Annotated in this window: 42 protein-coding genes; 34 read left to right on the forward strand and 8 right to left on the reverse strand. The window is 65.9% G+C overall.

Going from position 1 to position 43133, the window contains the following annotated elements; all coding sequences use genetic code 11:
• The first annotated feature begins 682 nt into the window (after positions 1-682).
• From ACYQ2W_RS03105 to ACYQ2W_RS03230, 26 genes are all read left to right on the forward strand, one after another.
• Complete coding sequence (locus ACYQ2W_RS03105) at positions 683-1723, forward strand: tRNA (5-methylaminomethyl-2-thiouridylate)-methyltransferase (protein WP_459863134.1); 1041 nt, start codon at positions 683-685, stop codon at positions 1721-1723.
• Positions 1720-1947 (forward strand): sulfurtransferase TusA family protein, encoded by a 228-nt coding sequence (locus ACYQ2W_RS03110; protein ID WP_459863135.1) that lies wholly within the window; start codon positions 1720-1722, stop codon positions 1945-1947. Before ACYQ2W_RS03105 ends, ACYQ2W_RS03110 begins: the two co-directional genes overlap by 4 nt.
• A 241-nt stretch (positions 1948-2188) precedes the next feature.
• A complete protein-coding gene (locus tag ACYQ2W_RS03115; RefSeq protein ID WP_459863137.1) occupies positions 2189-2965 on the forward strand; it encodes a ParA family protein in 777 nt (258 codons plus the stop codon).
• Between the two features lie 138 nt (positions 2966-3103).
• Positions 3104-4000: a ParB/RepB/Spo0J family partition protein gene (locus tag ACYQ2W_RS03120; RefSeq protein WP_459863138.1), complete on the forward strand. Its 897-nt coding sequence runs from the start codon at positions 3104-3106 to the stop codon at positions 3998-4000.
• 304 nt (positions 4001-4304) lie between these two features.
• Positions 4305-4694 (forward strand): ATP synthase subunit I, encoded by a 390-nt coding sequence (locus ACYQ2W_RS03125; RefSeq protein WP_459863139.1) that lies wholly within the window; start codon positions 4305-4307, stop codon positions 4692-4694.
• Between the two features lie 21 nt (positions 4695-4715).
• A complete protein-coding gene (atpB, locus tag ACYQ2W_RS03130; protein ID WP_459863140.1) occupies positions 4716-5564 on the forward strand; it encodes a F0F1 ATP synthase subunit A in 849 nt (282 codons plus the stop codon).
• Positions 5565-5620: 56 nt separating this feature from the next.
• A complete protein-coding gene (gene atpE, locus ACYQ2W_RS03135) occupies positions 5621-5893 on the forward strand; it encodes a F0F1 ATP synthase subunit C (protein WP_459863141.1) in 273 nt (90 codons plus the stop codon).
• Between the two features lie 69 nt (positions 5894-5962).
• Entirely contained in the window at positions 5963-6433 is a 471-nt protein-coding gene (locus ACYQ2W_RS03140; RefSeq protein WP_459863142.1) for a F0F1 ATP synthase subunit B, read from the forward strand.
• 12 nt (positions 6434-6445) lie between these two features.
• Positions 6446-6982, forward strand: coding sequence for a F0F1 ATP synthase subunit delta (locus ACYQ2W_RS03145; RefSeq protein ID WP_459863143.1), 537 nt, complete (start codon positions 6446-6448; stop codon positions 6980-6982).
• Between the two features lie 15 nt (positions 6983-6997).
• Positions 6998-8539, forward strand: a complete 1542-nt coding sequence (gene atpA / locus ACYQ2W_RS03150) for a F0F1 ATP synthase subunit alpha (protein WP_459863144.1) — start codon at positions 6998-7000, stop codon at positions 8537-8539.
• Positions 8540-8554: 15 nt separating this feature from the next.
• Positions 8555-9418, forward strand: a complete 864-nt coding sequence (atpG, locus tag ACYQ2W_RS03155) for a F0F1 ATP synthase subunit gamma (protein WP_459863145.1) — start codon at positions 8555-8557, stop codon at positions 9416-9418.
• Between the two features lie 45 nt (positions 9419-9463).
• Complete coding sequence (gene atpD, locus ACYQ2W_RS03160) at positions 9464-10840, forward strand: F0F1 ATP synthase subunit beta (protein WP_459863146.1); 1377 nt, start codon at positions 9464-9466, stop codon at positions 10838-10840.
• A gap of 94 nt (positions 10841-10934) precedes the next feature.
• Complete coding sequence (locus ACYQ2W_RS03165) at positions 10935-11357, forward strand: F0F1 ATP synthase subunit epsilon (protein ID WP_459863147.1); 423 nt, start codon at positions 10935-10937, stop codon at positions 11355-11357.
• Positions 11358-11381: 24 nt separating this feature from the next.
• Positions 11382-11876, forward strand: coding sequence for an FKBP-type peptidyl-prolyl cis-trans isomerase (locus tag ACYQ2W_RS03170; RefSeq protein WP_459863148.1), 495 nt, complete (start codon positions 11382-11384; stop codon positions 11874-11876).
• A 91-nt stretch (positions 11877-11967) separates the two neighbouring features.
• A complete protein-coding gene (gene glmU, locus ACYQ2W_RS03175; protein WP_459863149.1) occupies positions 11968-13335 on the forward strand; it encodes a bifunctional UDP-N-acetylglucosamine diphosphorylase/glucosamine-1-phosphate N-acetyltransferase GlmU in 1368 nt (455 codons plus the stop codon).
• A gap of 164 nt (positions 13336-13499) precedes the next feature.
• Positions 13500-15332: a glutamine--fructose-6-phosphate transaminase (isomerizing) gene (gene glmS / locus ACYQ2W_RS03180; protein ID WP_459863150.1), complete on the forward strand. Its 1833-nt coding sequence runs from the start codon at positions 13500-13502 to the stop codon at positions 15330-15332.
• Positions 15333-15367: 35 nt separating this feature from the next.
• Entirely contained in the window at positions 15368-19174 is a 3807-nt protein-coding gene (locus tag ACYQ2W_RS03185; RefSeq protein WP_459863151.1) for a hypothetical protein, read from the forward strand.
• Positions 19175-19261: 87 nt separating this feature from the next.
• Positions 19262-19591, forward strand: coding sequence for a type II toxin-antitoxin system RelE/ParE family toxin (locus tag ACYQ2W_RS03190; protein ID WP_459863152.1), 330 nt, complete (start codon positions 19262-19264; stop codon positions 19589-19591).
• Complete coding sequence (locus tag ACYQ2W_RS03195; RefSeq protein WP_459863153.1) at positions 19584-20690, forward strand: HigA family addiction module antitoxin; 1107 nt, start codon at positions 19584-19586, stop codon at positions 20688-20690. The genes ACYQ2W_RS03190 and ACYQ2W_RS03195 overlap by 8 nt, the downstream gene beginning before the upstream one ends.
• 335 nt (positions 20691-21025) lie before the next feature.
• On the forward strand, positions 21026-22405 hold the full coding sequence (locus tag ACYQ2W_RS03200) for a KamA family radical SAM protein (RefSeq protein ID WP_459863154.1): 1380 nt from the start codon (positions 21026-21028) through the stop codon (positions 22403-22405).
• A 371-nt stretch (positions 22406-22776) separates the two neighbouring features.
• The gene (locus ACYQ2W_RS03205) at positions 22777-23079 is read left to right on the forward strand and encodes a Dabb family protein (RefSeq protein ID WP_459863155.1); all 303 of its coding nucleotides are present in this window, start codon (positions 22777-22779) and stop codon (positions 23077-23079) included.
• A gap of 74 nt (positions 23080-23153) precedes the next feature.
• Positions 23154-24296 carry a TIR domain-containing protein gene (locus ACYQ2W_RS03210; protein WP_459863156.1) on the forward strand — a complete coding sequence of 381 codons (1143 nt, stop codon included), beginning with the start codon at positions 23154-23156 and terminating at the stop codon, positions 24294-24296.
• Between the two features lie 2 nt (positions 24297-24298).
• Entirely contained in the window at positions 24299-25777 is a 1479-nt protein-coding gene (locus ACYQ2W_RS03215; protein WP_459863157.1) for a tetratricopeptide repeat protein, read from the forward strand.
• Positions 25778-25882: 105 nt separating this feature from the next.
• Positions 25883-26788, forward strand: coding sequence for a carbohydrate kinase family protein (locus ACYQ2W_RS03220; protein ID WP_459863159.1), 906 nt, complete (start codon positions 25883-25885; stop codon positions 26786-26788).
• Positions 26776-28956 carry an HAD-IIB family hydrolase gene (locus tag ACYQ2W_RS03225; RefSeq protein ID WP_459863161.1) on the forward strand — a complete coding sequence of 727 codons (2181 nt, stop codon included), beginning with the start codon at positions 26776-26778 and terminating at the stop codon, positions 28954-28956. The genes ACYQ2W_RS03220 and ACYQ2W_RS03225 overlap by 13 nt, the downstream gene beginning before the upstream one ends.
• A gap of 20 nt (positions 28957-28976) precedes the next feature.
• Positions 28977-31397: a sucrose synthase gene (locus tag ACYQ2W_RS03230; protein WP_459863163.1), complete on the forward strand. Its 2421-nt coding sequence runs from the start codon at positions 28977-28979 to the stop codon at positions 31395-31397.
• A gap of 3 nt (positions 31398-31400) precedes the next feature.
• On the opposite strand, the gene lptM is transcribed toward ACYQ2W_RS03230, so the two are convergent.
• The 4 genes from lptM to folB form a co-directional block, all read right to left on the reverse strand.
• Positions 31401-31535 carry an LPS translocon maturation chaperone LptM gene (gene lptM / locus ACYQ2W_RS03235; RefSeq protein ID WP_459863165.1) on the reverse strand — a complete coding sequence of 45 codons (135 nt, stop codon included), beginning with the start codon at positions 31533-31535 and terminating at the stop codon, positions 31401-31403.
• 49 nt (positions 31536-31584) lie between these two features.
• Entirely contained in the window at positions 31585-31743 is a 159-nt protein-coding gene (locus ACYQ2W_RS03240) for a hypothetical protein (protein WP_459863167.1), read from the reverse strand.
• Positions 31743-32231: a 2-amino-4-hydroxy-6-hydroxymethyldihydropteridine diphosphokinase gene (folK, locus tag ACYQ2W_RS03245; protein WP_459863169.1), complete on the reverse strand. Its 489-nt coding sequence runs from the start codon at positions 32229-32231 to the stop codon at positions 31743-31745. Before folK ends, ACYQ2W_RS03240 begins: the two co-directional genes overlap by 1 nt.
• 301 nt (positions 32232-32532) lie before the next feature.
• Positions 32533-32889, reverse strand: a complete 357-nt coding sequence (folB, locus tag ACYQ2W_RS03250; RefSeq protein ID WP_459863171.1) for a dihydroneopterin aldolase — start codon at positions 32887-32889, stop codon at positions 32533-32535.
• Positions 32890-32984: 95 nt separating this feature from the next.
• On the opposite strand from folB, the gene plsY reads away from it, so the two are divergent.
• Genes plsY through ACYQ2W_RS03265 form a run of 3 tightly spaced genes read left to right on the forward strand, consistent with a single transcriptional unit; the run spans position 32985 to position 34971 of the window.
• A complete protein-coding gene (gene plsY, locus ACYQ2W_RS03255; protein WP_459863173.1) occupies positions 32985-33572 on the forward strand; it encodes a glycerol-3-phosphate 1-O-acyltransferase PlsY in 588 nt (195 codons plus the stop codon).
• Positions 33573-33628: 56 nt separating this feature from the next.
• Positions 33629-34504, forward strand: coding sequence for a fructosamine kinase family protein (locus ACYQ2W_RS03260; RefSeq protein ID WP_459863175.1), 876 nt, complete (start codon positions 33629-33631; stop codon positions 34502-34504).
• 2 nt (positions 34505-34506) lie between these two features.
• A complete protein-coding gene (locus ACYQ2W_RS03265; protein ID WP_459863177.1) occupies positions 34507-34971 on the forward strand; it encodes a DUF2914 domain-containing protein in 465 nt (154 codons plus the stop codon).
• Positions 34972-35173: 202 nt separating this feature from the next.
• Here ACYQ2W_RS03265 and ACYQ2W_RS03270 read toward each other — a convergent pair whose 3' ends face one another.
• Positions 35174-35647, reverse strand: a complete 474-nt coding sequence (locus ACYQ2W_RS03270; protein ID WP_459863179.1) for an NUDIX domain-containing protein — start codon at positions 35645-35647, stop codon at positions 35174-35176.
• 144 nt (positions 35648-35791) lie between these two features.
• Between ACYQ2W_RS03270 and ACYQ2W_RS03275 the strand changes: the two genes are divergently transcribed.
• The 3 genes from ACYQ2W_RS03275 to ACYQ2W_RS03285 all read left to right on the forward strand — a co-directional run bounded on the left by ACYQ2W_RS03275 (position 35792) and on the right by ACYQ2W_RS03285 (position 38278).
• Entirely contained in the window at positions 35792-36988 is a 1197-nt protein-coding gene (locus ACYQ2W_RS03275) for a class I SAM-dependent methyltransferase (RefSeq protein ID WP_459863180.1), read from the forward strand.
• Between the two features lie 106 nt (positions 36989-37094).
• Positions 37095-37889, forward strand: a complete 795-nt coding sequence (locus ACYQ2W_RS03280; protein ID WP_459863182.1) for an undecaprenyl-diphosphate phosphatase — start codon at positions 37095-37097, stop codon at positions 37887-37889.
• Positions 37874-38278 (forward strand): VanZ family protein, encoded by a 405-nt coding sequence (locus ACYQ2W_RS03285; protein WP_459863184.1) that lies wholly within the window; start codon positions 37874-37876, stop codon positions 38276-38278. The genes ACYQ2W_RS03280 and ACYQ2W_RS03285 overlap by 16 nt, the downstream gene beginning before the upstream one ends.
• Positions 38279-38628: 350 nt before the next feature.
• Here ACYQ2W_RS03285 and ACYQ2W_RS03290 read toward each other — a convergent pair whose 3' ends face one another.
• The 3 genes from ACYQ2W_RS03290 to ACYQ2W_RS03300 form a co-directional block, all read right to left on the reverse strand.
• Entirely contained in the window at positions 38629-39864 is a 1236-nt protein-coding gene (locus ACYQ2W_RS03290; RefSeq protein ID WP_459863186.1) for a multifunctional CCA addition/repair protein, read from the reverse strand.
• Positions 39865-39934: 70 nt separating this feature from the next.
• Positions 39935-40132, reverse strand: a complete 198-nt coding sequence (locus tag ACYQ2W_RS03295; protein ID WP_459863194.1) for a type II toxin-antitoxin system RelE family toxin — start codon at positions 40130-40132, stop codon at positions 39935-39937.
• 204 nt (positions 40133-40336) lie between these two features.
• Positions 40337-40825 carry a hypothetical protein gene (locus tag ACYQ2W_RS03300; RefSeq protein WP_459863188.1) on the reverse strand — a complete coding sequence of 163 codons (489 nt, stop codon included), beginning with the start codon at positions 40823-40825 and terminating at the stop codon, positions 40337-40339.
• Positions 40826-41112: 287 nt separating this feature from the next.
• On the opposite strand from ACYQ2W_RS03300, the gene tcdA reads away from it, so the two are divergent.
• Together tcdA and ACYQ2W_RS03310 are read left to right on the forward strand one after the other, a co-directional pair.
• Positions 41113-41937 carry a tRNA cyclic N6-threonylcarbamoyladenosine(37) synthase TcdA gene (tcdA, locus tag ACYQ2W_RS03305; RefSeq protein WP_459863190.1) on the forward strand — a complete coding sequence of 275 codons (825 nt, stop codon included), beginning with the start codon at positions 41113-41115 and terminating at the stop codon, positions 41935-41937.
• Between the two features lie 195 nt (positions 41938-42132).
• Positions 42133-42900, forward strand: a complete 768-nt coding sequence (locus tag ACYQ2W_RS03310) for an NYN domain-containing protein (RefSeq protein WP_459863192.1) — start codon at positions 42133-42135, stop codon at positions 42898-42900.
• The last annotated feature ends 233 nt before the right edge of the window (positions 42901-43133 follow it).

A 43133-nucleotide genomic window follows, 5' to 3' on the forward strand; every position in this document is an offset into this window, starting at 1 on the left:
GTGCGGAAAACAATGTAACTCTCAGCCGGTCCACGAGCTTCATCGGCGAGGCGCGCCTTCGCCGGGGTGGCCGCCCTGCCTCAAGATGGCGCAAGGCTACCGCGTCCTGCTCACGCCCCTCCCCTACACCCCCTGTAGGGGACACCGCCGATGGAGTTCGTGGACCGGCCCGGAGGGCGCCCCGCCGATGCGCCAAGGCCGCGTTGCACTCCTTGGCAAGGACTCGCCATTGCCGGCGGAATGCGTCTTGCGTTGGCGCATTAGCGGGACGCCGAGAGTTACATTATTTTCCGCACGGCCCACCAGAGGTTCAGGCGAAGGGCGAAGTATACCTTTGTAGGGACGGGAAATGCACCGGGCCCTGGCGCGGATTCTGCTACGGATTGGCTACGGCGGGGTTCGCGTCAAGTAGCGGCTGATGGCACCGACTATACGGACAAAGTGCCTGATCCTCTCCGGTCTGTTTCCGCTATGCGCCCGTCGACGCGTTGATGGTGGATCGTCTCGCCACTGACCGCTTCCGGTTTGTCGGCACCTCGCGGAATCGATAGACTTCGCCCCCCTTTTGCACTACCAATCCTTCAGTCGGCGCGGGGGAGCGGGGGAGCGGGGCCGTGCCCCACTCCCGTATCCGCCTACCGCCGTAACCGAGCTGACCTACCTCCGAGTGGACCAAATTCCGATGACCGAACAACGTAAGGCTGTGGCGCTGATCTCCGGTGGCCTCGACTCCCTGTTGGCCACCAGGGTGGTGATGGAACAGGGCGTCCACGTCGAGGGAATCAACTTCTATACCGGCTTCTGCGTCGAGGGCCACACCCATGCCATCCGTCGCCAGGACAAGGAAAAGCCGAAGCGAAACAACGCCCTGTGGGTGGTCGAGACCTTGGGGATCAAGCTGCACATCGTCGATGTCTCCGAGGAGTACAAGGATGTGTTGATCAATCCCAAATACGGCTACGGGGCCAATATGAACCCCTGCCTCGACTGCAAGATCTTCATGGTTCACAAGGCGGTGGAATGGATCGGCAAGAATGGCTTTGACTTCATCGTCACCGGCGAGGTGATCGGTCAGCGGCCGATGTCCCAGCGCAAGGACACTCTGCCCAAGGTAGCCCGTGAGTCGGGGGCGGACGATCTGCTCCTGCGGCCGTTATGCGCGAAGAATCTGCGCCCCACCAAGCCGGAGCGCGAGGGTTGGGTGGACCGCGATGCGCTTTTCGATTTCTCCGGCCGATCGCGCAAACCGCAGATGGCTCTGGCCAAACGGTATGGTATCGAGGACTACGCCCAACCGGCCGGCGGCTGCTGTTTCCTCACCGACGAATCCTATGCCAAGAAGCTGGTGGACCTGTGGGAGACCCGCGGCTCCCGCGAATACACCCTGGATGACGTCATGCTGCTCAAGGTGGGACGTCATATCCGGCCTAACGAACGGTTCAAGCTGATCGTTGGTCGGGAGGAAGGGGAGAACCGTTTCATGGAGGGATATCGCAAACAGTACGTCCATCTCCATGCTGAAAGCCACACCGGTCCGCTTGTGCTCCTCGATGGCGAGCCGACCGACGAGGACCTGGAGCTCGCCGCCCGTCTCACCGCTCGCTTCGGCAAGGGAAAGGGCAGCGATTCGGTGACGGTGGTCGTCCACCATCCTGATGGGACGGACCACCGAATCGACGTGGTGCCGTACCCGCCAACGATTCCGGTGGAGTGGTACGTATGAACCGTGAAACCCTGGATGCGCGTCGCATCCTTTGCCCCCTGCCGGTGATCCGCACCCAAGACAAGGTCGCGGCGATGCAGGTAGGTGACATCCTGGAAGTTACCGCCACCGATCCCGGGGTCAAGATCGATATACCGACCTGGTGCCGCATCAACGGTCACCGTGTGGTGCAGATCGATGAACACGATGACGAGATTGTCGTCACCATTGAAGTTGGATCGTGAACCTTCCAGCTCATGGTGCTCCGATGTCGTCCGAGCCTTGTCCATCCGTCGTTGCGGCGGTCATCTACCGCTTCGGCCTACTGTGCCGGTCCCCTCCTCCATCTACGGGAAAAGGCGAATGTTTCACGCCCAAGCGTGAAACATTCGCCTTTTCCCGTAGGCCTTGGCAGAATGGCGGCCCGGTTGGCGCTTCCCGCCCCGGACATCCCTGTTTCCGCCCCGCGGGGCGCTAGGACGATTCATGGCCAAGATTTTCGCCGTCGCCAACCAGAAAGGCGGGGTGGGCAAGACCACCTCCGCGGTCAATCTCGCCGCCTCCCTGGCCGCCACCCGACAGCGGGTGTTGCTGGTGGATCTCGATCCCCAAGGCAACGCCACCATGGGATGCGGCGTCGACAAGCACGCCTTGGAGCGTTCCAGCTGCGAGGTGTTGCTGGGTGAGGCGACGGTGACGGATGCACGCCAGCCGGTGCTCGACGGTGCCTTCGACCTGCTGCCGGCCAATGGCGACCTGACCGCCGCCGAGGTGGAGTTGATGGGGGCGATGCTCAAGGAACAGCGGCTGCGCGGGGCGCTGGAGAAGGTGCATGGGGACTACGATTTCATCGTGGTCGACTGTCCTCCCTCCTTGAATATGTTGACCCTCAACGCGATGGTGGCGGCCGAGGGGGTGATCATTCCGATGCAGTGCGAGTACTACGCCCTGGAGGGGCTCTCCGCGCTAATGGACACCATCGAACAGATTCGCGATTCGGTCAATCCGGGGCTGCGGGTGGAGGGGATCCTGCGCACCATGTTCGATCCCCGGGTGAATCTGGCGGACGAGGTCTCCGCCCAGTTGGTGGAGCACTTCGGCCAGCAGGTCTACAACACCGTGATCCCGCGCAACGTGCGTTTGGCCGAGGCGCCCAGTTTCGGTACCCCGGTGCTCCACTACGACAAGGCCTCGCGCGGCGCCATGGCCTATTTGGCGCTAGCCGGCGAGATCCTGCGCCGCGCCGATGCGGTGGCGGCTTGATTCGACGATGAAGTTTTCAACGCAAAGGGGCACAGGCGCAAAGAAAGGGGGGAAAGCCCTTCGCTATGGCGCTTTGCGCCCTTGCGCCTTTGCGTTGATCTCTTCCTCTTCCCATCCGGAACCGAGAGACGACTGACGATGGCGGTGAAGAAACGGGGGCTGGGCCGTGGGCTCGACGCGCTGCTCGGGGCGAAAGGGGCGGCGGCCCGGGGTGCCGCCGACGGGAGTGCGGTCGGCGAGACCGGCGGAGTGCAGGCCGAAGGCGATACCCTGCGCCAGCTCTCGGTGGAATTGATCCAGCGCGGCAAGTATCAGCCGCGGATGGTGATGGACCCGGACAGCCTGGAGGAGCTCGCCGCCTCGATCCGCGCCCAAGGGGTGGTCCAGCCCATCGTGGTGCGGCCGATCACCGCCGGCCGTTACGAGATCATCGCCGGCGAGCGGCGCTGGCGAGCCAGCCAGTTGGCGGGGCTGACCGAGATCCCGGCAGTGGTGCGCGAGGTGCCGGACGAGGCGGCCGTCGCCATGGCGCTGATCGAGAACATTCAGCGCGAGAACCTCAACCCGTTGGAGGAGGCCTATGCGCTGCAGCGGCTGATCGACGAGTTCGACATGACCCACCAGCTGGCCGCCGACGCGGTGGGGCGCTCCCGTGCCGCGGTCTCCAATCTGCTGCGGCTGATCGATCTTACCGACGAGGTGAAGCGGTTGTTGGAGACGCGTCGGCTGGAGATGGGGCATGCCCGGGCACTACTTGCGCTGGAGCCGGAACTGCAGGCGGCGACCGCTCGCAAGGTGGCCGACCGCGGCCTCACCGTGCGCGAGACCGAGCAGTTGGTGAAGCGTTTGCAGAATCCGCCGGAGCCGAAGGCGCCGCGACCGGTCGCCGACGAGGTGCGCCGAATCCAAGAGGAGCTCGGCTCCCGCCTCGGGGCCAAGGTGGCGATCCAGTCGGGCAACAAGGGCAAGGGAAAACTGGTGATCAGCTACGACTCGAGCGACGAGTTGAATGGAATCCTTGCACGGATTAAATAAACGGCTACCCTCTTAGGTCTCATGGCGATCCGTATCGTCACCGTTTGGCCGACGCGATACCCGAGGGGAACTGTCGGAAACTACTTACAAAAATTTTCCTATGGACCCCTTAAAGCGTTGACCATCTATTAGCGGATCATTATACTGCCCGCCGTTTTTTGACTGAATTCGCACCTGAAAAAACCGGTGGAGGTTTCCCCTCCGCCGCGTTGGTGCGGGTGGAATGTCCCCTTAGGCCCCGTCGATCGAGCTCCGGCCATCGGCAAACCGGATCGGCACGGCCGGTCCCCGGGAACGACGGACCATGAGTCACGCCGTCAAGGTCCTGCAAGGCTCGCTGCGCAGGCTGATGATCATCCAGGTCGCGCTGGCGCTGCTGACGGCAATTGGTTTCTATATCAACCATGGGGGCATGGTTGGGGTCGCCGCCCTGTTCGGTGGTGCCATCGCGCTGTTCAACTCGCTGATCAGCGCCCGCCAACTGGCCCGCGCGTCACAGAATCGTGACGCCACCCGTCAGATGGCCGAACTCTATTTCGGCGCCGCCATGCGTTTCCTGGCGACGCCTGCGCTGGTGGCGGTCGGCATCGCGGCCCTCGGGCTCAACGCCATCGCCATCATCGTCGGATTTGCCGTGCCCCAGATCGCCTACTTTTTCGGCGACCGGCAGATCGGACAACAGAATTCTCATTAAGTTTGAAATTGGAGTGATCCCGTGAGCGAACTGCACGCCGAAATGCACGCCCCGGCCACGGACAACCCGGTAACCTACATCCAGCACCACCTGACCAACTGGCACGTTGGCGAGGGGTTCTGGACGTGGAATATCGATACGCTGTTGTTCGGCGGCCTCATCGCCCTGCTGCTGATGGTTACCGCCTATTTGGTCGGCCGCAATCTCGATCCCGACAAGCCCAGTGGCATCCAGAACATCCTCGAGGTGGTGCTGGAGTTCGTCGAATCCCAGGTCAAATCGATCTTCCATGGCTACGACCGCCTGGTCGGTCCGCTCGGCCTGACCATCTTCATGTGGGTGTTCCTGATGAATGCCCTGGACCTGCTGCCGGTCGACCTGCTGCCCAAGGTGGCGTCGATGTTCGGTGAACACGTCCTCGGCATCGATCCCCACCACATCTACCTCAAGGTGGTGCCGACCACCGACCTGGGGACCACCTTCGCCATGGCGCTCAGCGTCTTCGGCCTGATCATCTTCTATAACCTGCGTTCCAAGGGTCCGGTGGGCTACGTGAAGATGTTCCTCTTCCACCCCTTCGCCGCCAGCAACCCGATCGCCAAGATCATCCTGATGCCGATCAACGTGCTGATGACCACCATCGAAGAGGTCGCCAAGCCCGTCTCTCTCGGCCTTCGTCTCTTTGGCAACATGTTTGCCGGCGAGCTGATCTTCATGCTGATCGCGCTGCTGCCCTGGTGGGTGCAGTGGCCGCTCGGCGGCGGCTGGGCGATCTTCCACATCCTGGTCATCACCCTGCAGGCCTTCATCTTCATGCTGCTGACCATCGTCTATCTGAGCATGGCCTCCCAGGGCGCGGACGATCACTGAACCCGATTTCCCTTTATCAACCATTCAACATTTAACCAAAACTTGAGGAGAGACCAATGGACGCTTCCATTCTCGCGACTGTTTACGCTTATACCGCCGTCGGCGTCGGCATCATCCTGGCTGCGGCCGGTCTGGGCTCCGCCCTCGGCTGGGGCCTGATCTGCTCCAAGTACATCGAGGGTATCGCCCGCCAGCCCGAGATGCGCCCCATGTTGATGGGTCAGATGCTGTTCACCGGCGGCCTGATGGAGGCCTTCCCGATGATCGTGCTCGGTATGGCCATGTGGTTCGTTTTCGCCAACCCCTTCGTCGGCGCCCTCCACGGCTAAACCGCTCCGGTCGGTTAGCCCCGACCTACATGGTTTACCGGCCCGAAACAACGAATTAGGAGTGCGAACGTGAACGTAACCGCAACCCTCATCGGGCAGATGCTCACCTTCGGCGTCCTCGTCTGGTTCATCTGGAAGTTCCTCTGGGACCCGATGACCACGATGCTGGAAGACCGCAAGAAGCGCATCGCCGACGGCTTGGCGGCTGCCGAGCGGGGTGTCCATGAGCAGCAGATGGCCGAAGCGAAGGCCAAAGAGGTGCTCAAGGAGGCCAAGCAGCAGGCCGCAGAGATCATCGCCCAGGCCCAGAAGCGCCACAGCGAGATCGTCGACGGGGCCAAGGAGGACGCGCGCGCCGAAGGCGAGCGTCTTCTCGAGGCCGCCCGCGCAGAGATCGACCAGGAGGCCAACCGGGCGCGCGAGGCACTGCGCTCCGAGGTGGTCAAGCTGGCGGTCGCCGGTGCCGGCAAGGTGATCGGTCGCGAGATCGACGCCAAGGCCCACGCCGATCTGCTCGACGAACTGGTCGCCCAGATCTAGGGGCGCTGAGCAATGGCTGAAACAACTACCGTCGCTCGCCCTTACGCCCGCGCCGCTTTCGAGTTTGCGCAGGAAAAGGGCAGCATGAAGGGATGGGCAGACGCCCTCGAACTGGCCGCGGCGATCGCGGCGGATGGACAGGTCCGGCCGATGCTGGACGACCCCAAGGTCACCGACCAACAGGTCGCCGAGCTCTTCATCGCCGTCGGCGGTGAGGCGTTCGACCAGGGGGTGCAGAACTTCATCACGCTGCTGGCGGAGAATGGCCGCCTGATCGTCCTGCCCGAAATTGCCGGGATCTACGCCGAAATGATGGCGGAGGCCGAGGCCAAGGTGGAGGCGATCGCCGTCTCCGCCCAGGCCCTCGACGCCGCCCAGCAGGCGAAGATCGCCGACTCGTTGAAGGCCCGCCTGGGCCGCGAGATCTCGCTCAGCTGCGAGATCGACGAGTCGCTGATCGGCGGTGCGGTGATCCGCGCCGGTGACCTGGTGATCGACGGTTCCGTCAAGGCCAAGCTCGGGAAACTGACGAGCGCTCTGCGCCATTAATGGGGAATTCCTGCAATGCAACTGAATCCTACCGAAATCAGCGAGCTGATCAAAAAGCGGATCGAAGGTTTTGAGACCACCGCCGAAGCTCGCACCGAAGGTACCGTGGTCAACGTCACCGACGGTATCGTGCGCATCCACGGTCTGTCCGACGTAATGGCCGGCGAGATGATCGAGATGCCCGGCGACACCTACGGCATGGCGCTCAACCTGGAGCGTGACTCCGTCGGCGCCGTCGTCCTGGGCGACTACAAGCACATCTCCGAGGGCGACAAGTGCAAGTGCACCGGCCGCATCCTCGAGGTGCCGGTCGGCGAGGCGCTGCTCGGCCGCGTGGTCGACTCCCTCGGCAACCCGATCGACGGCAAGGGCCCGATCAACGCCGAAGGTACCTCGCCGATCGAGAAGGTCGCCCCCGGCGTCATCTCCCGTAAGTCGGTCGACCAGCCGGTGCAGACCGGCCTCAAGTCGATCGACTCGATGGTGCCGATCGGCCGCGGCCAGCGCGAGCTGATCATCGGCGACCGCCAGACCGGCAAGACCGCGGTGGCGATCGACGCGATCATCAACCAGAAGGACACCGGCGTTAAGTGCATCTACGTGGCGGTGGGCCAGAAGGCCTCCTCGATCGCCGGCGTGGTGCGCAAGCTCGAGGAGCACGGCGCGATGGATCACACCATCATCGTCGCCGCCCCCGCCGCCGACTCTGCCGCCATGCAGTACATCGCCCCCTACGCCGGTTGCTCCATGGGTGAGTATTTCCGCGACAAGGGCGAGGACGCGCTGATCGTCTACGACGACCTCACCAAGCAGGCCTGGGCCTACCGCCAGGTCTCCCTGCTGCTGCGTCGTCCGCCGGGCCGCGAGGCGTACCCCGGTGACGTCTTCTACCTGCACTCCCGTCTGCTCGAGCGCGCAGCCCGAATCAACGCCGCCGAGGTGGAGAAGCTGACCAACGGCGCCGTCAAGGGCAAGACCGGCTCGCTCACCGCGCTGCCGATCATCGAGACCCAGGCGGGCGACGTGTCGGCCTTCGTGCCCACCAACGTCATCTCCATCACCGACGGCCAGATCTTCCTCGAGTCCGATCTGTTCAACGCGGGCATCCGTCCGGCGATCAACGCCGGTCTGTCGGTCTCCCGCGTGGGTGGTGCGGCACAGACCAAGATCGTCAAGAAGCTCGGCGGCGGTATCCGTCTGGCGCTCGCCCAGTACCGCGAGCTGGCGGCCTTCGCCCAGTTCGCCTCCGACCTGGACGAGACGACCCGCCAGCAGCTGGAGCGCGGTCAGCGCGTCACCGAGCTGATGAAGCAGGCCCAGTACTCGCCGATGAGCGTGGCCGAGATGGCGGTTTCGCTGTTCGCGGTCAACGAGGGCTTCCTGGACGACGTCGAAGTGACCAAGGTGGTCGATTTCGAGAACGCGCTGCAGGCCTACATGAAGGCCAGCCAGTCGGCGCTGCTCGACAAGATCAACGAGACCCCCGAGTACAGCGACGAGATCGAACAGGGTCTGCGCTCCGCTCTTGAGGACTTCAAGGCTAACCACGTCTGGTAAGGACGGGAGAGACCCATGGCCGGCGCCAAAGAAATCCGTACCAAGATCAAGAGCATCCAGAACACCAAGAAGATCACCAAGGCGATGGAAATGGTCGCGGCGTCGAAGATGCGCCGCGCCCAGGACCGCATGGCCTCTTCCCGGCCCTACGCCGAGAAGATCGCCCAGGTGATCGGTCACCTCGCCCACGCCCATCCCGAGTACCGGCACCCCTATCTGGTGCCGCGCGCGGAGGTGAAGCGGGTCGGCTTCATCATCGTCACCACCGACCGCGGTCTGTGTGGCGGCCTCAACGTGAACCTTTATCGGACCGCGTTGAAGGAGATGAGTGCGCTCAAGGAGCAGGGTGTGGAGGTGGACCTCTGCGTCATCGGACGCAAGGGGTCCGGCTTCTTCCGCAGCGTCGGCGTGAACATCGTCGCCGCCGCGGAGCACCTGGGTGACGCCCCTTCGGTGAACGACCTGATCGGCAGCGTGAAGGTGATGCTCGACGCCTACGACGAAGGGACCATCGACGAGATCAAACTCGTCCACAACCGTTTCGTCAACACCATGACCCAGTCGCCCGTATCGGTGCAGCTGTTGCCGGTCGTCCCCGACGACGACAAGAAGCTGGAGCACCACTGGGACTACCTCTACGAGCCGGAAGCGAAAGAGGTCCTCACCGACCTGCTGGTGCGCTACGTCGAGGCCGAGGTCTACCAGGGCGTGGTGGAGAACATCGCCTCCGAGCAGGCGGCGCGCATGGTGGCCATGAAGGCCGCCACCGACAACGCCGGAAGCCTGATCAATGAGCTGCAGCTCGCCTACAACAAGGCGCGCCAGGCGGCCATTACCCAGGAGATCTCCGAGATCGTCGGCGGTGCCGCCGCCGTCTGATAGACGGCTTGGCTCACAGAATCTAAATATCGCGAGGAATCAATCATGAGTTCCGGACAGATCGTTGAAATCATCGGCGCGGTGGTGGACGTCGAGTTCCCCCGCAACGCCGTGCCCAAGGTCTACCACGCCCTCACTCTCGATGAGAGCGGCCTGACCCTCGAAGTCCAGCAGCAGCTCGGCGACGGTATCGTCCGTACCATCGCCATGGGCACCACCGACGGCGTCAAGCGCGGCCTCAAGGTCAGCAACACCGGCGCCCCGATCAACGTGCCGGTGGGTCAGAAGACCCTCGGCCGGATCATGGACGTGCTCGGCAATCCGGTGGACGAGGCCGGCCCGATCGGCGCCGAAACCACCCTGCCGATCCACCGCCATCCGCCGGCCTTCGACGAGCAGGCCTCCGCCACCGAGATCCTGGAGACCGGCATCAAGGTCATCGACCTGATCATGCCGATCTCCAAGGGCGGCAAGGTCGGCCTGTTCGGCGGTGCCGGCGTGGGCAAGACCGTCACCCTGATGGAGCTGATCCGCAACATCGCGGTGGAGCACTCCGGCTTCTCGGTGTTTGCCGGCGTCGGCGAGCGTACCCGCGAGGGCAACGACTTCTACCACGAGATGCAGGAAGGCGGCGTGCTCGACAAGGTGGCGCTGGTCTACGGCCAGATGAACGAGCCCCCGGGCAACCGTCTGCGCGTCGCCCTGACCGGCCTGACCATGGCCGAGTACTTCCGCGACGAGGGCCGCGACGTGCTGCTCTTCGTCGACAACATCTACCGCTACACCCTGGCGGGTACCGAGGTCTCGGCGCTGCTCGGGCGCATGCCCTCCGCGGTGGGTTACCAGCCGACCCTGGCCGAGGAGATGGGTGTGCTGCAGGAGCGCATCACCTCCACCAAGACCGGTTCCATCACCTCCTTCCAGGCGGTCTACGTGCCGGCGGACGACCTCACCGACCCGTCCCCCGCCACCACCTTCGCCCACCTGGACGCCACCCTGGTGCTCTCCCGTCAGGTGGCCGAGCTGGGTATCTACCCGGCGGTGGACCCGCTCGATTCCACCTCGCGAATCCTCGATCCGCTGGTCATCGGCTCCGACCACTACGACACCGCCCGCTCGGTGCAGGGTACCCTGCAGCGCTACAAGGAGCTGAAGGACATCATCGCCATCCTCGGTATGGACGAACTGTCCGAGGAGGACAAGCTGACCGTGGCCCGCGCCCGTAAGCTGCAGCGCTTCCTCTCCCAGCCCTTCTTCGTGGCGGAGGTGTTCACCGGCGCCCCCGGCAAGTACGTCTCCCTGAAGGACACCATTTCGGGCTTCAAGGCGATCGTGGCCGGCGAGTACGATCACCTGCCCGAGCAGGCGTTCTACATGGTCGGCGGCATCGAAGAGGCGGTCGAGAAGGCCAAGACCCTCTAATAGAAAGCTCCGGGCTACAGGCTCCAGGCATCAGGCGATCGAAACCACCTGGAGCCTGGAGCCTGGAGCTTGGCGCCTTCATGGGAGCAAGAACATGTCCATGACGATCCATGTGAACGTCGTATCCGCGGAGAAGGAGATCTACTCCGGTACCGCCGAAATGGTGTTTGCGCCCGCCGCGGAGGGTGAGGTGGGTATCTCGCCCCGTCACGCGCCGCTGCTCACCGGCCTCAAGCCGGGCGAGGTGCGGGTGCAGGCCGGCGGCAAGGAGCAGCACTTCTACATCTCCGGCGGCATGCTGGAGGTGCAGCCCCACGTGGTGACCGTGCTCGCCGACACCGCCGTGCGCGCCGACGATCTCGACGAGGCCGCCGCGCTCGCCGCCAAGGAGCAGGCCGAGAAGCTGATGGCCGACAAGACCTCGGAGCGCGAATACGCCGAGGCCCAGGCCCAGCTCGCCGAGGCGGTGGCCCAGCTGCGCGCGTTGGAAAACCTGCGCAAGCGGCGCACCCACTAAGCGAAACCGGAGAGGGAGGCGAACGTGTCCGACAACCGCGTCACGCGAGGCAAATTCGTCGAGGTGACCTACACCATCGTCGACGGGCGGGACGAGGTGGTCGAGGCCGCCAGCCTCCCGATCCACTACATCCACGGACACAACTCCGGGATCTTCCCGGAGATCGAGCGGGCGTTGGAGGGCAAGACCCCTGGCGACACCGTCTCGGTGCTGATCAAGGACGGCTTCGGCCCCCACGATCCCAACCTCACCTTCACCGACGCCATCGACAACGTCCCGCCGGAGTTTCGCCGGGTCGGCGCCGAGGTGCAGATGGAGGGCGAGAGCGGCGAGGTCAAGACTTTCTACGTCACCAAGATCGAAGGCGGCTTCCTCACCGTCGACGGCAACCACCCCTTCGCCGGCAAGAGTGTCACCTTCCACGTCAACGTGGAGACGGTGCGCGACGCCACCCCCGTGGAGATCACCCAGGCCCATGCGGCCCGCGAACAGAACCCCGGTGGCGGCTCACTCCACTAACCTCGCCTCCGTCGTCTTCTCTGCCACCGCCAATTCCCGTAAGCTTGCGGATTTCCCCGAAGCCGATCGTGCTCCCGTCAGGCGGTAGTCCATGAAACTCAGCATCGTCATCCTCGCCGCGGGGCAGGGTACCCGCATGAAGTCCGACCTGCCCAAGGTCCTTCACCCCCTTGCGGGACGCCCGCTGCTCGCCCACGCCATCGATACCGCCCACGCCCTGGGTGCCGAAGCGGTCCACGTGGTCTATGGCCATGGCGGTGAGCGGGTGCGGGAGTGCCTCGCCGAGCGTTCGGTGAACTGGATCGAGCAGGCCGAACGGCTCGGCACCGGCCATGCGGTCGCCCGGGCGCTGCCGGCGATCCCCGACGACCACCGCGTGCTGGTGCTCTACGGCGACGTGCCGCTGATCACCGCCGAGACCCTCGGCCGGCTGCTCCACTTCTCCGGCGAGGAGGGGGTCGGGGTGCTCACCATGGAGCCGGCGGACCCCTACGGCTACGGCCGGATCGTCCGCGACGACGCCGACCAGGTGGTGCGCATCGTCGAACAGAAGGACGCCAGTCACCGCGAGCAGGCGATCGGCGAGGTCAACACCGGCATCGTCACCGCCCCCGCCGGGCGGCTGCGCGACTGGCTCGGCCGGGTCGGCAACGACAACGCCCAGAGGGAGTACTACCTCACCGACGTCGTCGCCCTGGCGGCGGCCGACGGGGTAGTGGTGTGCGGGGTGAAGAGCCACGATCCGATGGAGGCGGAGGGGGTCAACGACCGGATCCAGCTCGCCGCCCTGGAACGTCACTACCAGCGCCGCGCCGCCGAGCGGCTGATGGTCGACGGGGTCACCCTGATCGACCCCGCCCGCTTCGACCTGCGCGGCGAACTGGTCTGTGGTCGCGACGTGACCATCGACGTCAACTGCGTCTTCGAAGGGCGGGTGGAGCTGGGCGACGGGGTGAGCATCGGCCCCAACTGCGTGATTCGCGACAGTCGCATCGGTCCCGGCGTGGAGGTGCGCGCCCACTGCGTGATCGAGGAGGCGACCACCGGCAGTGGCGGTTTCATCGGTCCCTTCGCCCGCCTGCGCCCGGGGGCCGAGTTGGCCGACGGGGTCCACGTCGGCAACTTCGTCGAGGTGAAGAAGAGCCGCATCGGTGCCGGCTCCAAGGTCAATCACCTGAGCTATATCGGTGACACCGACGTGGGCTGTGAGGTGAACATCGGTGCCGGCACCATCACCTGCAACTACGACGGCGCCAACAAGCACCGCACGGTGATCGGCGACCGCGCCTTCGTCGGTTCCGCCACTCAGCTGGTGGCCCCGGTGAGCGTCGGTGACGACGCCACCATCGGTGCCGGCTCCACCATCACCCGTGACGCCCCCGCCGGCGAGCTGACCCTCAGCCGGGCCAAGCAGACCACCTTCCCTGGCTGGAAGCGCCCGGTCAAAGGTCCGAAGTAGACGCAGAGAACGCAGAGACGCAAAGAACGCGGAGTTTGCGATAATAGGCGCTCGCCACGCTTCCCGCGGGAGTGGGGCATTTCCGAAGGGGTGATCCGTTCTTCTCCGCGAACTCCGCGTCTCTGCGGTCTCCGCGTTTTCTTCCAGAGAGCCAAAACAGAACCATGTGTGGAATTGTCGGAGCAGTGGCGCAGCGTGACGTGGCGCCGATCTTGTTGGAGGGGCTGCGGCGCCTGGAGTATCGCGGCTACGACTCCGCCGGGATGGCGCTGATCGGCGCCGATGGCAAGTTTCACCGCCTGCGCACCCGGGGCAAGGTGCAGGAGCTGGCCGAACTGCACCGCACCGACGGCGGCGGCGGCAGCACCGGCATCGCCCACACCCGCTGGGCGACCCACGGCGTCCCCTCCACCGCCAACGCCCACCCTCACCTCTGCCGCGGCTCGATCGCGGTGGTCCACAACGGCATCATCGAGAACCACGAGGCGCTGCGTCGTGAACAGCTGGCCGCCGGCTACGAGTTCACCTCGGAGACCGACACCGAGGTGATTGCCCACGAGATCCACCGCCACCGCGCCGACGACGGCGACCTGCTCGGCGCCGTGCGCGGCGCCCTGGCCCGCCTGGAGGGCGCCTACGCCCTCGGCGTGCTGGCCAGCGACGAGCCGCAGCGGATGATCGTCGCCCGCCGCGGCAGCCCGCTGGTGATCGGTGTCGGTATCGGCGAGCACTTCATCGCCTCCGACGTCTCCGCCCTGCTGCCGGTGACCCGCCGCTTCCTCTTCCTGGAGGAGGGGGACGTGGCCGACGTTCGCCGCGAGGTGGTGACGGTCTTCGACGCGGAGGGCCGCCAGGTGGAGCGTCCGGTGAGGGAGAGCGAGCTGACCGCCGACGCGGTGGAGCGCGGCGAATTCCGCCACTACATGCTGAAGGAGATCTACGAACAGCCGCAGGCCGTTGCCGAGACCCTGGAGGGGCGGATCGGTGGCGGACGGGTGCTGGAGGCGGCCTTCGGCCCGGCCGCCGGCGAACTGTTCGACCGGGTCAAGCGGGTGCAGATCATCGCCTGCGGCACCAGCTTCCACGCCGGCCTGGTGGCGCGCAACTGGTTCGAGGGGCTGGCCGGCGTCCCCTGCCGGGTTGAGGTCGCCAGCGAGTTCCGCTACCGCCACCCCGTTCCCGACCCGGAGGCGCTGATCGTCGCCATCTCCCAGTCCGGCGAGACCGCCGACACCCTGGCCGCCCTGCGCGCCGCCAAGGGGTGGGGCTATGGGCCGTCGCTGGCGCTGTGCAACGTCCCGGAGAGCTCGCTCGTGCGGGAGACCGACCTCGCCCTGATGACCCGCGCCGGCCCCGAGATCGGCGTCGCCTCGACCAAGGCGTTCACCACCCAGCTGGTGGCCCTGCTGCTGCTGGTGGTGGCGGTCGGTCGTCGCCATCGTCTGAGCGCGGAACGCGAGGCGGCGATCGTCGAGCAGCTCACCGCCCTGCCGCGCCACCTGGAAGAGGCGTTGAACCTCGATCCCGCCATCCTCGCCCTCGCCGAGCGCTTCACCGACAAGCAGCACGCGCTGTTCCTCGGCCGCGGCGTGCAGTATCCGGTGGCGATGGAGGGGGCGCTGAAGCTCAAGGAGATCTCCTACATCCACGCCGAGGCCTACCCGGCCGGGGAGCTCAAGCACGGCCCGCTGGCCCTGGTGGACGAAGAGATGCCGGTGATCGCGGTGGCCCCCAACGACGCCCTGCTGGAGAAACTAAAGTCCAACCTCGAAGAGGTGCGCGCCCGCGGCGGCGAGCTCTACGTCTTCGCCGACCACGCCAGCGGCATGAAGGGCTCCGAGCGGGTCCACGTCAGCGTGGTGCCGGCGGCCGGCGACCACGTCGCCCCGATCCTCTTCACCCTGCCGCTGCAACTCCTCGCCTACCACGTCGCGGTGCTCAAGGGCACCGACGTCGACCAGCCACGCAACCTCGCCAAGTCGGTGACCGTCGAGTAACCCTCGCGTCGCCACCTCTAACGGACCGGTGTCCCATGTTTGAGATCGACGGAGAGCACATTCAGAAGCTGACCGACGCCGATCTCCGAATCTTGGTGGCGCGTCTCTGTGAAGCGGAGTTGCGATTGCGTGGCTATTCCTCCGCGGCGGTAACCGCGGGTGGTCACCAGGATGCGGCCGACGGCGGTATCGATGTGCGGGTAGCGTTGCCCGACACGCAAACGATCTTCGGTTACATCCCCCGCCCGTTTACCGGGTTCCAGATCAAGGTCCCGGACATGCCGCCGTCGGCGATCTCCAAGGAGATGTGCCCCGGTGGTACGGTACGGCCGGCTATCGGCGAGCTGGCCGCTTGCGAAGGTGCCTACGTCATCGTCAGCGCCACAGGCTCGACCACCGACGACGCGCTACGCAGACGCCGTGACGCGATGCGTGACGCCGTCACTACCCTTGATCAGCCGACTTTTCTAACCATCGATTTCTATGACCGAACCCGCCTCGCCTCATGGGTTCGCGAACATCCCGGGATCGTGGCCTGGGTACGGGAGCGAGTGGGTGACCCGATCCACGGTTGGCGCCCTTACGACAGTTGGGCAGCGGCGGCCGAGCCGGCCGACGCCGAGTATCTCATCGATGAACACGGACGGGTGGTGGATGGCTGGAACCCTTCGGCGGGTGCCGTTCCGGTAACGGAGGGATTGCGGCGTATTCGGGAGACGCTCGCCGCCGAACGCGGCGTAGTACGCCTGATCGGACTCTCCGGCACAGGAAAGACCCGATTCGTCCAGGCTCTATTCGATGAACGAGTGGGAGAAGAATCGCTGGGGCCGGCGTTAGCGGTATACACCGATCTCGCCGACGACCCGAACCCGTCGCCCCGCCACCTCATTCCCCGCTTGATTGTCGACGGCCGGCGCGCCGTCTTGGTGGTGGACAACTGCCCTCCGGAGACTCACACCGCATTGGCCAAGGCGTGTGCAGTACCGGGGAGCCGCGTAAGCCTGATCACCGTGGAATACGATGTGGCGGACGATGCTCCGGAGCAGACGGAGGTGTTTCGTCTCGATAGTTCATCGTCCGAGGTAATCGAACGGATACTGGAAAGCCATACCCCTCACATCGGCCCGGTGGACCGTCGTCGGATCGCGGAGTTCTCCGGCGGGAATGCCCGTATCGCGCTGGCCCTTGCCTCTACGGTGGCGCGTGGCGACAGCGTGACCGATTTCTCGGACCGTGACCTGCTCACCCGCCTCTTCCAGCAACGCAACGCCCCCGACGCTCAATTGCAGCGAGCCGCCGAGATCTTGGCGCTGGTCTACTCGTTCGACGGCGAGACCCTAGATGGCGAAGGCGCGGAACTTCCGCAGCTCGCTGTACTGGCGGGGTTGGATGTTGATCAGCTCTATGGATCGGTCGTGGAACTGCGCCAGCGAGAGCTGATTCAGGCCCGTAGCAAGTGGCGGGCGGTGCTGCCCCACGCCCTCGCAAATCGCCTGGCGCGCGCGGCGTTGGAGCGACTTCCTCCGGAGCGGGTGGCGAATCTATTCACTCACCAAGCTGGTGAACGCCTACGCCGTTCCTTTTCGCGTCGTCTCGGCTATCTCCACGACAGTGAGTCCGCTCGGAAGATTGCCGCGCGCTGGCTGGCCGAGGACGGTCTGTTCGGCGATGTAAGCAATCTCAACGAGTTGGGTTTGGCGATGGTGGAGAATCTCGCGCCGGCAGTCCCTGACCTGGTGTTGCAGGCGATGGAACGCACCGCGAATGGACCTGATGCGAGAACGCTCATTTGTGCTTTCGATTTCCGTACAACGACATGGGCACGTCTACTTCGCTCCTTCGCGTACGATGAACCTCTCTTCCATCGTGCGACGTCTCTTCTTTCCCGCATGGCTGCGGACGAGAAACCCAACAACAACGTGGACTCACCCCGTAGTCACCTGGTGGGGTTGTTTCATCTCTATCTTTCCGGGACCCACGCGCCGATCGGGATGCGCATCGAATCGATAAGGAAATGGATCGCCAGCGGGGAGGAGGCCATTCGGCGGCTTGGCTTTGAAGCCTTGGCGAATCTATTGAAAGGGGACCATTTCGATTCGTGGCACGAGTTCGCTTTCGGTGCGCGGACACGGGATTTCGGTTGGCAACCGCGCACGCGATCAGACATCGAGGGGTGGTACCGAGCGGCTATCGATTTCGTTTCCGAATTGCTGAAAGAAGGGGGGGCGCTGCAGCACCCGACACGAGCGGTTGTGGCTCGCGCATTCGGGGAAGTGTGGATGGCTACCGACGGCTTTGCTCCGCTGGAGCGGTTGATGGAGTGTTTGGGGGGCGGTGGAAAATGGCCGGACGGTTGGCGAGCGGTACGTAAAGCGCTGCGTTTCGACAAGGAAAGGATGTCACCGGATGCATTTCAGCGCCTCCAGAAACTGGAACGGAAGCTCGCACCCGAGGGGCTGATAGATCAAATTCGTGCCTATGTATTACCGACCCGTTGGGGAGATTTGGATATCGCTGATGGCGAGGTGGTGGAGAGCGAGGATGACGTAATGGCCCCTTACGAACGGGTCGAGCGGGTCGCGAGGGAGTTGGGGGCGTCGGCGGCGAATTCGGAAGAGGTGTTGGATACGGTATTGCCCGAGGTATTGTCGTGTGAACCCGGGTTGGGGTACTCGTTTGGGCGAGGTTTGGGCGGTGAGATTGCAGATATCGAATCACTGTGGCGGAGCATGGTCAGGCTGCTGAGAGATGTGCCTTCGGAATGCCGAAACACGGTGGTGACGGGAGGATATCTGGCGGAAGTATACGAGCGTGATCGGATACTTGCGGACAGGTTGCTCGATACGGCGGTGGATGACCCCACCCTCCAGCCGCTGTTCCCGTCGCTGCAAAAGAGCGTGCCGATCGGCGAATCTGGCGCGTGCCGTCTGTTGAGGCTATTGGCGATGTCTTCCGTTTCTGCCGAGGCGTACGGGGCTCTTACCTACGGTGGAGTGGTTCAGTCCATTCCTCCGAAGCTCTTTTTCCGTTTGGCTTATGGTCTCTCCAGAATGCCTTCCGGATATCGGGTTGCTCTGGAAATGATTTGGATGCGGCTCCATTCCGAGAAGAAGCAGGATGGAGAGGTTCCGATCGAGATCGTTCGGTGCGGACGGGAGTTGTTGTGCGAAGCCTCGTTCGGTGAGCTGAGCGATCTGGACGACTTTCATGTGGCACAGGTTATCTCACCGTGTTTCGAGGGTGATGCGGCGATGGGGGATGCTCGAAGGTTTTGGGAGCGCCTGATCTCATCGGAAGGGCGATATCGTCTGTTTGGTTCTCGGCACACCGAGGTGGTCGCCGCATTGTTGCGGGTTCAGCCGATGGTGTCTCTCGACGTGTTGCTCGGGGATGGATTGACTGAGGAGGAGCGTCGGGCGGGGTTCTTGGTTTCCAGAGGACGGAAATCGATGTTCCAGGTATTGACGGTCGATCAACTGGCGGCCTGGGCGGATCTCGATCCCTTCGTGCGCTATCCGCGTGTCGCGGAGCTGTCGTCGTTTGTGGATAGCGATGAAAAATCGATCTGGATCGAGAATATTCTGAATCTGGTTGAGCGCGCGCCGGACAAAGGGTGTTTCCTGAAGGCATTGCGCCTGGATTTTCATCCGAGAATTTGGTGGGGCTCTCTTGCGGATATTTTGCAACGGCGCAGAAAACTGCCACAACAGCTTCTCTCCCATCACGATCCCGAGGTGGTTCGATGGGCTCATGAGCAGGATAGGATATTGAGCGAGTGGGCGGAAAGAGAACGGGAGAGCGAACGCGTGCGATCCCGTCAACGGGACGAGCGTTTCGAGTAAGCCGTCTCCACCGATGCAGCTGGAATTGCTTCTTCCTCAACAACGCCTTTACCCTTTCGGTAAAGATTCATATACTCGCTGCCACTGATGGACATCGACTTCAGGGACGACAAACTCCGCGCGCTGTGCGAGAGGCAGGCTGCCGCCGAAAAGCGATTCGGGGCGGCTTGCGCACGTAAGCTGCGTACCCGTCTGGCGGAACTGGATGCGGCGGGGCGGGTCACCGAGCTGGTGGCCGGGAGGCCGCATCCCCTCAAAGGGGATCGGGCCGGGGAGTTTGCGCTCGACTTGGCAGGCGGCACGCGCCTGACCTTCACGCCCGACCACAATCCTTGTCCCTGCCGCGACGACGATTCCATCGACTGGTCGCGTGTGACCAAGGTCCGTATCGTCTTTATCGGAGACTACCATGACTGATCAGGCGTCACCCTTTCGCCCCGATTGGGTCTCCCCGCCGGGCGATACCATCCTCGACCTGCTCGAAGAGCGTGAATGGTCCCAGGCCGAGTTGGCCGATCGGCTCGGTTTCAGTCCCAAGCACGTCAATCAGCTGATCAAGGGCAAGGCGGCGATCACCGAAGACGCCGCCTTGCGGCTTGAGGGGGTATTGGGTTCCACCGCCGGCTTTTGGCTCAATCGCGAGGCGAAGTATCGCGAGCACCTCGCTCGGCTGGAGGCGGCTCAACGCTACGCGGGGTGGGTGGATTGGCTCGACCGGCTACCGGTGAAGGAGCTGATGAAGGCCGGGACGATCGCCAAGCGGCGCTACGACGCCAAGGCGAAGCCTGCCTTGGTGGAAGAGCTGCTCGGTTTCTTCGGGGTAGCCTCTCCCGAAGCGTGGGAGGCGCGCTACGCGGGAATGGAGGTGGCCTTTCGCCGAACCCGTGAGGAGCAGAGCGATGTCGGGGCGATTACCGCGTGGCTGCGGATGGGTGAGGCGCGGGCGGAGCGGAGCGACGGTCCGAAGTTCGACCGAAGCCGATTCGTCGATGCGCTGACGGAGATCCGAACGCTTACCGTGCAGCGACCGGAACACTTCGAACCCCGGCTGCGGGCGCTTTGCTTCGCCTCGGGTGTCGCCTTCGTATTGGTTCCCGCCATACCGCGGGCCCACGTCAGCGGCGTCGCCCGTTGGTTGAATCCGCATCGTCCGTTGATTCAGCTCTCCCTTTACGGCAAGACCAATGACCGTTTCTGGTTCACCTTTTTCCATGAGGCGGCCCACATCCTGCTCCACGGAAAGGAGAAGCGATCGGTCTACTTGGACGACCTCTCGGCCAGCGGGATCGACTCGGACGAAGAGCGGCAGGCCAACGCGTGGGCACGGGATTTTCTGATCCCTCCGGAACAGGCTAAGCGCCTGCCTTCCATTCAAACCCGTCCGGCGCTAACCGCATTTGCCAAGGAACTGGGTATCCACCCCGGTATCGTGGTCGGTCGTCTCCAATACGATGGCTTGATGGGATATCGGACTGCGATGAACGATCTGAAAATCAGTTTTCGATTTATGGAGTGATTGGAGCGGTCCTCTTTCCGTCCGGGCGAGTTTGTTCCATCCGCCGCCAGTCGAGTAAACTACCCCCTCTTCCAGGGGCCGGGATCGGCCCCTTCTCGTCTCCGGGTGGTCCCGGAGGCGTTCGCCAGGAGGCGCCAGCGTCCATCCGGACGCCGATCCATTGCGGCCCCGCCGCACTTCATCCGCCCCCGGCCCGGAACACCCGGCCACCGGGCGGTCGTTCATGACCCGCCGTGTGCGGGCACGCCGATAATCCAAAAAGCAAATTGGTCACCGCGCCAGCCCCGGTCGGGCTGCATACGGGCCTTACGGCGAACAACCGGAAAGGAGAGCGTATGACCGTTGAATACGCGCAGTTTGCGTCGGGCGGCTTTACCGTGCCCCACGCGAACGCAAAATTGAAGGTCTACACCGAGCGCCAACTGGCCCAGATCCCCCAGCTCGCCGGGTTGGGCGAGGCGCACCGGTTCGCCATCCGCGCGGTGGCGAAGGTGTTGCCGTTCCGGGTCAACCAGTTCGTCCTCGACGAGCTGATCGACTGGGACAACGTCCCTGACGACCCGATGTTCCAACTCACCTTCCCGCAGCCCGGGATGCTCGGTGAGCAGGACTTCGAGCGCATGGCCGACCTGCTGCGCCGCGACGTCCCGGAGGTGGAGATCAAGGCACTGGCCAGCGAGATTCGCCGCGGCCTCAACCCCCACCCTGCCGGGCAGCAGCTGATGAACGTGCCGCGCCTCGACGGCCGGGTGCTGGAGGGGATGCAGCACAAATACCGCGAGACCCTGCTCTTCTTCCCCGCCCAGGGCCAGACCTGCCACGCCTACTGCTCGTTCTGCTTCCGCTGGGCGCAGTTCATCGGCGACAAGGAGCTGCGCTTCTCCTCCACCGACCGCGAGGAGCTGCACGCCTACCTGCTCGCCCACCGCGAGATCAGTGACGTGCTGTTCACCGGCGGCGACCCGATGGTGATGAAGAGCGCCCATTTGGCCGACTACCTGCTGCCGCTGCTCGAACCGGAATACGAGCATGTCCGCGACCTGCGCATCGGCACCAAGGCGCTCACCTTCTGGCCGCAGCGCTTCGTCACCGACCCCGACGCCGACGAACTGCTGCGGATCTTCGAGCGCTTCGCCGAGGCCGGCCGCCACGTCGCGCTGATGGCGCACTTCAACCACTGGCGCGAGCTGGAGCCGCGGATGACCCGCGAGGCGATCCGCCGTCTGCGCGACGCCGGTGTGACCATCCGCAGCCAGGGCCCGCTACTCGCCCACATCAACGATTCGGCCGCCGTGTGGGCGCAGATGTGGCGCGAACAGGTGCGGTTGGGAGTGGTCCCCTACTACCAGTTCGTCGAGCGCGACACCGGCGCCAAGCGCTACTTCGAAGTACCGCTGGCGCGCGCCTGGAACATCTACCGCGACGCCATGCGCCAGGTCTCCGGCATCGCCCGCACCGCCCGCGGCCCGTCGATGAGCGCCGGCCCCGGCAAGGTGGAGGTGCAGGGGGTGAGCGAGGTCAATGGCGAGAAGGTGTTCGTCCTGCGCTTCATTCAGGGCCGCGACCCCGACTGGGTGCAGCGCCCGTTCTTTGCGAAGTACGACGAGAAGGCCACCTGGCTCGACGGCCTGCGCCCCGCCTTCGGCGAGGAGCGGTTCTTCTTCCAGGATCAATACGACGCGATGCAGGCGAAGGCGCTGAAAGGCGCGCACTGACGCCGAGCTGCCGGGTAGGGTGTGCCGACGATAGGAGGCGCACCGGTTTCCGGTACCAACGGAGGTGAAAGGTAAAAGGTCGAAGGTGAAAGGAAAGAAGGGCCATGCCATCCTAAGGAAACGCGGATTGAATCGGCTTCTTACCAAGAGCGGTGGAGTACACGCTTGGGCGTGTACGAGTTTCCCACCATATTCCGGAGGAATGCTGCATTTTTTCGTACGTACAGCCCCAGGGCTGTACTCCATCCGATGGTCCCCTATTGGATCGACGCTCTCCTAAAGCCGGAATCTCCGATCGGTACGGCATTGAAGATGCTCGGATGCCGAACGAAGACCCTTTTACCTTTCACCTTTAGCCTTTTACCTTCCCCATGCTCAAACACATCGTCCTCTGGCGCCTCCTCGACGAGGCCGACGGCCACCCCAAGGCGGAGAACGCCCAACGCATCAAGCAGGCCCTGGAGGCCCTCGACGGCCGCATCCCCGGCCTGCTGCGGATCGAGGTCGGCATCGACCTCAGCGACGATCCCGACAGCGCCGACGTCGCCCTCTACAGCGAATTCACCGACCGCGCCGCCCTCCACGCCTACCACGACCATCCCCTGCATCAGGCGATCATCCCCCTGGTCAAGGCGTGCCGCGCGGAGCGGCGGGTGGTCGATTACGAGGTGTGACCTCACTCCCGCTCCGTAGCGTCGGCCAGTTATCCGCTTTGGTCACCGTCACCCCTCGGGCATAATCGGATGCCATGAGCGCCCGCCGTCCACCCGAACGTTTCCTCGTCGCCTTCTCCTTCGCCGGAGAGCAACGCGAGCTGGTGCGCCGGATCGCGGAGGCGGTGGAGGCGGAGTTGGGCGCCCCCAACGTCTTTCTGGACGAGTGGTTCGAGCACTACATCGCCGGTCACGATGCCGATCTGAAGCTCCAGGAGATTTACGAAAGGCGGGCGGTGCTTGCGGTGGTCTGCGTTTCCGCCGCCTACGGCGAAAAGCCGTGGACCGCCGATGAACACGAAGCGATCCGTGCCCGCAAGATGCGCGCCCGCAACGCAACGGACGAAAGCGCGCGACTCGCCATCCTGCCGATCCGGGTCGGCGACGGCGAGGTCGAAGGGATTCCCTTCAACGCCATTTCCCACGATGCGCGGGAGAAGGGTGTTGCCGGGACCGCCCGCCTGATCATCGACCGTTTGGGACTGATCTTGCCGCGCCCCGAAGCGCCGGCGGTCTCCGGTTGGCCCTCGCTTCCCCCCGCGCTCCACTGGCCGGTGGCCAACCACAGCGAGGCGCGGGACGCCTTTCAACGCCTGATCGGCGGCGATGCCCCCTGGCGCCTGCTGCCGATCCTCGGCGGCTCGCAAACCGGCAAGAGCCACATCACCCGCCAGATGCTCGGCAACGGGCTGCGGCTGCCCGATCTGGCCTGCGGCCGCATGGACTTCAAGGGGAGCACCGACCTGGAGCGCGAGTTGCCCTCCTTCGTGCAACACCTCGGCGTGCCGGTGCCCCAAGGCAAGCGGCTCAACCCCGCGCTGGATGCGATCCTCGACGCGCTGTGTGAGCGCCGGCGCCCCACCCTGTTGATCTTCGACACCTACGAACAGGCGGGCGAGGCGGAGGAGTGGGTGGAGCGCCGGCTGCTGCCCAGCCTGATCCGCTCCCCCTGGCTGCGGGTGGTCATCGCCGGCCAGCGGGTGCCGGAGACCGCGGGCGCCTTGTGGGAAGCGGAGGCCTCCAGACCCATCCCCCTCGAAACACCGCCCGCGGACGACTGGTTCGAATTCGGTCGCCGCCACAACCCGGAGCTGGCGCGGGAATTCGTCGAGCAGGCCTGCCGGCTCACCAATGCCACCTCCGCCCTGCTGGCCCAACTCCTCGGACCCCGCACCTGATCATGGATCTCGGCGAACAACTGCGCATCCTGCAAGCTGCCGACGGCGATCCGGCCCGTTTGGCGCTGGCCACCGTGGATCTGGCCTTTCCGCGGGAGGAAGAGCCTGTTCGCGCCGAGTTGAAAGAGGCGCTGGCGGCGGCGGCGATCCCCCATTGGTGCGACGAGGCGCTGCTCGCCGCCCTGCTCCAAATCCCCCTTGAGCGAAGCCGGGCGCTCCTCACCCAACTGGTGCAATTGACCTGTATCGAGCCCTTTCCCGCCCGCGGGGAGGGGGCGATCAACGTCCACGAGAAGACGCGGCGGGTGTTGCGCAAGTGGATGGCGACGGAAGAGCTGGAGCGGTTCCGTCGTCTCAGCGGGCGGGTTGCCGATGCGTTGACGGAGGAGGACGAGCCGGCCGCGCGGATCGAGTGGATCTACCACCGCCTTGGTTACCAGCCTGAGGTCGCCGCCGGAGAGCTGGAGCAGCTCAACCGGGAGTGGAGCAGTGTTGCCCATCCGGAGGATCATTATGCCCTGGCCGGTGCGTTGGCCGAGCTGGAGCGGGATGGCTTGGTGGCGGGGCGGGCGTGGCTCTGGTGCCGGCTGGTGACGACTGTTGTCCGCCAACTGCGCGGCGAGCATGCCCAGCTCCACGAGTTCGCGGGCGAGGCGCTGGCGATGGCCCGCTCGCTGGGGGACGCGGGCGCCGAAGCGGAGTCGGCTTGCCTGCTGGGGGATGCAATGCAGGCGCAGGGCGACTTGTCGGAGGCGCAACAGGCGTTTGCCGAGTATCTGTCGATCAGCCGGCGCCTGGCGGAGCAGGACCCGGGCAACGCGGGTTGGCAGCGGGATCTCGCCGTGGCGCACAGCCGGGTGGGTGGTGTGCTGGAGGCGCAAGGAAAGCTCGCGGAGGCGCAGCAGGCGTTTGGCGAGGATCTGTCGATCAGCCGGCGCCTGGCGGAGCAGGACCCGGGCAACGTCGGTTGGCAGTGGGATCTCGCCGTGGCGCACGGACGGGTGGGTGACGTGCTCCAGGCCCGGGGCAAGCTCGCGGAGGCGCAGCAGGCGTTCGGCGAGGTTCTGTCGATCAGCCGGCGCCTGGCGGAGCTGGACCCGGGCAACGCGGGTTGGCAGAGGGAGCTCGCCGTGGCGCACAGCCGGGTGGGTGGAGTGCTCCAGGCCCAGGGAAAGCTCGCGGAGGCGCAGCAGGCGTTCGACGAGGTTCTGTCGATCAGCCGGCGCCTGGCGGAGCAGGACCCAGGCAACGCGGGTTGGAGGTACGAGCTCGCTGTGGCCTGCGTATCGGTCGCGCGTCTCGCGGCCCGCGACGGTGATTACCGTGAGGTGGTGAGGCTATACCAGGAGGCAGCGGAGATCCTGGCCGGGTTGGTGGCGGCGACGCCGGCTCACGCCCGGTGGCGGCGGGATTGGGAAATCGTCGAAGCGGATCTGAAAGTGTTTCGGGGAACGGTGGAGAGGGGCTCTCCCCTCCCGTGATGGGATCATATCCTCCCAGGCCAACCCGCCTCTACTTTGCTTCCTTCCGCCCCCACTGCTAGAGTCAAGCCGATGAATAACTTCCAAAACAGGTGAAATTCGCCGATGCCAGCCTTCGGTACCGACGATACTTCCTCCTCCTCCCTCCACGGCCAGCCGCTGATCTTCGGCGAGGTGCTCTACGACTGCTTCCCCGACGGCAACGACGTGCTGGGCGGAGCCCCCTTCAACGTCGCCTGGCACCTGCAAGGCTTCGGCCTGCGTCCGCGGGTGGTCTCGCGGGTCGGTGACGACCCCCTCGGCCAGCGGGTGCTCGATGCCATGGCCGGCTGGGGGATGACCACCGAGGGGGTGCAGCGCGATCCCGACCACCCTACCGGCCAAGTACGCATCACCATGGAGGGGAGCAGTCATCGCTTCGAGATCCTCCCCGATCAGGCCTACGACTTCATCGCCCCCGACCTCCCGCCCGCCACCCCCTCGCTCCTCTACCACGGCAGCCTCGCCGCCCGGAACCCGGTCTCGCGCACCGCCCTCGACGCCCTCAAGCGGCTCGCTCTCCCCACCTTCGTCGACATCAACCTGCGCGCCCCGTGGTGGGACCCGCTCTCGGTGGAGGCGCGGCTGGCCGGTGCCCGCTGGGTGAAGATCAACGACGAGGAGCTGGCGCTGATCGAGGGCGACGGCCCGCTGGCGGAGGTGGCGCAGCGGCTGCGCGGTCGGCTCGGTTGCGCGGCGCTGGTGGTGACCCGCGGGGATGCGGGGGCGCTGATCGTCACCGCCGACGGGGTGATCGAGGGGGCGCCGGTGCGCGTTGCCGAGGTGGTCGACACCGTCGGTGCCGGCGACGCCTTCGCCTCGGTGGTGATCCTCGGGCTGCATCGCGGCTGGGAGTTGGCCGAGACGCTGGCCCGTGCCCTGGAGTTCGGCGCCGAGCTGTGCCGCCGCCGCGGCGCGACCATCGCCGACCCCGCTACCTATCAGGAGTTGCTCAATCGATGGAATCCGTAAACGGTAAGGGTGAGGGTCAGCCGGAGGGGCTCTACATCCAGCTGATCAGCGTCCATGGTCTGGTGCGCGGCTACGACATGGAGCTGGGTCGCGACGCCGACACCGGCGGACAGATCAAGTATGTGGTGGAGCTGGCCCGCGCGCTCTCGGAGAACCCGCGGGTGGCGCAGGTGGAGCTGCTTACCCGCCAGGTGATCGACCCCAAGGTCGATCCCTCCTACGCCGAACCGGAAGAGTCCCTCGGCGGCTGTGCGCGCATCGTCCGCCTCCCCTGCGGCCCCCGCCGCTACCTGCGCAAGGAGGTGCTCTGGCCCCACTTCGACACCTTCGTCGACCACGCCCTGCAACACATCCGCCGCGTCGGCCGGGTCCCCGACATCGTCCACAGCCACTACGCCGACGCCGGCTATATCGGCGCGCGCATCGCTGCGCTCCTCGGCGTGCCGCAGATCCACACCGGCCACTCGCTGGGCCGCGACAAGCTGCGCCGGCTGCTGGAGAAGGGGACCAAACAGAGCACCATCGAGCACCAGTACTCCATGACCCGCCGGATCGAGGCCGAGGAGGCCTCGCTCGACTCCGCCGCGCTGGTCATCGCCAGCACCCACCAGGAGGTGGAGCAGCAGTACAAGCAGTACGACAACTACCACCCGCGGCGGATGATGGTGATCCCGCCGGGGGTCGACCTCACCCGCTTCTCCCCGCCCCAGCGCTTCGAGGGCGACCCGCCGATCGCCCTCGAGGTGGACCGCTTCCTCGACCGGCCGAAGAAGCCGATGATCCTCGCCCTCTCCCGCCCCGACGAGCGCAAGAACATCGCCACCCTGGTGCGTGCCTACGGTGAGAGCCCGGAACTGCGCGAGCGGGCCAATCTGGTGATCATCGCCGGCAACCGCGACGACATCCGCGAGCTGGACAAGGGCGCCCGCGAGGTGCTCACCGAGCTGCTGATGCTGATCGACCGCTACGACCTCTACGGCCAGGTCGCCTACCCCAAGCACCACGCCGCCGACGACGTGCCGCTGCTCTACCGGCTCGCCGCCAAGCGCCGCGGGGTGTTCATCAATCCGGCGCTGATCGAGCCCTTCGGCCTCACCCTGCTGGAGGCCGCCGCCAGCGGCCTGCCGGTGGTCTCCACCAACGACGGCGGGCCCCGTGACATCCAGAAGAACTGCAACAACGGGGTGTTGATCGACCCGCTCGACGCCGCGGCCATGGGCAAGGCGCTGCTCGATGCCCTGACCGATACCAACCGCTGGCGCCGCTGGTCGCGCAACGGCATCAACGGCACCCGCCGCCACTACTCCTGGGCCGGTCACGCGGAGAGCTACCTCGACGCCATCAACCGTTCGATCGAGGCGAGCAGCGCGCACAAACGCAGTCCGGTGGTCCGCGACCGCACCCGCCTGCCCACCGTCGACCGGGTGCTGGTGTGCAACATCGACGACACCCTGCTCGGCGACCAGGAGGCGCTCCACACCTTCGTCGAACGGCTGCGCGCCACCGGCCGCAACGTCGGCTGGGGGCTGGCCACCGGACGCAGCGTGGAGAGCGCCACCGAGATGCTCAACGAGTGGGACGTCCCCTGTCCGGACCTGCTGATCACCGGCGTCGGCACCGACATCCGCTACGGCCAGAAGATGATCCCCGACCAGCGCTGGCAGCGCCACATCGAGTACCGCTGGCACCCCGAGGCGCTGGTCGAGGCGATGGCCGAGCTGGAGGGGGTCGAGCTGCAGGAGTCCTCCGAACTCAATCCCTACAAGATCAGCTACTACATCGACGAGGACGACGGTCCCAGTCGCCGCGAGATCGCCCGCCACCTGCGCACCAAGGACCTGCACGCCAACGTCATCGTCTCCTACGAATACTTCCTCGACCTGCTGCCGATCCGCGCTTCCAAGGGGCTGGCGTTGCGCTACCTGGCGATGCGCTGGGGCCTGCCGCTGGAGCGCATCCTGGTGGCCGCCGACTCCGGCAACGACGCCGAGATGCTCTGCGGCAACGTGCTCGGCGTGGTGGTGGGCAACCACGCGCCGGAACTCAACCGGCTGCGCGGCCAGTCGCGGATCCACTTCGCCGAGGGGAAATACGCCGCCGGTATCCTGGAAGGAATCGACTACTACGACTTTCTCGGCGAGATCCGGATACCCGCCGACGACCGCTGACCCGCTGACGGAAAAACGATATGAACCAACCCTTCGACGACTTCGCGGCCGGCCATCGCGAGCCGCTCTACCTGTTGCTCCACCATTTGGTGAAACTGAACAAGCCGCTGCTCCTCTCCTCTGACCTGTGGGACGCCTTCGACGCCTTCGCCCGGCGCGAGGAGGGGGCGCGGCTGCGCGACAGCGAGGCGGCGCGGCTGATGAGCGCCGCTCAGGAGGCGGTGGTTTGCCCACCATGGATCTACCTCGCGGTGCGCCCCTGGGTCGCCCGCTGGGGCTACCTGCGCTTCCATCTGGAGCACATGGAGCACGAGTGGATCCCGGTGGAGAGCTTCCTGCGCTTCAAGGAGCGGATGATCGAGGGGGGCGAGCACCACGACGACGGCGACTGGCTGCTCGAGCTGGACCTGGAGCCGTTCAGCCGCGGCTTCCCCAAGCTGCGCGAGTCGCGCTCCATCGGTCGCGGCGTCGAGTTCCTCAATCGCCACCTCTCCGGCTCGCTGTTCCGCGACGGCGACCAGGGGGCGGTGCGCCTGCTCCAGTTCCTGCAGGTCCATCAGGCGGGCGGCCACCAGCTGATGCTCAACGAGCGGATCAAGGACGTCCATCAGCTGCGCGGCGCCCTGCGCGACGCCCGCAGGCTGCTCGAGCGCAAGGACGACGACCTCGGCTGGCTGGAGGTCCGCGACGCCCTCGGTGCGCTGGGCTTCGAACCCGGCTGGGGCAACACCGTGGCGCGGATGCGCCGCTGCTTCGACCGCATCATCGACATCCTGGAGGCCCCCGACCCCACCGCCCTGGAGCGCTTCCTCGGCGAGATGCCGATGGTCTTCTCGCTGGCGATCCTCTCGCCCCACGGCTTCTTCGGCCAGTCCAACGTCCTGGGACTTCCCGACACCGGCGGCCAGGTGGTCTACATCCTCGACCAGGTGCGCGCCCTGGAGCAGGAGATGGCCAAGCGGATCGAGGAGCGGGGGCTGGCCCATCTCGGCATCGAGCCGCAGATCGTGGTGATCACCCGGCTGATCCCGGAGAGCCGCGGCACCAGCTGCGACCAGCGCGTGGAGCCGATCCACGGCACCAAGCACGCCCGTATCCTGCGCGTCCCGTTCCGTACCGACTCCGGCGAGATCATCCCGCAGTGGATCTCGCGCTTCGACATCTGGCCCTACCTGGAACACTTCACCGAGGAGGTGGAGCACGAGCTTCTCGCGGAGTTGGGCCACCGTCCCGACTTCATCATCGGCAACTACTCCGACGGCAACCTGGTGGCGACGCTGCTGGCCTCGCGCATGGGGGTGACCCAGTGCACCATCGCCCACGCCCTGGAGAAGGCCAAGTACCTCTACTCCGACCTCTACTGGAAGGAGAACGAACCGAAGTACCACTTCTCCTGCCAGTTCACCGCGGATCTGATCGCGATGAACGCCACCGACTTCATCATCTCCTCGACCTTCCAGGAGATCGCCGGCAAGGAGGACAGCGTCGGCCAGTACGAGTCCTACGGCTCGTTCACCATGCCCGGCCTCTACCGGGTGGTGAACGGCATCAACGTCTTCGACCCGAAGTTCAACATCGTCTCCCCCGGCGCCGATGCCGACCTCTACTTCCCGTACACGGAGCGCGAGCGGCGCCTCACCGGGCTGCATGAGGAGATCGAGGAGATGGTCTACGGCGCGGCCGACGAGTTCAGTCGCGGCACCCTCGGCGATCGCGGGCGGCCGCTGATCTTCACCATGGCGCGCCTCGACCGGATCAAGAACCTCACCGGCCTGGTGGCGTGGTACGGGGCGAATGAACGGCTACGGGCAGTGGCCGACCTGGTGGTGGTGGGCGGCTACATCGACAGGGAGCGCTCCGAGGACCGGGAGGAGCAGGCGCAGATCGACCTCATGCATGAGCTGTTCGAGCGCCACGCGCTGGACGGCAACGTCCGCTGGCTGGAGCGGATCACTGACCGCCGCCTCGGCGGCGAGGTCTACCGCTGGATTGCCGACCGCCACGGCGTGTTCGTCCAGCCGGCGCTGTTCGAGGCCTTCGGCCTTACCGTGGTGGAGGCGATGACCAGCGGACTGCCCACCTTCGCCACCCGCTACGGCGGCCCGCTGGAGATCATCAAGCACGGCAAGTCCGGCTTCCACATCGACCCCAACCACGGCGAGCAGGTGGCCGATGAACTGGCGGAGTTCTTCGAGCGCTGCGCAAAGGAGCCCAAGTACTGGAGCAAGATCTCGGCAGGGGCGATCGAGCGCATCCAGAGCCGCTACACCTGGACCATCTACGCCGAGCGGATGCTCACCCTGTCGTGCATCTACGGCTTCTGGAAGTACTCCACCAACCTGGAGCGCGACGAGGCGCGGCGCTACCTGGAGATGTTCTACGGGCTCCAGTTCCGGCCGCTGGCGCGACGCATGCTGGAGAAACCCTGCCCCGAGGCGTAGCCGCTATCGTGCTTGCTGCTGTTCGGTATCGGTGGGCAGGAACAGCGGGCCTTTCTGGCCGCAGCCGCTGAGCATCGAGCCTACTCCCAGGATGGCGATCACCGCCCACAGTGCGTATTGCGCCCAGCATCGGTTCATCATCGGTCTCCTCGACCCGTGGGGAAAATGGAAACGGGGGATTATAGCGTCAGCGGCGACGGAACAGGCCGCCCAGCAGGGCGCCGAACAGTACCACCGCGCCGATCGCCATCTGCACCCCTTCGGGGAGGCGCGAGAGCCAGCGGTCGAAGCGCGACGGGGGCGCCGCCGGGGGCCGCGCTCCGCCGTGGGGGAAGGCGATGCACATCAGGGGCTCCTCCGGAAGTCCACCGGCCACAGCCTCTGCTCGCCGGGATCGAAGCGCTGCCACAGCTCGGCGTAGGGGGTGCCGAGGGTGGGGTGGCGCAGGGTCGGGGCCAGCTCCGCCAGGGGCTTGAGGACGAAGGCGTACTTGACGATCTCGCCGCGGGGCAACTCCGGCTCGTCGGCGACCACGTCGTCGAACAGCAACAGGTCGAGGTCGAGGGTGCGCGGGGCGAAGCGTTTGCTGCCGCGCTCGCGGCGGTGGGCCTGCTCGATTTCGCGCAGCGCGGTGGTCACCTGTTCCAGGGCAAGTCCGGTGTCGAAGGCGACCACCAGGTTGAAGAAGTTGTCCCCCTCGAAGCCGACCGCCACGGTCTCGTAGACGGTGGAAAGCTCCAGCTCGCCGAAGGCGGCCTCCATGGCGTCCAGGGCGGAGCGGATGTTGTGCTCCCGATCGATGTTGGAGCCGACACTGACGAAGACACGGGCCATGGGGGTTCTATCGGGTATAGGGGTTACTACGGAGTATATGTCAAAGCGGTTGTTGGCCGCCGGTGAGCGGGTTGGTGTCCTTCTCCGTCCGCTCTGTGTTGACGATCATGGATGGCCGTTGAACCACCTCGGACGATGAAAGTCGGGTAGGGTGTGCCGACGATAGGAGGCGCACCGGTCGGAAAGGGCCGTGCGCCTCGTACCTCGGCACACCCTACGCTCCTCCCCCCTTTCCCGCGTACCTTCACAGTAAGAAATAGCCGATCGGAGTTGTGGCGCCTCGGCCGGCTGCTGCCTGCATTCAACCCCGGCTGCCCCGCTCGATGATCACCCCGACGTCGCGGGCGCCGCGCACCGCCCCCTGCTTGTTCAGGGTAAGGCGCACCCAGGGGACGTCGAATTCGTCGAGGACGATGCCGGCACAGCGCTCGGCCAGGGTCTCCACCAGTTGGAAACTACTCTCCTCGACGAAGGCGATCAGCCGCTTGGCCACCGCCTTGTAGTCGAGGGTGTCCTCGATGGTGTCGGAGGCGGCCGCCTTGCGGATGTCGGTGGCCATCTCCAGGTCGAGCACCACGGTCTGTTTGATCTCACGTTCCCAGTCGTAGATGCCGATGACGGTCTCGATGCGCAGGTCGCGGAGGAAGATGATGTCCATGGGCGGCTGAAGGTCGGTCGGAACACGGTCTGTCATGGTACCGCAAAGGAAGGGATGGGTATAATCGACGGTTCCCGCTTGCCGCCGCCGAATCCATGTATACCGAAGCCGCCTTCATCGCCGTCGCCTACCTGCTGGGTTCGCTCTCCAGCGCGATCATCGTCTGCCGTCTGACGGGGTTGCCCGATCCGCGCACCGTCGGTTCCGGCAACCCCGGCGCCACCAACGTGCTGCGCCTCGGCGGCAAGAAGGCGGCGGCGATCACGCTCCTCGGCGACCTGCTGAAGGGGCTGCTGCCGACCCTGGCGGCGGTGCTGCTGGGGCTGCCGGTGGCGGCGGTGGCGCTGGTCGCGCTGGCCGCCTTCCTCGGCCACCTCTATCCCGTCTTTTTCCGCTTCCAGGGCGGCAAGGGGGTGGCCACCGCCCTGGGGGTGCTGCTCGGTTTCCACTGGATGGTGGGTGTGGCGACCGTCGCCACCTGGCTGGTCACCGCGGCGCTCACCCGCATCTCCTCCCTCTCGGCGCTGGTGGCGATGGCGCTGGCGCCGGGCTACGTCTGGTGGGTCTCCGGCGACTGGCAGCCGACCGCGGCCATGGGGGTGATGACGCTGATGCTCTACTGGCGTCACCGCGGCAACATCCGCCGCATCCTCGCCGGCGAAGAGAAGAAGATCGGTCGTTGAATCCGCTATCGCGGATTCAAAATTTATTGAACTGACGCGGGCTTGCGGAGGCGCGAGTGGAACTGTGGCGGGCCATTGGGGAGGCGATCGGGGAGGCGACCGGTGAGCCGTTCGAGGCGGCTCGTCACCACGCCGTGGGTGGCGGCTGTATCAACGCCACCTACGTGGTGGGTGACGGTCGGCGGGAGTTCTTCGTCAAGCTCAACCGGGGCGTCCTGGTGGAGATGTTCGCCGCCGAGGCGGAGGGGTTGGCGGAGATCGTCGCCAGCGCGAGCATCCGTGCCCCGGCGCCGGTCTGTTGGGGCGAGGCGGCGGGCCAGGGCTATCTGGTGCTGGAGCGGTTGGAGCTGGGCGGTGGCGGGGCGGCCGAGCGGTTCGGGCGCGAGTTGGCCGCGATGCACCGCACCACCCGCGAGCGCTTCGGCTGGCATCGCGACAACACCATCGGTTCCACCCCGCAGATCAACGCTTGGCACCCCGACTGGTTGGTCTTCTATCGCGAGCGGCGCCTCGCCTTCCAGTTCGAGCTGGCGGCGCGCAACGGCTTCCCGCAGCTGCGCCGCAAGGGGGAGCCGCTGATGGAACGGCTCGCCGATCTCTTCCCCGGTTACGCCCCCGTTCCCTCGCTGCTTCACGGCGACCTGTGGGGCGGCAACCATGCGGTGGCGCGCGGCGGCGAGCCGGTGATCTTCGATCCGGCGGTCTACTACGGCGACCGCGAGGCGGACCTCGCCATGACCGAGCTGTTCGGCACCCTCCCCGCCGCCTTCTACGCCGCCTACAACGAGGCGTGGCCCCTCGATGCGGGTTACCCGGTGCGGAGAACCCTCTACAATCTCTACCACATTCTCAACCATGCCAATCTGTTCGGCGGCGGCTACGCCGGGCAGGCCGAATCGATGATCGGGCGACTGCTGAGCGAGGTGCGATGAGCATGAAGGGGCGAGCGGCGGTGTGGGGGCGGCGGGCGGTGGCGCTGCTGCTGGCGGCGGTGGTCGGCGGGGCGGCTGCCCAGGAGGTGACCCAGGGGGGCTCGGTGGCGCCCCCCGACGACGGCGCCGAAGAGGGGCCCCGCCACCTGATCCGCGCCCAGTTCACCAGCGCCATGAAGGGGCGCGAGCCGGTGGACCGGATCGACCAGATCGAGAGCGACCGGCGAAGGGTCTACTACTTCACCGAGTTCCGCGACCTTGCCGGACGCACCCTCGCCCACCGCTGGGAATACCAGGGGCGGCTGATGGCGGAGGTGCGCCAGCGGATCGATGCCAACCGCTGGCGCGCCTGGTCGAGCAAGCGGCTGCTGCCCCAGTGGGAGGGGGAGTGGCAGGTCTCGGTGGTGGACGAGGAGGGCGACGTGCTGCGCACCGATACCCTCCTGGTGGTGCCGCCTGCCCAGTAGCCCCTTCTTGCGGAGGATGGGAAACGCGGAGAACGCAAAGACGCAGAGAGCGCAGAGAAGAGGTGTAGGCGCTTCAGAGGAAGGCGCGTTGGGTGATGTGCCTTCCGAGGCGAAGGCCGTGTCTGGTGTGACACAAGACTCAGGAGGGCCACGCGATCTCTTTTTCTTCTTCTCCGCGTTCTCCGCGTTACGTTCCAGAGCCTCAACGGTTTTCAGCGATCTGCTCGATCGCCCAGCGGAGGATCGGCTGGACGCGGGGGGAGAGCATGGCGTGGGCCTCGTCGAGGCGTACCCAGCGGAACTCGTCGTGTTCCGGCCGGCCCAGCGCTTCGCTGACCGGTAGATCCACCTCCCCCTCGCGGCTCTCCGCCAGGTAGTAGCGGGCCACCTTGCCGCGGCGGTAAGGGGGGGTTTCCCGATACTCCAGCCCCCACCGGAAGTCGAGGTCGGTGAGGGTGCTCTCCTCCTCCACCTCGCGGATCGCACCCTCCAGCGGCTCCTCCCCCTCTTCCACCATCCCCTTGGGAAAATCCCAGTACTGGAAGGCGCGCAGCAGCAGGCAGCGCAGGCCGTCGGGAAAACGGCGGAGCACCACCACGCCGGCGGAGAGGGTGCGGGGTTGGTCGGGGTGGCGTCCGGCGCCGGCGCGGGGTGGATAGCTTCTTTTTCTTTTCATGGTGCCCAAGATCATAGCGCAACGGAGCATTTCCACCCGCCCCTCGGCCGCGGCCCCTCGCGGGGCGCGGCCGAGGGGCGGGTGGAAATGCTCCGTCATTTTCGGAGGAAGAGCGGGGAGGTGGGGGGAGTATAATGGGCGGCTATGGCTGAATTCAGTGGTGATGGCGTCGATCGACTGCCGCTTCCGGATACCGAGGCTGCTGCCCATAGCGGGCGGGTGGTGGGGCGGATTCGGGAGGAGATCGAGGGGGCGGGGGGGGCGATTCCCTTTGTCCGTTTCATGGAGCTGGCGCTCTATGCGCCGGGGCTTGGCTACTACACGGCGGGGGCGCGCAAGTTCGGGGAGGCGGGGGATTTCGTCACTGCGCCGGAACTCTCGCCGCTGTTCGGGCGGGCGCTGGCGCGGCAGTGTGCCGAGGTGCTGGAGCGGCTCGGCGGCGGCGATCTGCTGGAGATCGGCGCCGGCAGCGGGGCGCTGGCGGTGGACCTGCTCGGTGAGCTGGCGCTTCTCGGCCAAGTGCCGGGGCGCTATCGGATCCTCGAGCGCAGCGCCGATCTGCGCCGCCGGCAGCAGGCACTGCTCGGCGAGCGGCTGCCGGGACTGGTGGAGCGCGTGGAGTGGCTCGATCGGCTGCCCGAGGGGTTCAGCGGCGTGGTGGTGGCCAACGAGCTGCTCGACGCCTTCGCCGTCCACCGCTTCCATATCGCCGCCGAGGGGTTGCGCGAGTGGGGGGTGGCGTGGGCCGATGGCCGCTTCCACTGGTGCCTGCTCGACCCGGCACCGGAGCTGGTATCGGCGGTGGCGGCGATCGAGGCGGAGCGCGGCGAGCCGCTGCCGGTGGGCTACGACTCGGAGGTCTGTCTCACCCTCGGCCCGTGGTTCGCCGCCCTCGGCGAGGCGCTGGCGCGGGGCATGGCGCTGTTCGTCGACTACGGCTACCCCCGCCGGGAGTACTACCTGACTGAGCGCGGCGGCGGGACCCTGCTCTGCCACTTCCGCCATCGGGTCCACGGCGACCCCTTCCTCCTCCCCGGCCTGCAGGACATCACCGCCTCGGTGGACTTCTCGGCGGTGGCCGAGGCGGCCTTCGCTGCCGGCCTGCGGGTGGCCGGCTACACCAGCCAGGCGCTGCTGTTGCTCGGCTGCGGCCTCGACGAGCTGCTCGCCGTCGAGCGCGACGACGATACCCCCCGTGTCCGTACCGAACTGGCACGCCAGGCCAAGCTGCTCACCCTCCCCGGCGAGATGGGCGAGCGCTTCCAGGCGATCGCCCTGACCCGCGGGGTCGAGGGGCCGTGGCGGGGCTTCGCCTTCGGCGACCGGCGCGGGAGCCTGTGAAAGGCGTTTGAGGAACGTTCGGTCCTGGGTAACTACTCGCCCCTCTGAGTGAACCGAATAAATCGGCGTAGAATGCGCGCCGATACCACCCCAAGGAACCGATCCCGTGGACCCGCTGCACCTCCTTGCCCTCGCCCTGCTCCAGGGTTTCACCGAATTCCTGCCCATCTCCAGCTCCGCCCACCTGATCCTGCTGCCGTTGCTCAACGGCTGGACGGACCAGGGGCTCGCCTTCGACGTGGCGGTCCACCTCGGCACCCTGCTGGCGATCCTCCTCTACTTCCGCCGCGAGGTGGTGACCATGACCTTCGCCTGGGGGCGCTCGGTGGCGGGTCGCGGCACCGACGACGACGGGCGGCTCGCCTGGTGGGTGATCATCGGCACCCTGCCGGTGGTGGTCGGCGGGCTGCTGCTCGACCAGGTGGTGGAGGAGACCCTGCGCTCGCCGCTGGTGATCGCCGCCACCACCATCGGCTTCGGCCTGCTGCTGTGGTGGTCGGAGCGTTACGTCGGCCAGCGCAGTGAGCACCAACTGACCTGGCGCGACGTGCTGATCATCGGCTTCTCCCAGGTGCTCGCCCTGATCCCCGGCACCTCGCGCTCCGGCATCACCATGACCGCCGCGCTGTGGCTCGGCCTCACCCGCACCGCCGCCGCCCGCTTCTCCTTCCTCCTCTCCATCCCCACCATCCTCGGTGCCGCCCTGCTCAAGGGGCTTGAGCTGGCCGCCGCCCCGGGTGGGGCGCCGTGGCTGACCCTCGCCACCGCCGCCGCGGCCTCGGCGATCAGCGCCTATATCTGCATCCACCTCTTCCTCAAACTGCTGGAGCGGATCGGCTTTACCCCGTTCGTCATCTACCGCCTGCTGCTCGGCGCGGTGCTGCTGTGGGCCTATCTGTGAGCGGGCTGGCGGTGCGGTTGGCCGAGTCGCCGCTGCGCGGGTGGTGGCAACTCTTCGGCGGGGGCTGGCTGACCCTGGTGGTCTATCTCAGCCTCACCGGCTCCCCGCCGCAGGTGGACCTCGGCATCGATGCCGCCGACAAGCTGGAACACCTCGCCGCCTACGGCTGGCTGATGGGCTGGTTCGCCCCGCTGTGGCCGGCGTGGCGCCACCGCCTGCGGCTCGCCGCCGCCCTGATCGCCCTCGGCATCACCCTGGAATTCCTGCAACAACTCGGTGGCGTCCGCCACTTCGAAGTGGCCGACATGGCCGCCAACGCCACCGGCGTGCTCATCGCCTTCGGCGGGTGGCAGTGGATCGGCAAGCGAAATACACCCCAGTTCCTGTAGGTTGGGTTGACGCTCCGGGCCTCCTACCCGCTTGCTCAATAAGCACTTCCCTGTGCAAAAGCGCTAGAGAAGCCCAACATTGCGGTGGTCTGGCATTCGACGGCGATTGGGCGTGTGGCGATCCGCCGATCGTAGGGGCGTCGAGCCGTCACCTGTAGGAGCGGCCCCGAGGCCGCGATGGTGCGGAGTGCCGTCGCTTGATTATGCTTGCGGGGGTTGGCGGAAACGGCGCCCGGCTTCCGCATCCTGCTCACGCCAAGTACCTACATCCCTGTAGGCAATCGCGGCCTGGGGGCCGCTCCTACAGGTGGGGTCGTGCGGACGAAAACCTCGAAGATCTTCATGGTGAATCACTCTTCCGAATCCACCCCGATGTGCAGGGCGCGCACCGCGGCGATGCGCCGGTGGCGCAGCGCGTCGCGGATCTCGGGACCCTTCAACCCTTGTTCGGCCAGCTCGCGGGCGTTGATCGCGGCGCACGCCCGGCGGGCCCGTTCGAAGTCGTCGGCCTGAGGGTAGGGGTTCTCCTCATGCCCGGTGCGCCCGCGAGAGTCCGCCTTGCAGGCGAGCAGGAACCGGGCGAAACGCTCCGGGCGGCGGTAGGCGTCCAGCGCGTCGAGGGTGTCGACGATGGTGGTCGGGCGTAGCTCCGCCAGTTTGTGGGTGTGATGGTGGTAGCGGGCGGTCAGCACCGCCAGGTCGCGGAACTCGTTGGGCGCGCGCAGCCGCTCGCAGAGATCAAGGATTGGCGCCGCCCCCTTGCGGTCGTGGCCATGGTGCTTGGGCCACTCCTCCGCGGGGGTCTCCCCCTTGCCCAGGTCGTGGAGCAGCGCGGCGAAGCGCACCACCGGCTCCGGGGAGAGCTTGGCGGCCTCCTCCAGCACCAGCATGGTGTGGGCGAAGGCGTCCCCCTCCGGGTGGTGGTGGGCCGGCTGCTGCACCCCCCACAACCGGTCCAGTTCGGGGAAGATCCGCGCCAGCGCGCCGCAGCCGCGCAGCACCTCGAAGAAGCGCGAGGGACGCGGATCGGCGAGCGTCTTGGCCAGCTCCTGCCACACCCGCTCCGCCACCAGGTGGTCCACCTCGCCGTTCTCCACCATCCTGCGCATCAGCGCATTGGTGCCGTGGGCGACGCGGAAGCCCCACTGGCCGAAGCGGGCGGCGAAGCGGGCGATGCGCAGCACCCGCACCGGGTCTTCGATGAAGGCGTTGGAGACGTGGCGCAGCCGTCCGGCGTCGAGGTCCTCGCGGCCGTTGAAGGGGTCGATCAGCGTGCCGTCGGCCGCCTCGGCGATGGCGTTGATGGTGAGGTCGCGCCGCGCCAGGTCCTCCTCCAGGGTCACCTCCGGTGAGGCGTGCACCTCGAAACCGTGGTAGCCGCGGCCCGACTTGCGCTCGGTGCGCGCCAGCGCGTACTCCTCCTTGGTCTCGGGGTGGAGGAACACCGGGAAGTCCTTGCCCACCCGGGTGAAGCCTCGCGCCAGCATCTCCTGCGGCGTCGAGCCGACCACCACCCAGTCCCGCTCCTTCGGCTCCAGACCGAGCAGTTTGTCGCGCACCGCGCCGCCGACCAGATAGATCTCCATCGCCCCTCACCATCCGCAAACGAAAACGGCACCATTATAGGTGCCGATCGAGGGGTGGGTTGGTGCGGGACTACGACCCGCGGTGGATCTCCCTGCGGTGACCGACCTTGACCACCAGCACTACCACCTCGCCTTCATCGATCTCATAGATCACCCGATAGTCGCCGACGCGAATCCGGCGCAGGCCGGATCGATCGCCCTTCAGCGCGGAGCCGCGGTGAGGGTTTTCACGCAGACTGTCGATGGCCTCGATCAGGCGCAGTCTCAGCGATAGGTGTGGGCCAAACCGAAGGTCGTCCGGGTCACCACGCTCTGCGTGGTGACCCGAGGCGGCTTGCGGGCGAAGTGCGGCGGTTGGACGACGCTCCGCGTCGTTTCCCCGATGGCAAACGTATCGACGGAATACAACGTGATTTGCTCGCGCAGATCACCGACCTGACCGGCCGCAGCCGCCGGACGGCGGGCCGGCGCGTCAATCCGCCTCGGCACGGGCGATGAACAGCCCGTAGATCAAGATCAGCAGCCCGGCGGCGAGACCGCCGACGCCGACCTTGGTGAACAGCTCGGTGAGCAGGTGGTGGTGGGCCGCGCCGCGACCGAGGGAGGGGGAGAGCAGGAACATCATGAACCAGGAGAGGGGGTAGAGCCCGCCGAGGCCGATCAGGATCGAGGCGACGCGCTTGATCCCCGGCTTCAGCGCGGTGAAGAGCAGCGCCAGGGTGAGTCCCAGGGTGACCGCGCTGATGCCCATGGCGTGGAAGTGGGCGCGCTGGGCGTAGCGCCAGATCTTCCCCTCGCTCTTGGCGTCGTGGAGCGTCGGGTGGGCGGCGACGCCCTCCGCGATGTACCCCTTGTAGCTCTCCTCCGAGACCCCGAACGAGATCCCCAGGGCGAGGCCGAAGAGCAGCGTGGCGAGCACGAGGGCGAGCCCGATCTTTACCGTAGCGATTTGGTTTGTCATGCAGGTTTTCCTTGAATGCGGCGCCAACGTGGAACCGCAATGGGTGTCGAATGAAATTTTTGGTCTGTATGGCACCGGCCCTGGCCCGGCGTAATCCGGGCCGCCTCTCCTCCGGTCGAAGCCATGGCGGATTTTATCGATGCGAAGATTATGGTGGGCTTAACGACGTCCTCGGGCCGCGATGACGCTTGGTCCGCCGAGGTTTTGCAATCCCTGCAATCGGCACGAACCCGGCGGCGAATCGGTTATCATCTTCGGCCTCGAAACGGGCAATACGGGCGGAAACGATGAGCGTCTGTGAGATCGGTGGCCGCTTCGGCGGGGTGGAGCGCCTCTACGGGCGCGAGGCCTACGGCTGGATCCGCCGGGCCCACTTCTGCGTGGTGGGGATCGGTGGCGTCGGTTCCTGGGCGGTGGAGGCGCTGGCGCGGATGGGGGTCGGCGAGATCACCCTGATCGACCACGACGACATCTGCCTGACCAACGTCAACCGCCAGATCCACGCCCTCACCGCCACCCTCGGCCGCTCCAAGGTGGAGGTGATGCGCGAACGGGTGCTGGCGATCCACCCCGAGTGCCACTGCTACGCCATCGACGACTTCCTGACCCTCGGCACCATGGTGCGCTACCTGGAGCGTGGCTACGACTACGTCGTCGACGCCATCGACTCGATCCAGTTCAAGGCGGCGATGATCCACCACTGCAAGCGCAACAAGATCCCGATCATCACCACCGGCGGCGCCGGCGGCCTCACCGACCCCACCGCCATCGCCGTGGCCGACCTGAGCAGGACCTACAACGACCCCCTGGCCGCCAAGGTGCGCCACACCCTGCGCCACCAGTACCGCTTCACCACCAACCCCAAGCGGCGCTTCGGCGTCGACTGCGTCTTCTCCTCCCAGCAGCCCATCTACCCGCGCCCCGACGGCAGCGTCGGCCACGAGAAGCCGGGGGTGCACGGCGTCACCCTCGACTGCGCCGGCGGCTACGGTGCCTCCAGCGCGGTCACCTCGGTGTTCGGCTTCGTCGCCGTGGCCAAGGCGGTCGAGCGGATGATCGAGCGCAAGCGCCGAGCCGACGCTGAAAGCACGATGGGGAAACCCTCGCTGTAGGACCTCTGGCGCGAAGAAATTCGGGCAACGCTGGAGCAGGGGTCGGTAGGGTGTGCCGAGGTACGAGGCGCACCGCTTTCCGAGCCGTGCGCTCCCGGTTTTTCGGCGCATTCTGCCCGCTCTCCATTTTTGCCAGCCATATTCCCCGCCCCTTTGGACGTAGACTGGGCGACTCCAACCGCAAGGAAACAAGAGATGGAAGTGCGAAAGAAACTGGCCGTCCTGATCGACGCGGATAACATCAGCGCTTCGATGTGCGAACCGCTGATCCAGGAGATCGCCAACTACGGTGTCGCCAGCGTCAAACGGGCCTATGGCGACTGGACGACCAATCAGCTGACACCATGGAAATCGGTGCTTCCCGAATATGCGATCAGCCCGATGCAGCAGTTCAGTTCCACCAAGGGCAAGAACTCCACCGACTCATCGATGATTATCGATGCCATGGACCTGCTCTATACCGGGCGCTTCGAAGGCTTTTGTCTGGTCACCAGCGACAGCGACTTCACCAAACTGGCGACCCGAATTCGCGAATCGGGGCTCCTGGTGTACGGGTTCGGCGAGCGCAAGACGCCGGGTTCCCTCCAGGCGGCGTGCGACAAGTTTGTCTTTCTCGAGGCACTGGTGGTCGCGTCGCAGGAGAAGGGTGGTGAAGGGAAAGGCGGTGCCGAGCCGGCCAGAAAACGAGCCAAGAAGGAACTCAACCAGGATACCAAGCTGATCACTCTACTGCGTAGCGCGGTGGAGGCTACCGCCGACGACGAAGGCTGGGCGAACATCTCTGCGGTGGGCTCCCACATCGCCAATCAGAGCTCCTTCGATTCAAGGAACTACGGTTTCAAGAAACTCAGCAAGCTGGTCGAGGCCACGGAGCTGTTCGATATGGAGAAGCGCAATGTGCAGAAGAACCACTCCTACGACCTCTATGTGCGGGACAAGCGGTTCGTGAGCCCCGCCGATTGACGGGGCGCAAACGGCCAACGGACGCACCCTTTCCCGGTCGCGAACGGTGGCGCTTCGCAGCCGAGAGGCCGCCGGGTTCAAGGTGCGGCCGGCAAGTGAAATCGTTGTTGGATTTCGATAGCTGTTTTTCGATCAATTCGCAGCGTGAGGTTCGTCGATGAATGTGCCGTCTTTCGAGGATGATTTCGCCTGGCGGAAGTGGCGGGACGAGTGGGCGATCCGCGCCGGTACCA

This window comes from Endothiovibrio diazotrophicus, from assembly GCF_054657215.1.

Excerpts from the sequence above, each read along its gene's own strand:
- ACYQ2W_RS03105 (WP_459863134.1), top strand. The coding sequence starts at position 683 with ATGACCGAACAACGTAAGGCTGTGGCGCTGATCTCCGGTGGCCTCGAC.
- ACYQ2W_RS03110 (WP_459863135.1), top strand. The coding sequence starts at position 1,720 with ATGAACCGTGAAACCCTGGATGCGCGTCGCATCCTTTGCCCCCTGCCG.
- ACYQ2W_RS03115 (WP_459863137.1), top strand. The coding sequence starts at position 2,189 with ATGGCCAAGATTTTCGCCGTCGCCAACCAGAAAGGCGGGGTGGGCAAG.
- ACYQ2W_RS03120 (WP_459863138.1), top strand. The coding sequence starts at position 3,104 with ATGGCGGTGAAGAAACGGGGGCTGGGCCGTGGGCTCGACGCGCTGCTC.
- ACYQ2W_RS03125 (WP_459863139.1), top strand. The coding sequence starts at position 4,305 with ATGAGTCACGCCGTCAAGGTCCTGCAAGGCTCGCTGCGCAGGCTGATG.
- atpE (WP_459863141.1), top strand. The coding sequence starts at position 5,621 with ATGGACGCTTCCATTCTCGCGACTGTTTACGCTTATACCGCCGTCGGC.
- ACYQ2W_RS03145 (WP_459863143.1), top strand. The coding sequence starts at position 6,446 with ATGGCTGAAACAACTACCGTCGCTCGCCCTTACGCCCGCGCCGCTTTC.
- atpA (WP_459863144.1), top strand. The coding sequence starts at position 6,998 with ATGCAACTGAATCCTACCGAAATCAGCGAGCTGATCAAAAAGCGGATC.
- atpG (WP_459863145.1), top strand. The coding sequence starts at position 8,555 with ATGGCCGGCGCCAAAGAAATCCGTACCAAGATCAAGAGCATCCAGAAC.
- atpD (WP_459863146.1), top strand. The coding sequence starts at position 9,464 with ATGAGTTCCGGACAGATCGTTGAAATCATCGGCGCGGTGGTGGACGTC.
- ACYQ2W_RS03165 (WP_459863147.1), top strand. The coding sequence starts at position 10,935 with ATGTCCATGACGATCCATGTGAACGTCGTATCCGCGGAGAAGGAGATC.
- glmU (WP_459863149.1), top strand. The coding sequence starts at position 11,968 with ATGAAACTCAGCATCGTCATCCTCGCCGCGGGGCAGGGTACCCGCATG.
- glmS (WP_459863150.1), top strand. The coding sequence starts at position 13,500 with ATGTGTGGAATTGTCGGAGCAGTGGCGCAGCGTGACGTGGCGCCGATC.
- ACYQ2W_RS03185 (WP_459863151.1), top strand. The coding sequence starts at position 15,368 with ATGTTTGAGATCGACGGAGAGCACATTCAGAAGCTGACCGACGCCGAT.
- ACYQ2W_RS03190 (WP_459863152.1), top strand. The coding sequence starts at position 19,262 with ATGGACATCGACTTCAGGGACGACAAACTCCGCGCGCTGTGCGAGAGG.
- ACYQ2W_RS03195 (WP_459863153.1), top strand. The coding sequence starts at position 19,584 with ATGACTGATCAGGCGTCACCCTTTCGCCCCGATTGGGTCTCCCCGCCG.
- ACYQ2W_RS03200 (WP_459863154.1), top strand. The coding sequence starts at position 21,026 with ATGACCGTTGAATACGCGCAGTTTGCGTCGGGCGGCTTTACCGTGCCC.
- ACYQ2W_RS03205 (WP_459863155.1), top strand. The coding sequence starts at position 22,777 with ATGCTCAAACACATCGTCCTCTGGCGCCTCCTCGACGAGGCCGACGGC.
- ACYQ2W_RS03210 (WP_459863156.1), top strand. The coding sequence starts at position 23,154 with ATGAGCGCCCGCCGTCCACCCGAACGTTTCCTCGTCGCCTTCTCCTTC.
- ACYQ2W_RS03215 (WP_459863157.1), top strand. The coding sequence starts at position 24,299 with ATGGATCTCGGCGAACAACTGCGCATCCTGCAAGCTGCCGACGGCGAT.
- ACYQ2W_RS03220 (WP_459863159.1), top strand. The coding sequence starts at position 25,883 with ATGCCAGCCTTCGGTACCGACGATACTTCCTCCTCCTCCCTCCACGGC.
- ACYQ2W_RS03225 (WP_459863161.1), top strand. The coding sequence starts at position 26,776 with ATGGAATCCGTAAACGGTAAGGGTGAGGGTCAGCCGGAGGGGCTCTAC.
- ACYQ2W_RS03230 (WP_459863163.1), top strand. The coding sequence starts at position 28,977 with ATGAACCAACCCTTCGACGACTTCGCGGCCGGCCATCGCGAGCCGCTC.
- lptM (WP_459863165.1), bottom strand. The coding sequence starts at position 31,535 with ATGAACCGATGCTGGGCGCAATACGCACTGTGGGCGGTGATCGCCATC.
- ACYQ2W_RS03240 (WP_459863167.1), bottom strand. The coding sequence starts at position 31,743 with ATGTGCATCGCCTTCCCCCACGGCGGAGCGCGGCCCCCGGCGGCGCCC.
- folK (WP_459863169.1), bottom strand. The coding sequence starts at position 32,231 with ATGGCCCGTGTCTTCGTCAGTGTCGGCTCCAACATCGATCGGGAGCAC.
- folB (WP_459863171.1), bottom strand. The coding sequence starts at position 32,889 with ATGGACATCATCTTCCTCCGCGACCTGCGCATCGAGACCGTCATCGGC.
- plsY (WP_459863173.1), top strand. The coding sequence starts at position 32,985 with ATGTATACCGAAGCCGCCTTCATCGCCGTCGCCTACCTGCTGGGTTCG.
- ACYQ2W_RS03265 (WP_459863177.1), top strand. The coding sequence starts at position 34,507 with ATGAAGGGGCGAGCGGCGGTGTGGGGGCGGCGGGCGGTGGCGCTGCTG.
- ACYQ2W_RS03270 (WP_459863179.1), bottom strand. The coding sequence starts at position 35,647 with ATGAAAAGAAAAAGAAGCTATCCACCCCGCGCCGGCGCCGGACGCCAC.
- ACYQ2W_RS03275 (WP_459863180.1), top strand. The coding sequence starts at position 35,792 with ATGGCTGAATTCAGTGGTGATGGCGTCGATCGACTGCCGCTTCCGGAT.
- ACYQ2W_RS03290 (WP_459863186.1), bottom strand. The coding sequence starts at position 39,864 with ATGGAGATCTATCTGGTCGGCGGCGCGGTGCGCGACAAACTGCTCGGT.
- ACYQ2W_RS03300 (WP_459863188.1), bottom strand. The coding sequence starts at position 40,825 with ATGACAAACCAAATCGCTACGGTAAAGATCGGGCTCGCCCTCGTGCTC.
- tcdA (WP_459863190.1), top strand. The coding sequence starts at position 41,113 with ATGAGCGTCTGTGAGATCGGTGGCCGCTTCGGCGGGGTGGAGCGCCTC.
- ACYQ2W_RS03310 (WP_459863192.1), top strand. The coding sequence starts at position 42,133 with ATGGAAGTGCGAAAGAAACTGGCCGTCCTGATCGACGCGGATAACATC.